49 protein-coding genes (1 of these 49 cut by a window edge) are annotated in these 57,151 nt (G+C 64.9%); 26 read left to right on the top strand and 23 right to left on the bottom strand.

Going from position 1 to position 57,151, the window contains the following annotated elements; genetic code table 11:
- Window positions 1-1,023: the 5' portion of an NAD(P)H-hydrate dehydratase gene (locus AC56K1_RS15960; RefSeq protein WP_497158782.1), read on the bottom strand. The gene continues 480 nt to the left of window position 1, outside the view; only the first 1,023 of its 1,503 coding nucleotides appear in the window; it begins with the start codon at window positions 1,021-1,023; its stop codon lies off the left edge, out of view.
- Between the two features lie 85 nt (window positions 1,024-1,108).
- Between AC56K1_RS15960 and AC56K1_RS15955 the strand changes: the two genes are divergently transcribed.
- Window positions 1,109-4,756 (top strand): hydantoinase B/oxoprolinase family protein, encoded by a 3,648-nt coding sequence (locus tag AC56K1_RS15955; protein ID WP_497158781.1) that lies wholly within the window; start codon window positions 1,109-1,111, stop codon window positions 4,754-4,756.
- On the opposite strand, the gene AC56K1_RS15950 is transcribed toward AC56K1_RS15955, so the two are convergent.
- Window positions 4,719-5,966, bottom strand: a complete 1,248-nt coding sequence (locus AC56K1_RS15950; RefSeq protein WP_497158780.1) for a GNAT family N-acetyltransferase — start codon at window positions 5,964-5,966, stop codon at window positions 4,719-4,721. The two genes, AC56K1_RS15955 and AC56K1_RS15950, sit on opposite strands and share 38 nt — an antisense overlap.
- A gap of 263 nt (window positions 5,967-6,229) precedes the next feature.
- Between AC56K1_RS15950 and AC56K1_RS15945 the strand changes: the two genes are divergently transcribed.
- Both AC56K1_RS15945 and AC56K1_RS15940 read left to right on the top strand, forming a co-directional pair.
- A complete protein-coding gene (locus AC56K1_RS15945; RefSeq protein ID WP_497158779.1) occupies window positions 6,230-7,153 on the top strand; it encodes an ABC transporter ATP-binding protein in 924 nt (307 codons plus the stop codon).
- Between the two features lie 9 nt (window positions 7,154-7,162).
- Window positions 7,163-10,744, top strand: a complete 3,582-nt coding sequence (locus tag AC56K1_RS15940; RefSeq protein WP_497158778.1) for a M1 family aminopeptidase — start codon at window positions 7,163-7,165, stop codon at window positions 10,742-10,744.
- A gap of 75 nt (window positions 10,745-10,819) precedes the next feature.
- Here AC56K1_RS15940 and AC56K1_RS15935 read toward each other — a convergent pair whose 3' ends face one another.
- Entirely contained in the window at window positions 10,820-12,448 is a 1,629-nt protein-coding gene (locus AC56K1_RS15935) for a tetratricopeptide repeat protein (protein WP_497158777.1), read from the bottom strand.
- A 213-nt stretch (window positions 12,449-12,661) separates the two neighbouring features.
- Here AC56K1_RS15935 and purL point away from each other — a divergent pair, with 213 nt between their 5' ends.
- On the top strand, window positions 12,662-16,693 hold the full coding sequence (gene purL / locus AC56K1_RS15930) for a phosphoribosylformylglycinamidine synthase (RefSeq protein ID WP_497158776.1): 4,032 nt from the start codon (window positions 12,662-12,664) through the stop codon (window positions 16,691-16,693).
- Window positions 16,694-16,837: 144 nt separating this feature from the next.
- Here purL and AC56K1_RS15925 read toward each other — a convergent pair whose 3' ends face one another.
- The 7 genes from AC56K1_RS15925 to AC56K1_RS15895 form a co-directional block, all read right to left on the bottom strand.
- Entirely contained in the window at window positions 16,838-17,170 is a 333-nt protein-coding gene (locus tag AC56K1_RS15925; RefSeq protein WP_497158775.1) for a hypothetical protein, read from the bottom strand.
- 156 nt (window positions 17,171-17,326) lie between these two features.
- Window positions 17,327-18,103, bottom strand: a complete 777-nt coding sequence (locus AC56K1_RS15920) for a peptidylprolyl isomerase (protein WP_497158774.1) — start codon at window positions 18,101-18,103, stop codon at window positions 17,327-17,329.
- 82 nt (window positions 18,104-18,185) lie between these two features.
- Window positions 18,186-18,965, bottom strand: a complete 780-nt coding sequence (locus AC56K1_RS15915; RefSeq protein ID WP_497158773.1) for a peptidylprolyl isomerase — start codon at window positions 18,963-18,965, stop codon at window positions 18,186-18,188.
- A gap of 149 nt (window positions 18,966-19,114) precedes the next feature.
- Window positions 19,115-19,396 (bottom strand): BolA family protein, encoded by a 282-nt coding sequence (locus AC56K1_RS15910; RefSeq protein ID WP_497158772.1) that lies wholly within the window; start codon window positions 19,394-19,396, stop codon window positions 19,115-19,117.
- Window positions 19,393-20,022 (bottom strand): septation protein A, encoded by a 630-nt coding sequence (locus tag AC56K1_RS15905; RefSeq protein WP_497158890.1) that lies wholly within the window; start codon window positions 20,020-20,022, stop codon window positions 19,393-19,395. The genes AC56K1_RS15910 and AC56K1_RS15905 overlap by 4 nt, the downstream gene beginning before the upstream one ends.
- A gap of 12 nt (window positions 20,023-20,034) precedes the next feature.
- Window positions 20,035-20,430, bottom strand: a complete 396-nt coding sequence (gene msrB / locus AC56K1_RS15900) for a peptide-methionine (R)-S-oxide reductase MsrB (RefSeq protein WP_497158771.1) — start codon at window positions 20,428-20,430, stop codon at window positions 20,035-20,037.
- 40 nt (window positions 20,431-20,470) lie between these two features.
- Entirely contained in the window at window positions 20,471-21,937 is a 1,467-nt protein-coding gene (locus AC56K1_RS15895) for a protein adenylyltransferase SelO (protein ID WP_497158889.1), read from the bottom strand.
- Between the two features lie 236 nt (window positions 21,938-22,173).
- Here AC56K1_RS15895 and AC56K1_RS15890 point away from each other — a divergent pair, with 236 nt between their 5' ends.
- On the top strand, window positions 22,174-23,826 hold the full coding sequence (locus AC56K1_RS15890) for a 3-(methylthio)propionyl-CoA ligase (RefSeq protein WP_497158770.1): 1,653 nt from the start codon (window positions 22,174-22,176) through the stop codon (window positions 23,824-23,826).
- A 19-nt stretch (window positions 23,827-23,845) separates the two neighbouring features.
- Window positions 23,846-25,165, top strand: a complete 1,320-nt coding sequence (locus AC56K1_RS15885) for an amidohydrolase (RefSeq protein ID WP_497158769.1) — start codon at window positions 23,846-23,848, stop codon at window positions 25,163-25,165.
- 70 nt (window positions 25,166-25,235) lie between these two features.
- Here the strand turns inward: AC56K1_RS15885 and AC56K1_RS15880 are convergent, their stop codons facing one another.
- The gene (locus AC56K1_RS15880; protein ID WP_497158768.1) at window positions 25,236-25,979 is read right to left on the bottom strand and encodes a hypothetical protein; all 744 of its coding nucleotides are present in this window, start codon (window positions 25,977-25,979) and stop codon (window positions 25,236-25,238) included.
- 120 nt (window positions 25,980-26,099) lie between these two features.
- Here AC56K1_RS15880 and AC56K1_RS15875 point away from each other — a divergent pair, with 120 nt between their 5' ends.
- Window positions 26,100-28,187, top strand: a complete 2,088-nt coding sequence (locus AC56K1_RS15875) for a 3-hydroxyacyl-CoA dehydrogenase NAD-binding domain-containing protein (RefSeq protein ID WP_497158767.1) — start codon at window positions 26,100-26,102, stop codon at window positions 28,185-28,187.
- A gap of 209 nt (window positions 28,188-28,396) precedes the next feature.
- Here the strand turns inward: AC56K1_RS15875 and AC56K1_RS15870 are convergent, their stop codons facing one another.
- A complete protein-coding gene (locus tag AC56K1_RS15870) occupies window positions 28,397-30,097 on the bottom strand; it encodes an MFS transporter (protein WP_497158766.1) in 1,701 nt (566 codons plus the stop codon).
- 288 nt (window positions 30,098-30,385) lie between these two features.
- Here AC56K1_RS15870 and AC56K1_RS15865 point away from each other — a divergent pair, with 288 nt between their 5' ends.
- From AC56K1_RS15865 to AC56K1_RS15855, 3 genes are all read left to right on the top strand, one after another.
- Window positions 30,386-30,688 (top strand): Dabb family protein, encoded by a 303-nt coding sequence (locus AC56K1_RS15865; RefSeq protein WP_497158765.1) that lies wholly within the window; start codon window positions 30,386-30,388, stop codon window positions 30,686-30,688.
- A gap of 148 nt (window positions 30,689-30,836) precedes the next feature.
- Entirely contained in the window at window positions 30,837-31,619 is a 783-nt protein-coding gene (locus AC56K1_RS15860) for an SDR family oxidoreductase (protein WP_497158764.1), read from the top strand.
- Window positions 31,620-31,660: 41 nt separating this feature from the next.
- Entirely contained in the window at window positions 31,661-32,569 is a 909-nt protein-coding gene (locus AC56K1_RS15855) for an SDR family oxidoreductase (RefSeq protein WP_497158763.1), read from the top strand.
- Window positions 32,570-32,775: 206 nt separating this feature from the next.
- Here AC56K1_RS15855 and AC56K1_RS15850 read toward each other — a convergent pair whose 3' ends face one another.
- The 3 genes from AC56K1_RS15850 to ygfZ are packed head-to-tail and all read right to left on the bottom strand — an operon-like array spanning window position 32,776 to window position 34,876.
- Window positions 32,776-33,537: an NRDE family protein gene (locus AC56K1_RS15850; RefSeq protein WP_497158762.1), complete on the bottom strand. Its 762-nt coding sequence runs from the start codon at window positions 33,535-33,537 to the stop codon at window positions 32,776-32,778.
- Window positions 33,528-33,815, bottom strand: coding sequence for a DUF4936 family protein (locus AC56K1_RS15845; RefSeq protein WP_497158761.1), 288 nt, complete (start codon window positions 33,813-33,815; stop codon window positions 33,528-33,530). The genes AC56K1_RS15850 and AC56K1_RS15845 overlap by 10 nt, the downstream gene beginning before the upstream one ends.
- A 2-nt stretch (window positions 33,816-33,817) precedes the next feature.
- Window positions 33,818-34,876, bottom strand: a complete 1,059-nt coding sequence (gene ygfZ / locus AC56K1_RS15840; protein WP_497158760.1) for a CAF17-like 4Fe-4S cluster assembly/insertion protein YgfZ — start codon at window positions 34,874-34,876, stop codon at window positions 33,818-33,820.
- Window positions 34,877-34,989: 113 nt separating this feature from the next.
- On the opposite strand from ygfZ, the gene mltG reads away from it, so the two are divergent.
- The 13 genes from mltG to AC56K1_RS15775 all read left to right on the top strand — a co-directional run bounded on the left by mltG (window position 34,990) and on the right by AC56K1_RS15775 (window position 44,658).
- Entirely contained in the window at window positions 34,990-35,988 is a 999-nt protein-coding gene (gene mltG / locus AC56K1_RS15835; protein WP_497158759.1) for an endolytic transglycosylase MltG, read from the top strand.
- Window positions 35,985-36,611, top strand: coding sequence for a dTMP kinase (tmk, locus tag AC56K1_RS15830; RefSeq protein WP_497158758.1), 627 nt, complete (start codon window positions 35,985-35,987; stop codon window positions 36,609-36,611). Before mltG ends, tmk begins: the two co-directional genes overlap by 4 nt.
- The gene (locus AC56K1_RS15825; protein ID WP_497158757.1) at window positions 36,608-37,633 is read left to right on the top strand and encodes a DNA polymerase III subunit delta'; all 1,026 of its coding nucleotides are present in this window, start codon (window positions 36,608-36,610) and stop codon (window positions 37,631-37,633) included. The genes tmk and AC56K1_RS15825 overlap by 4 nt, the downstream gene beginning before the upstream one ends.
- A 10-nt stretch (window positions 37,634-37,643) precedes the next feature.
- Window positions 37,644-38,021 (top strand): PilZ domain-containing protein, encoded by a 378-nt coding sequence (locus AC56K1_RS15820; RefSeq protein WP_497158756.1) that lies wholly within the window; start codon window positions 37,644-37,646, stop codon window positions 38,019-38,021.
- Between the two features lie 62 nt (window positions 38,022-38,083).
- Entirely contained in the window at window positions 38,084-38,602 is a 519-nt protein-coding gene (locus AC56K1_RS15815) for a GNAT family N-acetyltransferase (RefSeq protein WP_497158755.1), read from the top strand.
- 238 nt (window positions 38,603-38,840) lie between these two features.
- Window positions 38,841-39,623 carry a TatD family hydrolase gene (locus AC56K1_RS15810; protein WP_497158754.1) on the top strand — a complete coding sequence of 261 codons (783 nt, stop codon included), beginning with the start codon at window positions 38,841-38,843 and terminating at the stop codon, window positions 39,621-39,623.
- Between the two features lie 3 nt (window positions 39,624-39,626).
- Complete coding sequence (locus tag AC56K1_RS15805) at window positions 39,627-40,289, top strand: ankyrin repeat domain-containing protein (RefSeq protein ID WP_497158753.1); 663 nt, start codon at window positions 39,627-39,629, stop codon at window positions 40,287-40,289.
- A 118-nt stretch (window positions 40,290-40,407) separates the two neighbouring features.
- A complete protein-coding gene (locus AC56K1_RS15800) occupies window positions 40,408-41,322 on the top strand; it encodes a class I SAM-dependent methyltransferase (RefSeq protein WP_497158752.1) in 915 nt (304 codons plus the stop codon).
- 166 nt (window positions 41,323-41,488) lie between these two features.
- The gene (locus AC56K1_RS15795; RefSeq protein ID WP_497158751.1) at window positions 41,489-41,689 is read left to right on the top strand and encodes a hypothetical protein; all 201 of its coding nucleotides are present in this window, start codon (window positions 41,489-41,491) and stop codon (window positions 41,687-41,689) included.
- Window positions 41,690-41,796: 107 nt separating this feature from the next.
- Window positions 41,797-42,024 carry a DUF6139 family protein gene (locus tag AC56K1_RS15790; protein ID WP_497158750.1) on the top strand — a complete coding sequence of 76 codons (228 nt, stop codon included), beginning with the start codon at window positions 41,797-41,799 and terminating at the stop codon, window positions 42,022-42,024.
- A gap of 206 nt (window positions 42,025-42,230) precedes the next feature.
- A complete protein-coding gene (gene lpxO, locus AC56K1_RS15785) occupies window positions 42,231-43,130 on the top strand; it encodes a lipid A hydroxylase LpxO (RefSeq protein ID WP_497158749.1) in 900 nt (299 codons plus the stop codon).
- Between the two features lie 144 nt (window positions 43,131-43,274).
- A complete protein-coding gene (gene wrbA / locus AC56K1_RS15780) occupies window positions 43,275-43,874 on the top strand; it encodes an NAD(P)H:quinone oxidoreductase (protein ID WP_497158748.1) in 600 nt (199 codons plus the stop codon).
- Between the two features lie 85 nt (window positions 43,875-43,959).
- The gene (locus AC56K1_RS15775; protein ID WP_497158747.1) at window positions 43,960-44,658 is read left to right on the top strand and encodes a glutathione S-transferase N-terminal domain-containing protein; all 699 of its coding nucleotides are present in this window, start codon (window positions 43,960-43,962) and stop codon (window positions 44,656-44,658) included.
- On the opposite strand, the gene AC56K1_RS15770 is transcribed toward AC56K1_RS15775, so the two are convergent.
- Window positions 44,547-45,815, bottom strand: coding sequence for a PEP-CTERM sorting domain-containing protein (locus AC56K1_RS15770; protein WP_497158746.1), 1,269 nt, complete (start codon window positions 45,813-45,815; stop codon window positions 44,547-44,549). The genes AC56K1_RS15775 and AC56K1_RS15770 overlap by 112 nt on opposite strands.
- A gap of 284 nt (window positions 45,816-46,099) precedes the next feature.
- On the opposite strand from AC56K1_RS15770, the gene AC56K1_RS15765 reads away from it, so the two are divergent.
- Entirely contained in the window at window positions 46,100-47,080 is a 981-nt protein-coding gene (locus tag AC56K1_RS15765) for a Bug family tripartite tricarboxylate transporter substrate binding protein (RefSeq protein ID WP_497158745.1), read from the top strand.
- Window positions 47,081-47,139: 59 nt separating this feature from the next.
- Here AC56K1_RS15765 and AC56K1_RS15760 read toward each other — a convergent pair whose 3' ends face one another.
- The 5 genes from AC56K1_RS15760 to AC56K1_RS15740 form a co-directional block, all read right to left on the bottom strand.
- On the bottom strand, window positions 47,140-49,110 hold the full coding sequence (locus tag AC56K1_RS15760; protein WP_497158744.1) for a peptidase U32 family protein: 1,971 nt from the start codon (window positions 49,108-49,110) through the stop codon (window positions 47,140-47,142).
- An 85-nt stretch (window positions 49,111-49,195) separates the two neighbouring features.
- Complete coding sequence (locus tag AC56K1_RS15755) at window positions 49,196-49,756, bottom strand: putative glycolipid-binding domain-containing protein (RefSeq protein ID WP_497158743.1); 561 nt, start codon at window positions 49,754-49,756, stop codon at window positions 49,196-49,198.
- Between the two features lie 90 nt (window positions 49,757-49,846).
- A complete protein-coding gene (locus tag AC56K1_RS15750; RefSeq protein ID WP_497158742.1) occupies window positions 49,847-50,044 on the bottom strand; it encodes a hypothetical protein in 198 nt (65 codons plus the stop codon).
- 264 nt (window positions 50,045-50,308) lie between these two features.
- On the bottom strand, window positions 50,309-51,268 hold the full coding sequence (locus AC56K1_RS15745; protein WP_497158741.1) for a chemotaxis protein: 960 nt from the start codon (window positions 51,266-51,268) through the stop codon (window positions 50,309-50,311).
- A gap of 161 nt (window positions 51,269-51,429) precedes the next feature.
- Window positions 51,430-53,337 carry an AI-2E family transporter gene (locus AC56K1_RS15740; protein ID WP_497158740.1) on the bottom strand — a complete coding sequence of 636 codons (1,908 nt, stop codon included), beginning with the start codon at window positions 53,335-53,337 and terminating at the stop codon, window positions 51,430-51,432.
- 210 nt (window positions 53,338-53,547) lie between these two features.
- Between AC56K1_RS15740 and AC56K1_RS15735 the strand changes: the two genes are divergently transcribed.
- On the top strand, window positions 53,548-54,102 hold the full coding sequence (locus AC56K1_RS15735; protein ID WP_497158739.1) for a sigma-70 family RNA polymerase sigma factor: 555 nt from the start codon (window positions 53,548-53,550) through the stop codon (window positions 54,100-54,102).
- On the top strand, window positions 54,099-54,794 hold the full coding sequence (locus tag AC56K1_RS15730) for an anti-sigma factor (protein WP_497158738.1): 696 nt from the start codon (window positions 54,099-54,101) through the stop codon (window positions 54,792-54,794). The genes AC56K1_RS15735 and AC56K1_RS15730 overlap by 4 nt, the downstream gene beginning before the upstream one ends.
- Window positions 54,795-54,841: 47 nt before the next feature.
- Here the strand turns inward: AC56K1_RS15730 and AC56K1_RS15725 are convergent, their stop codons facing one another.
- On the bottom strand, window positions 54,842-56,488 hold the full coding sequence (locus tag AC56K1_RS15725) for a DUF4394 domain-containing protein (protein ID WP_497158737.1): 1,647 nt from the start codon (window positions 56,486-56,488) through the stop codon (window positions 54,842-54,844).
- Window positions 56,489-56,682: 194 nt separating this feature from the next.
- A partial coding sequence (locus tag AC56K1_RS15720) for a flagellin (protein WP_497158736.1) occupies window positions 56,683-57,151 on the bottom strand: 469 nt, incomplete at its 5' end.

The following is a 57,151-nucleotide window of genomic DNA, read 5'->3' as shown; positions in this document are numbered from 1 at the left end:
CGTGATGGCGTCGGCATCGATGACCAGTGGGCTGTCGCTGTCGAGGGCCTTGGCGAGCAGCCGCATCGCGCTTGCCGAGCCGCCCATCCCGGGCCCGATGACGAGCGTGCGTTTGTCGATGTCAAACTCGTCCGCGGCGCGGAACATGATTTCGGGTTGCACGCTGTCGTAGCCGGGCCCCGGATCGATCATCGCCAGGAACACCCGGCCCGCGCCCGTGAACAAGGCGCCGCGCGCGGCCAGCACCGGGGCGCCTGCCATGCCGTGGGCGCCGCCGATGATGGCAAGGTCGCCGAAGCTGCCCTTGTGCGTGTTGTGGCGGCGCGCCGCCAACCGATGCGCGAAGACGTCGTCGGTGCCCAGTCGCGTGTCCGAGTGCGGCAGGTGCTCAGGCTTGATGTCGAGCATGTCCACGTGCACCAGGCCCGCGTAATCGCGCCCGTCGGCCGTATGCAGCCCGGGCTTGTCGCCCAGGAAGGTGATCGTGTGCGTGGCGCGCACGGCAATGCCGTCCGGACCATTGATGGCGCCGGTATCGGCATCGAGCCCGCTGGGCACGTCCAGCGCCAGGATGGGGCAGCGGATGCCGGACAAGGAGGCGATAACCTCGCGGTATTCGTCGTCGATGGGGCGCGTCAAGCCGATGCCGAACAGGCCGTCCACCACCAGGGCCCAATCGCCATCGGGCGGCAGCATGTCGATGAAGCCGACCGTGCCGTCGCGTGCGCGCTCGTGCGCGCTGGCAGTCTCGTTCGAGGCGTCGCGTTGCCCCGGCAAGTGCAGCACCAGCGCGTCGATACCGGCGTCGGCGAGAATAGCCGCCATCTCGAGCGCATCGCCGCCATTGTTGCCGGGCCCGGCCAATACCAGCACGGGCTTGTCGCGCCGCTCGCCCAGCAGTTGCATGGCGAACTTCGCGGCGGCCGCGCCCGCGCGCTGCATCAGGGTCCCGGGTGGCAGAACCGCATAGGCCGAGGCCTCGATGGCGCGCAGCTGCGCCACGGTATAAAGATGATTGTCCATGCGAGGGATTGTGCTGCATTTTCGCCAACACGGTCGCGCGCCCAAGCTACAATATTCAGTCAACGGCATCGGCAGGAGTACTTACATGGACTGGCAGTTCTGGATCGACCGCGGCGGCACCTTCACCGACATCGTGGCGCGCAAGCCCGACGGGCAGCTCGTCACGCACAAGCTGCTGTCCGAGAATCCCGAACAGTACCGCGACGCCGCGGTTGCCGGAATCCGCCACCTGCTGGGCGTCAACATGGGCGAGCCGGTACCGACTGGACAAATCGACGCCGTCAAGATGGGCACCACGGTCGCCACCAATGCGCTGCTCGAGCGCAAGGGCGAACCGACCGTGCTCGCCATTACGCGCGGTTTCCGCGACGCGCTGCGCATCGCCTACCAGAACCGCCCACGCCTGTTCGACCGCCACATCGTGCTGCCCGAGCTGCTGTACGGCGAGGTGATCGAGATCGTCGAGCGCATGGGTGCGCACGGTGAAGTGGTGACGCCGCTCGACGCGCTTTCCGCGCGCACGGCGCTGCAGGCAGCCTACGACCACGGGCTGCGCTCGCTCGCCATCGTCTTCATGCACGGCTACCGCTACACGCAGCACGAAGCGGCCGTGGCCAGGATCGCGCGCGAGATCGGCTTCAGCCAGGTGTCGGTGTCGCATGAGGTGAGCCCGCTGATGAAGCTGGTCGCGCGCGGCGACACCACCGTGGTGGACGCGTATCTGTCGCCGATCCTGCGCCGTTACGTCGACCAGGTGGCCTTTGACCTGCCCGGCGTGAACCTGCAGTTCATGCAATCGAACGGCGGCCTCACCGACGCGCGCGCCTTCCAGGGCAAGGACAGCATCCTGTCCGGACCTGCCGGGGGCATCGTCGGCATGGTGCGCGCCAGCCAGCTCGCCGGCTTCGAGCGCGTGATCGGTTTCGACATGGGCGGCACCTCGACCGACGTGTCCCACTTCTCGGGCGAATTCGAGCGGGTGTTCGAGACGCAAGTGGCCGGCGTGCGCATGCGCGCGCCGATGATGAGCATCCACACGGTGGCCGCGGGTGGCGGCTCGATCCTGCATTTCGACGGCACCCGCTACCGCGTGGGGCCGGACAGCGCCGGCGCCAACCCCGGCCCGGCCAGCTATCGCCGCGGCGGGCCGCTCGCCGTCACCGACTGTAATGTCATGCTGGGTAAAATCCAGCCCCGCCATTTCCCACAGCTGTTCGGCGCGCGCGGTAACGAGCCGCTGGACGTCGAGGCCGTGCGCGCGGGCTTCGCGGCGATGGCCGAGGAGATCGCCGCCGGCGCCAAGAGCAGGCCGGCGCCGGAAGCGGTGGCCGAGGGCTTCATCCAGATCGCGGTCGGCAACATGGCCAATGCCATCAAGCAGATCTCGGTGCAGCGCGGCCACGACGTGACCGAATACGCGCTGACCAGCTTCGGCGGCGCCGGCGGCCAGCACGCCTGCCTGGTGGCCGACGCGCTAGGCATGAAGACAGTATTCATTCATTCGCTGGCGGGCGTGCTGTCGGCCTACGGCATGGGTCTGGCCGACCAGACCGCGATGCGCGAGCAGGCGGTCGAGCTGCGGCTGCCCGATGCCGGCGCCAACAGCCTCGGTGCGCGCCTGGACGCGTTGGGCGAAGCGGCCAGGGGCCAGCTACTGGCACAAGGCGTGCCGGCCGAACGTATCGAACTGGTCCGGCGCGTGCACCTGCGCTATGAAGGCACGGATTCGGCCATCGTCGTGCCGTTTGCCGATGCGCAGGCCATGCAGACCGCTTTCGAAGGCTTGTACAAGCGCCGCTATTCCTTCCTGATGCCTTCGCGCGGGTTGGTGGTCGAGGCCGTGTCGGTCGAAGCCATCGGGCGTTCGGACGCGCCGCTCGAAGCGGCAGCAGTGGCGGGCTCCGGTGGCGGGCGGCCCGCGCCCAACGAGACCGTCCCGATGTACAGCTGCGGCGCCTGGCACGATACCGGCGTCTTCCTGCGCGAGGCTGTCAAGCCCGGCGACATCGTGCGCGGCCCGGCAATCATCGCCGAAGCCAATGCCACCACGGTCGTCGAGCCGGGCTGGCAGGCGCAGGGCACGCCGCACAACCACCTGGTCTTAACGCGCGTGGACGCGCTGCCCGAACGGCGCGCTATCGGCACCACGGCCGATCCGGTCATGCTCGAGATCTTCAACAACCTGTTCATGTCGATCGCCGAGCAGATGGGTCTGCGCCTTCAGAACACGGCCTACTCGGTGAACATCAAGGAGCGCCTGGACTTCAGCTGCGCCATTTTCGACGCCGGCGGCAACCTGGTGGCCAATGCGCCGCACATGCCGGTGCACCTCGGCTCGATGGGCGAGAGCATCAAGACGGTGATGCGCGAGAATCTAGGGCGCATGCGCGCGGGCGACGTCTACATGCTCAACGATCCGTACAACGGCGGCACCCACCTGCCGGACGTCACCGTAATCTCGCCCGTGTTCGACGAATCGGGCGCGGAGATCCTGTTCTACGTCGGTTCGCGCGGCCACCATGCGGACATCGGCGGCACCACGCCGGGCTCGATGCCGCCGGACTCGACCCACATCGAGCAGGAGGGCGTCCTGATCGACAATTTCAAGCTGGTCGATGGCGCTGACGGCATCCTGCGCGAGCAGGAGACGCGCGAATTGCTCACCGGCGCGCGCTACCCGGCGCGCAATCCGGACCAGAACATGGCCGACCTGCGCGCCCAGGTGGCCGCCAACCAGAAGGGCGTCGAAGAGCTGCACAAGATGGTGGCGCATTTCGGGTTAGAGGTCGTGCGCGCCTACATGGGCCACGTGCAGGACAACGCGGAAGAGGCGGTGCGGCGCGTGATCTCGGCCCTGAGCGATGGCCGCTACAGCTATGACCTCGACAATGGCGCGCGCATCGAGGTGGCGATCCGCGTGGACCGCGACAGCCGCAGCGCGGAGATCGACTTCACCGGCACCTCAGGCCAGCTGCCGAACAATTTCAATGCCCCGTCGGCGGTATGCATGGCGGCCGTGCTCTACGTGTTCCGCACGCTGGTCGATGACGAGATACCGCTCAACGCCGGCTGCCTCAAGCCGCTCAAGGTGATCATCCCGCCCGGTTCGATGCTCAATCCGCATTACCCGGCCTCGGTCGTCTCTGGCAATGTCGAGACCTCGACTTGCATCACCAACGCGCTGTACGGCGCGCTCGGAGCCATGGCCGCCAGCCAGGGCACCATGAACAACTTCACCTTCGGGAACGCGCGCTACCAGTATTACGAGACCATCTCGGGCGGTTCCGGCGCAGGCGAGGGCTTCGACGGCACCGACGTCGTGCAGACCAACATGACCAATTCGCGCCTGACCGACCCTGAAATCCTCGAGTTCCGCTTCCCGGTGCGCCTGGAGAGCTACGAGATTCGCCACGGATCCGGTGGAGCAGGGCGCTGGCATGGCGGCAATGGCGGCGTGCGCAAGGTCCGCTTCCTGGAGCCGATGACGGCGGCGATCCTGTCGAACAACCGAATTCACGCGCCCTTCGGGATGGCGGGCGGCGAGTCGGCCGAACGCGGGCGCAACACGGTGCTGCGCGCTGACGGCAGCGTGGAAACGCTGGGGCATATCGGCAAGGTGGGGATGGCGCCTGGCGACGTGTTCGTCATCGAAACGCCGGGTGGTGGTGGGTATGGGACACCGCAGACTGGTCTGCCTATTCGGGATCGTTCACATCCTGGCGCGCCGCCCTGAAGGCCTTTCCAAATTGGGTGACCTGTCCCGCTATGGACCGCGCATGCCGTGCCAGACGAACGAGTCTGGCGAGCATCCGTCCGCCAGTGTTGTTCTCCAGCGATTTTTTCCGGAGTCGCTGCCTTGCCGATAACGCTGTTTTGTTGAATACGATGCGGAGAAACGTCGGCCAATTGCGAACTGCATCCAGTGGTGACCGGTAAATAACGATGCTATTCAAAAAGCGCTGCCGCGCCAGGAAACGCGCCTTTTCCTGACTGCGCCCGCCCATCATCCATATTTCTCTCGCACCCTGAGAAATGGAGTACGAAATGCTTTGCAGATTGATCTGGTGCCCGAGCGAATACTGGTTAAACCGTGGATCATGCGCAAGCACCTGGGCAAAATGCCTGTCTCCAACCGTGAAGCACAGGTTGCCTGCGCAGATTTCGTCGTCGATCGTGATGGTACTGATGTAACCGTGCGTGCGTGCGAGTTGCGTCAGGGCGGCGATGGCGTCGGTCTTGAGGTAGGGTGACTTATGCTTGAATTTCATCCTCATTTCGGTCAGCCGCACGACAGCACGTACGAGTTCGGTTGTTACTTGATCCTGACGGAACACTTCGAAACGGTAGGAAGGATAGTCAGCAATTGTTTTTCTTGAGCACCTCAGTATTCCAGACCGGGTTTTCGGACCGAGCTTGAGAAGATAGTCGTCGCTACTACCGCTGAACGCGATGACATTTTCTTCAATTTGCGGGAACTGTTGATAAGGATAGTGGAATCCGGACGATTGGATCGTGCAGTTCAATGCGTAGAAGTCGATCCTGCCTACACGCGGATACATGGCAAAGATCTTACTTGCAAAGCAAGCAATCTCGTCTTCACTTAATTGTATTTGCTGGTTGATGACCTGGACCGCGCCGCCACAACAGCGAAACAGGATAAGGATGCGTATGTCGTCTCCGGCTGTTGCGACAAATGTGCTGATACCTTCCATGGACTCATACAAGCGAATTCTCGCAAGCGTGCAGTAGATACTCCCGTACAGTTTTTCCAGATTAGGTTCTGCGAATGGTGGGATCTGGTTCTCATAAACCTGCAGGGCATAGGTCTCGGAAAGGGCCGGGGACTTCGTTCGAGTCTGGCCACGCGCTAGCCGCGCGGCAAGAAACGGTTCATGTTCTGTTTCTCTAGGTAAGCCCATATTTTCCGCCAAGGATCTGGCCATTTAGCTAGCGATTTGCTGGATGTTAAGAGTCTATTTGCCACCGCTAAGAACAGTTTGCGATGGATCAATCTACTCGATAAATTTTTCATGGCTCCTGCATATACCGCGGTTTTCGTCGTTCAGCCCCGCTTTTCCACCGCCTGTCACATTATGCAGACATTGTGTTTTATTAACGATACATTAGCCAAGAGGAAATAATCTCCCGCCGTTCGCCCTGCGCGACAAGGAAGAAAACCATCTATACACCCTGGAGAAACAAGCCGATGCTATCGATCAAGCAGCTCAACAAGACCTATGCCAATGGCGTCAAGGCCATCAACAATGTCAGTCTCGAGATCCCGAACGGCATGTTCGGCCTGCTCGGACCGAACGGCGCCGGCAAGTCCTCGCTGATGCGCACCATCGCCACGCTGCAGGATCCCGATAGCGGCAGCATCCATTTCCACGGTCTCGACGTCCTGAAAGAAAAGGAAGCGCTGCGCCGCCAGCTCGGCTACCTGCCGCAGGATTTCGGCGTGTATGCGAAAGTCAGCGCCGAAAAGCTGCTGCACCATTTCGCCGTACTCAAGGGCATCGGCAGCAAGGGCGAGCGCAAGGAAGCGGTCGAATCCTTGCTGCACCAGACCAACCTGTGGGAAGCGCGCAAGCGCGGCCTGGGCACCTATTCGGGCGGCATGCGCCAGCGCTTCGGCATCGCCCAGGCCCTGCTGGGCGCGCCACGCCTGGTGATCGTCGACGAGCCGACCGCCGGCCTCGATCCGGATGAGCGCAACCGCTTCCTCAACCTGCTGGCCAAGATCGGCGAGCAGGTGGTCGTGATCCTGTCGACCCACATCGTCGAGGACGTAACGGACCTGTGCCCGCGCATGGCGATGATCGCCAAGGGCACGGTGCTGCTGCAGGGCGAGCCGCAGGCCGCGATCGACACGCTGAAGAACCGGGTCTGGCGCCGCACGGTCAGCCAGGACGCACTGGCCGAATACCAGGAACGCTTCAATGTGCTGTCCACCCGCCTGGTGGCGGGCCAGCCGCAGATCAACGTGTATGCCGAATCGCAGCCCGACGATGGTTTCCGCAGTGTCGAGCCGGACCTGGAAGACGTCTACTTCCTCCAGATTCGCAACGCCGGCCGCAGCGCGCCGGCCAAGTCGGCGGCGCCGGCGGCCAGCGTTCCCGTGACGGCGTAAGGAGCGGCCATGTTGAGAGAATTCTTCAGCTTCGAGCTGGGTACCCAGCTGCGCCAGCCCTTGCTGTGGGTCTGCGCGCTGCTGTTCGGCGCGCTCGCCTTTGGCGCTTCCACCACCGATGCGATCACCGTCGGCGGCAGTATCGGCAACGTGAACCGCAATGCGCCGGTGGTGGTCGCCCAGCTGCTCAGCGTCTTCAGCCTGATGTCGATGTTCGTCGTCACCATCTTCATCGCCGGCACCGTGCTGCGCGACAGCGAAGTCGGCATTTCCGACATGCTGTTCGCCACCCCGATGAAAAAGCGCGACTACCTGGTCGGCCGCTTCGCCGCCGGCCTGGTGGCCTGCCTGGTCATCTTCGCACTGGTCGTGGTGGGCATGATGCTCGGCCCCCTGATGCCCTGGGTCGACACCCAGCGCGTCGGTCCATTCCCCGGCGGCGCCTACCTGTGGACGCTGGGCGTGATCGTGGTGCCCAACCTGTTCTTCGTGGGCGCGCTTCTGATGCTGCTGGCGTCCACCACGCGCTCGATCATGCTGGTCTATGTCGGTGTGCTGGCCTTCTTCGTGCTGTGGATCGTGGCAGGCAAATTCACGTCGAACATCAACAACGAGTGGGTGGCCGTGCTGGTCGACCCCTTCGGCATCCGCGCACTCGGCCGCGCCACCCGCTATTTCTCTACCGCCGAAGCCAACGCCGGCCTGCCCGGCATCGCCGGTTACATGCTGGCCAACCGGGTCCTATGGGGCGTGGTCGCGCTCGTGCTGTTCGGCCTGACGCTGGTGCTGTTCAAGCCGCAGCGCGCGGGTACCGGAAAGCGCCTGTTCGGCAAGGCCAAGATGCAGGCGCCAGGCGCGCCGGCGGCAGCGCAACCGGCCCTGCCGCGCATCGAGCCGCGCTTCACGCGCGCCACGCACTGGGTCCAGTGCTGGCACATCTTCACGTTCGACGCCCTGGCCGTCTTCAGGAGCGTGCCTTTCCTGGTCATGCTGCTGTTCGGTGTGCTGAACATGGTCGGCGCCGCCTCGCAGATGGGCGAGATGTTCGGCACCACCGTGTATCCGATGAGCCACCTGATGGTCGAGCTCCTCAACGGCAGCTTCAACTTCCTGCTCATCATCATCGTGACCTTCTATGCCGGTGAATTGATCTTCAAGGAGCGCCAGGTCAAGATCGCCGACGTCAACGACGCCATGCCGGTGCCAGACTGGGCGCCGCTGGCGGCCAAGAGCCTGGCCCTGGCGGGCGTCGTGCTGGCCTTCCTGCTCACCGGGATCGTTGCGGCGATCGCGATCCAGCTGGTCAAGGGCGGCGCGCCCATCGAGCCGCTGGTTTACCTCAAGGGCGTGCTGATCGCCGGCCTGCCTTACGTCTTCATGGGGCTGTTCGCGGTGGTCCTGCAGGTGGTCACGAACAACAAGTTCATCGGCTACCTCTTGATGATCCTGCTGATGGTGTGGCAGGTGGTGGCGGGCGTCATGCACCTCGATCACAACCTGTACAACATCGCCGGCCTGCCGCGCACGCCGTATTCGGACATGAACGGTTTCGGCCACTTCATCGCGGGCTGGGCCTGGTTTGCCTTGTACTGGACCCTGTTCACGGTGGCGGCGCTGATCGTGGCCCAGGCTTTCTGGGTGCGTGGTTCGTCGAGCGAATGGCACAGCCGCGTGCGGGAAGCCGGCCGCCGCCTGAAGGGGCCTGCCGGCGCGGCGCTGGCGGTGTGCCTGCTCGCCTTCGCCGGCGTGGGCGGATGGATCTTCCACAACACGAACACGCTGGCGCGCTACGAAGCCGGAGACGTGAGCATGGACAAGCAGGCGCTGTACGAAAAAACCTACCGCAAGTACAAGGACCTGCCGCATGCGAAGATCATCGACGTGCGCGCCGCCGTGGATATCTATCCTGAAGAACGCCGCTTGATGATCAAGGGCAGCTACGTCCTCGAAAACAAGACCGCCCAGGCGCTCGATACCCTGCGCCTGCAGCTCAATTCCGACGTCGTGACCACCCTGTCGGGCCTTCCGGCGCACCGGGTCGAGCTCGACGACAGGGAGGCCGGCTTCAGGATCGTGAAGCTGGCCCAGCCGCTGCAGCCGGGCGCGCGCCTGCCGCTCGATTTCACCGTGGACGTGCGCCGTCCGGGCTTCTCGAATGGCGGCACGCCCGATACCATCAACCTGATCGGGACCTTCTTCAACAACCGCCAGTTCTTCCCCATGATCGGCTACCAGACGGGCTTCGAGCTGACCGACCGCAACGAGCGCCGCAAGCGCGGCCTGGGCGAGCCGGAACGCATGGCCAAGCTGGAAGACAAGGCCGCCCGTGCCAACTCGATGTTCGGCGCGGATGCTGACTGGATCAATTTCGAGACGGTCGTCTCGACCAGTGGCGACCAGATCGCCCTGGCGCCGGGCTACCTGCAGAAGTCGTGGAAGGCCAACGGCCGCAACTACTACCAGTACAAGATGGACCAGAAGATGATGCCTTTCTTCGCCTACCTGTCGGCCGACTGGCAGGTGAAAAAGGACGCCTGGCACGGCATCCCGATCGAGGTCTACCACGACCCCAAGCACGCCTACAACGTCGACCGGATGATCGCGGGCACCCAGAAGGCGCTGGACTATTTCAGCACCCGGTTCACGCCTTACCAGCACAAGCAGGTGCGCATCCTGGAATTCCCGAACTACAGCGCCTTCGCCCAATCGTTCGCGGGCACGATCCCCTTCTCGGAATCGATCGGCTTCATCGCCGACCTGCGCGACAAGGAAGACATCGACTATGTCTTCTACGTCACCGCCCACGAAGTGGCGCACCAGTGGTGGGGCCACCAGGTGACGGCTGCCAACGTGCAGGGCGCGAGCATGCTGATCGAGTCGCTGTCGCAGTACTCGGCGCTGATGGTGATGGAGAAGGAATACGGCCGCGACAAGATGCGCCGCTTCCTGCGCCACGAGCTCGATCGCTACCTGCGTTCGCGCGGTGGCGAGAGCATCGAGGAGCTGCCGCTGGCGCGGGTGGAAAACCAGGACTACGTCCACTACCGCAAGGGCAGCCTGGTGTTCTACCGCCTGCGCGACGAGATCGGCGAAGAGGCGCTCAACCGGGCCCTGAAGCGGTTCTTGGTGGACAAGGGTTACCAGGAGTCGCCGTTCACCACGTCCACCGGACTGCTGGAATATATTCGCGCCGAGGCGCCGCAATCCAAGCACGCCCTGATCGCGGACCTGTTCGAGAAAATCGTCTTCTACGATAACCGCGTGCTCGATGCGACAGCGAAAAAGCGCCCTGATGGCAAATGGGACGTGACCATGAAGCTGCACCTGGCGAAGATGGAAGCGGACGGCCGTGGCAAGGAAACGCCTCGTGCCTACGACGAGCCGGTGGAAATCGGGATTTTTGCACGCGCCAAGGGCGCCAAGGAAGCCGACGAGCGCGTGCTGCTGCTGGAGAAGCGCGTGCTCTCGAGCGACAACCCTGTGGTCACTGTGACGCTCAATGAGCAGCCGTTCGAAGTCGGCGTCGACCCCTACAACAAGATGATCGACCGGGTCTCGCGCGATAACCGCAAGGAAGTCAGTATCGACTGATTGGCCTGCTGCCGCCGCTGCACCGGTTCGGCGCTGCAGCGGCATTGGGCAAAGCAGGCGCCGATGAACCGCGGGTTAGCCCGAAATACCGTACTTGCGCCTGGCCTGCTGGAATTCCTCCACCAGCGCCGCCAGCCGCGGGTGGTTCGCATCGAGTGCGCGCAAGCGGTCGATCTGTTCGGCAGCGACTTCGCTCAAGGCGTGGTCCCATCCCAGCTCGTTCACCTGGCGCAGGATGCCGCCGGCGACCGCCACCATCACCTGCTGGTTGCCGGGCGCCATATGCAGGGCTTCCATCAAGGTCTGCACGGCGCCGCGCACGTCGCCCATGTTGCGCTTCTCGTCGGCCACGCCCAGCAGGATCTGAGCCTGGGCGCGCAGCTGCTGGCCCATGCCGTCGGCGAGGTCGGGGCGGCCGGCGCGCACGAACACGCCGATTGCCTGGTCCACCGTCACCGGGCTCGAGGCGTCATGCATCACGGTCATCATCACGCTCGACGCCTGTTCGTCCATCTGGTGCTCGAGGCAGGCCTGGGCCAGGCCGATCTTCAGGTTCGACGACAGCCCGCTGCTGGCGCGCGTGGCGCTCACCGCCATCTGCAGCTCGGCCACGGCGGCGCTGACATTGCCCATTTTTTCGTGCAGCAGGGCGCTCGAATAGGCCTTGCAGGCATCCAGGTTGGTGCTGCCGCGTAGCGAGCGCTCGAGGTCGCGGATCACGCCGCCGGCGCCTTGCACGTCGCCGCGCGTGACCATGGCCTTGACCAGGTTGACGTGGTCTTCCGGATCGCGGAATTCCGAATAGCGCGCCTTGGTCACCACCTGCTTGAAGGATTTCTCGGCCGCTTCTGCGTCCCCGTTTTCGAGCGCGACTTCGCCGAGCTTGCGCAGACGGCGCACCATGTGCGGCGAGATCGACACCGCTTCTTCCAGAATCTTCTGTGCTTCGCCGGTGGCTCCCAGCTGCTCGTGGCAGCGCGCCAGCAGGTCGTAGGCGCCCATCAGGCGGGGATTGCCTTGCACGAGGTGCTCGAGCGTCTCGCGCGCCTCGTCGAACTGGCCTTGCGCGACCATGGTGCGGGCCAGTCCCAGGCCGGCCCAGCCCAGCGGGCGCTCGGCCAGCACGTCGCGGTAGAGCGCGCCGGCTTCGAGGTGTTCGCCCACCGAGACGTGCAGCTCGGCCTTCAGGCGCAGGAAGTCGAGCGCGTAGCGCGGATTCGCCAGGGCCGCGGTGCCGCAGGCGCGGATCGCCTCTACCGGCTTGCCTTGCGCGGCCAGCCGCCAGACCGGGAGCAGGGCGGTGCGGCGTTCGAGCGCGCGCTTGATGCGGCCGCTGAGCATGTCCACGGTGAAGGGCTTGAGGACGTAGTCGGTCGGCGTCAGTTCGGCCGCGCTGACCACCTTGCCGTAGACGCCCTCGGAGGTGAGCATGATGAAGATGGTCGAGGCGGTGATCAGGCGGTGGTGGCGCAGGTCTTCCAGCAGCTGCTGGCCGTCCTGGCCGTCGCCCCCGGGGCCATCGAGGTCGTATTCGCACAGGATCACGTCGAAGCTGCGTTTTCCCAGCTGCTTGATCGCCGTGCTGGCAGTGACCGCGGATTCGACCTTGGTGATGCCGGCCTGGTTCAGCATGTTCTGCAGGCTGGCGCGCATGCCAGGATTTGGGTCGACCACCAGCACCGACAAGTTTGCATTCTCTTGCATCTTCGCTCTCGCTCCCCGTTGGGCGCGCGCGAGTGGCGGCGCACCTTCTGTAATTATGTACCCGTTACAATACCGATAAGTTCCAGAAGGATCAAGAAATGTCCGTACTACAAGGTCGGCGCTGCCGGGAATGCAACGCTGCATTGCAACACTGTATAATAACGGGCTATCTTCCACCCAAGCAGCGACGCTGCATCAACCGACTTCTCAGCCATGTTGATTCTGCCGGGTTCTAATGCCCTGTCCGCCTTCCGTAGCCAACGCCTCCTGTCGCAACTCCAAGCCGTCGCCCCATCGATTGCTGCAGTCCAGGCCCGCTTCTTCCACTTCATCGACGCCAGCGCACCGCTGACCATCGCCGATACCGAGCGCCTCACCGCCATGCTCACCTATGGCGAACCGGCGGCACAGACTTTGTACGAAGGCGTGACCGAGGAATTCTTCGTGATCCCGCGCCTGGGCACGATCTCGCCGTGGGCCTCGAAGGCCACCGACATCGCGCACAACTGCGGCATGGCGCATGTGCACCGCATGGAGCGCGGCGTCGGCTACACGGTGGTGCTCAAGGGCGGTTTGCTCGGCACCGGCATCGGCGCCCCGAAGAAGCTGGCGGACGACCAGCTCGCGCAAGTCGCAGCGCTCCTGCACGACCGCATGACCGAGACCGTGTTGCGCTCCGCCGACCAGGCTTCGCGCCTGTTCGACGAGCTGGAAGGCAAGCCGCTGGAAACCATCGACGTGCTGGGGCAGGGTGTTGACGCGCTGCTGCGCGCGAACACCGAGCTGGGTCTGGCGATGTCGATGGATGAAATCGACTACCTGAACGAAGCGTTTACCCGCGCCGCGCGCAACCCGACCGACGTCGAGCTGATGATGTTCGCCCAGGCCAACAGCGAGCATTGCCGCCACAAGATCTTCAACGCCGACTGGATCATCGACGGGGTCAAGCAGGACCGCTCGCTGTTCGGCATGATCAAGAACACCCACCAGCTCAACCCGCGCGGCACCGTGGTCGCCTATAGCGACAACTCCTCGATCATCGAAGGCGCCAGCGTGACGCGCTTCTTCCCGCGCGGCCCCGGGCAGGAATATGCCCCGGCCACGGACCTGACCCACATCCTGATGAAGGTCGAGACCCACAACCACCCGACCGCGATTTCCCCGTTCCCGGGCGCCTCCACCGGCGCCGGCGGCGAGATCCGCGACGAAGGCGCGACCGGCCGCGGCGCCAAGCCCAAGGCCGGCCTGACCGGCTTCACGGTCTCGAACCTCTACCTGCCGGACGCCCGGCGCCCGTGGGAAAACGCCTCCGATGTCACTGGTGGCGATGCGGGCCGCCTTGACGCCGTCTACGGCAAGCCGGAACGCATCGCCTCGGCGCTGCAGATCATGACCGACGGCCCTTTGGGCGGCGCCGCTTTCAGCAACGAATTCGGCCGTCCAGTCCTGGGCGGCTATTTCCGCACCTATGAGCAGAACGTCGGCGCAGCCGGTTCCGTGTACGGCTACCACAAACCGATCATGATCGCGGGCGGCATCGGCAGCATCTCCAGCGCGCACACCCACAAGGACGAGATCCCGGTCGGCAGCCTGCTGGTGCAGCTGGGCGGCCCGGGCATGCGCATCGGCATGGGCGGTTCGGCCGCCTCGTCGATGGCGACCGGCACCAATACCGCCGACCTGGACTTCGATTCGGTCCAGCGCGGTAACCCGGAGATGGAGCGCCGCGCCCAGGAAGTCATCAACGGCTGCTGGCAGATGGGCGAGGACAACCCGATCATCTCGATCCACGACGTGGGCGCCGGTGGCCTGTCGAACGCCTTTCCTGAAATCGTCAACGACGCCAAGCGCGGCGCATTGTTCGACCTGCGCAAGGTACCGCTCGAAGAGAGCGGAATGGCGCCGAAAGAAATTTGGTCAAACGAGTCTCAGGAGAGATATGTATTGGCGATTGCGCCAGTGGACCTTGATAAATTTGCATCGCTGTGCGAGCGCGAGCGCTGTCCATATGCGGTCGTGGGCACCGCCACCGAAGAACGCCAGTTGCGCGTGATCGACCAGGAGTCGCAAGGCGCGTCGCCGGTCGACATGCCGATGGACGTCTTGCTCGGCAAGCCACCGAAAATGCTGCGCGAGGTCGAACACGTCACTTACAGCTTCCCGGCGGTCGACCTGACCGGCATCGAGCTCGAGGAAGCCGCACGCCGCGTGCTGCTGCTGCCAACCGTCGCCGACAAATCCTTCCTGATCACGATCGGTGACCGCACAGTCGGCGCCATGACGGTACGCGACCAGATGGTCGGCCCGTGGCAGGTGCCGGTGGCCGACTGCGCGGTCACCGCGATGTCCTTCGAAGGCTTCGTGGGCGAAGCGATGGCGATGGGCGAGCGCACCCCGCTGGCCGTGATCAACGCCGCCGCCTCGGGCCGCATGGCCGTGGGCGAGGCGATCACCAACATCGCCGCTGCCGCGATCAACGACATCTCCGACATCAAGCTGTCGGCCAACTGGATGGCGGCCTGCGGCCAGCCGGGCCAGGACGCCGCGCTGTTCGACACCGTGAAGGCCGTCGGCATGGAATTGTGCCCGGCCCTGGGCGTGTCGATCCCGGTCGGGAAGGACTCGCTGTCGATGCGCACCACCTGGAACGACGATGGCGCGAACAAGGCCGTGATTTCGCCGGTGTCGCTGATCGTGTCCTCGTTCGCACCCGTGGCGGATGTGCGCCGCTCGCTCACCCCGCAACTGCGTACGGATTTGGGCGAGACCGCCCTGATCCTTGTCGACCTGGGTCGCGGCAAGAACCGCCTGGGCGCCTCTGCGCTCGCGCAAGTGACGCAGCAGCTGGGCGACAGCGTGCCGGACCTCGATGCGCCGCAAGACCTGAAAGCGTTCTTCGTCGCCATCCAGCAGCTCAACCGCGAGGGCAAGCTGCTGGCCTACCACGACCGCTCGGACGGCGGGCTGTATACCACCCTGGTCGAGATGGCCTTTGCCGGCCGCGCCGGCGTGTCGGTCAACCTCGACATCCTGGCGATGGAAGACGGGCATGGCGCCGACTGGGGCGATGCCAAGAACTGGGCCGGCCAGGTGGCCGAGCGCCGCAACGAGCTGACCCTGCGCGCGCTGTTCAATGAAGAACTGGGCGCCGTGGTCCAGGTTCGCGCGGAGGACAAGCAGGCCGTGATGGCCGTGCTGCGCGAGCAGGGCCTGGGCGCCTGCAGCCACATCATCGGCAAACTCAACGACCGCGGCGCGATCGAGTTCACGCGCGACGCCAAGGTGATCTACAACCGCAAGCGCGCGGACCTGCACCGCCTGTGGAGCGAGACCAGCTGGCGCATCGCGCGCCTGCGCGACAACCCGGACTGCGCCGACCAGGAATTCGACCGCCTGCTCGACGAAAGCGATCCGGGCATGTCGCCGAAGATCACCTTCGATCTGACAGAGAACGTGGCCGCGCCCTTCATCGCAACGGGCGTACGCCCGCGCGTGGCGATCCTGCGCGAGCAAGGCGTGAACTCGCATATCGAAACCGCCTGGGCGATGCACCAGGCAGGCTTTGCCGCGATCGACGTGCACATGAGCGACCTGATCGCCGGCCGCGCCAAGCTCGACGACTTCCAGGGCGTGATCGCCGTCGGCGGCTTCTCGTATGGCGACGTGCTGGGCGCGGGCGAGGGCTGGGCCAAGACCATCCTGTTCAACCCGCAGCTGGCGGACGCCTTTGCCGGCTTCTTCGCCCGCCAGGACACCTTCGGCCTGGGCGTGTGCAACGGCTGCCAGATGCTGAGCAACCTGAAATCGATCATCCCGGGCGCGCATGCCTGGCCGAAGTTCACCCGCAACAAGTCCGAGCAGTTCGAAGCGCGCTTCGGCATGGTCGAAGTGCTGGACTCGCCGTCGATCTTCTTCCAGGGCATGGCAGGCACCCAGGCGCCGATCGCGATCGCGCACGGCGAAGGATTTGCCGACTTCTCGCTGACCGGCGACGTCAATGCCGCGATCAAGTCGCTGCGCTATGTCGACAACCGCGGGCAGGCAACCGAGACCTATCCGTTCAATCCGAACGGCTCGCCGGGCGGCCTGACTGCCGTCACGACCGAGGACGGCCGCTTCACCGCGATGATGCCGCACGCCGAGCGCGTATTCCGCACTGTCGTGCATTCGTGGGCGCCGGATGCCTGGCAGGATGAATCGCCGTGGATGCGCATGTTCCGCAATGCGCGGAAGTGGGTGGGCTAAGCCCGCAAGCAGGAGCGCCTCTTCGGAGGCGCTTTTTTTTCGGGTCATTACGGCTGGTGATTGGGTGCCTACGTACGTGGCGGCACTGGCGAACTTAGGTTCCGGCCTTTGCCGGAACTTAATTTCGTAGCGCAGCCGAGTACCTCAACTCCCCCAAATCGGCTCATCCTTCGAACCATTCCCCTTGGGCGTACCAGGCGCCGCACCAGCCCCCGCGCCCGCATTGTCCAGCCCGCCGGCCGCGCCGGTATTATCCTGCCCACTCCCGCCACCCCCGGTCGCCGGTTTCCCGGCACTGCCCCGGCTGGTCTGCGGCGCGCCGGCCGGGCCGACATTGCCCTCGGCCGGCGCATGCGGGAAATTGGTATGCCGGATATCCCCGCCGCCCGCCCCCGGGGGAGGAGACAGCGCATCGGCGCGGTTGCGTTCGTCGTCGCGCGTGTTGCCGGACGGATCCACGTTTTCATTGGCCATCATAAGCTCCCGAATAAGTGACAGTAGGAGCTATCCTAATCCTTCGCGGTGCCGCCGCAATAGGAACACCGAGCGCTGCGGAGTAGGACGCTGCGCACGCGGCGCGCCCAATAAAAAAGCGCTCCCTCGGGAGCGCTTCTTCGTCCAGCCAGACCAGGATTACTGGATCTTGGCCTTCTTCACCAGGCTTTCGCGGTACTGGGCCAGCTGACGCTGTTGCAGTTGTTCCGCCACCTGCTGCTTGACTTCTTCCAGTGCCGGCACCTTGGCGTTACGGGTGTCTTCCAGCTTGATCACGTGGAAGCCGTACTGGGTCTTGACCGGGGTCTCGGTGATGGCGCCTTTTTGCAGGGCGACCATGGCTTTCGAGAATTCAGGCACGTAGTTGGCCGGGCTTGCCCAGTCCAGGTCGCCGCCGTTGGCTGCCGAACCGTCTTTCGACTGCTTGGCCAGCTCTTCGAACTTGGCGCCGCCCTTGAGCTTGGTGATGATGGCCTTGGCTTCGTCTTCGGTGGTCACCAGGATGTGGCGCGCGCGGTATTCCTTGTCGCCGACCTGGGACTTGTACTTGTCGTACTCGGCCTTGATCTCGGCATCCTTGATCGGGTTCTTCTTGACGTAGTCGGCGAGCATTGCGTTGATGATGATGCTCTGGCGCGCGTTGTCGATCGCCGCCTTCACGTCGGCACGGCCGCCGACGCCTTGCTTGTCGGCTTCCTGGATCAGGACTTCGCGGCCGATCAAGTCTTTCTTGATCGCGTCGCGCAGCTGCGGCGAATCGGTGGCGCGACCTTGGGCGACGACTTGCTTGACCATCTGGTCAACCTTGGCCGCCGGGATGGGTTTGCCATTGACGGTTGCAACGTTTTGCGCGAACGCAGGCGCGGCAACCAATGCGATCATGGCTAACAACAGGCGGGCTGGCTTCAAAATCATTGTTGAGGTCCTATCTAAACACGAAAAAGTTCGCCGCAGGCGGCAAAAAAACCGGTGAATTTCTCACCGGCGGTAACACATATTACTGCACCTTTGCCTTTTTGACCATTTGCTCTTTGTACTCTTCGAGCTTCTTCTGGGCCATGGCGTCGGCGATCTGCGGCTTGACTTCTTCCAGGGTCGGCAGCTTGGCGGCGCGGGTGTCGTCGAGCTTGATGACGTGGAAGCCGTTGGCGGTCTTCACCGGGTTCTCGGTGACGCCGCCTTTTTGCAGGCCGGTGAAGCCGGCTGCGAATTCTGGCGGGAAGGAAGCAGGGGCTGCCCAGTCCAGGTCGCCGCCATTGTTGGCGGTGCCGGTGTCCTTGGATCCCTTGGCCAGCTCTTCGAACTTGGCGCCGCCCTTGATCTTGGCGATCACGGCCTTGGCTTCGGCTTCGGTCTCGAGCAGGATGTGGCGGACGTGGTATTCCTTGTCGCCGGTCTGCTTGGTGAAGCGGTCGTATTCGGCCTTGATGTCGGCGTCGGTAACCGGGTTCTTGGTGATGTAGTCGCGGGCCAGCTGGTTGACGACGATCGCCTGGCGCGCATTGTCCAGCGCTGCCTTGACTTCCGGCTTCTTGTCGTAGCCTTGCTTGATGGCTTCCTGCATCAGGACTTCGCGCGAGATCAGGTCGCGCTTGATCACTTCGCGCAGTTGCGGCGAATCCTGGCCCTGGCCGGCGGCGACCACCTGCTTGACCACCGCGTCGACGCGCGACGACGGGATCGGCTGGCCGTTGACCACGGCGAGGTTCTGCGCAAAGGCAGGCGCCGCGACAACGGCGATCAGGGCTAACAGCAGGCGTGCTGGCTTCAAAGTCATTTCTGGAATTCCTGTGGGGAGAGTTGCTTGGACGAGATTGCTCAGTTCTTTTACTTCGTGTTGTGTACGTCTTCTACTTCGCCTTACGCGAAAGATTGTCGGCGAGTTTTCTTAAAGCTGACTGAAGAGCTGCCCCGAAAGGGCCGGTTTCAGCCGGCTTCAGCCGGTGTGATGGCCGTGATGGCCAGCGCATGGATCTCCGCCTTGTTAATCATTTCGTGAACGGCATCATACACAAGACGATGGCGCATGACCAGCGTAAGGCCTGTGAACTTTTCGGAGGCGATTTTCACGCTGTAATGGCTGCCGCCCGAGGCCGCGCCGGCATGGCCGGCGTGCAGGTGCGAGTCGTCGGTGATCTCGAGAAGGGTCGGGGCCAGCTCAGCCTGCAGGCGCTCGCGCAGGCGTTCGGTACGGGTTAGATCAGTCATGCATCCTCCTGAATATGTTTAGACAGCATTAACGATTGAATGACGATGAAGGCGAACAGGATGCCGGTGATGCCGAACAGCTTGAAGCTGACCCAGGCGCCGGTGTCGCTACGGAAGACAACGAAGGCCATCAGCAAGTTCAGCAAGCCCAGCACCGTAAAGAAGGCCACCCAGGCGTAGAGCACGCGGTTCCAGACCGCTTCGGGCAGGGTCATGGCGCCCCCGAGCGCCGAGCGCATCAGGTTCTTGCGGTAAACCAGGTGGGTGAACAGCAGGGCGGCGCCGAAGGCCCAGTACAGGATGGTCGGTTTCCACTTGATAAAGGTGTCGTCGTGGAAGTAGATGGTGGCGCCGCCCGCAATCACCACCACGCCCAGCGACAGCCACAGCATGCCATCGACCTTGCGCCGGCGCACCAGGAGGTACACGATCTGCAGCACCGTCGCCAGGATCGTGACGAAGGTGGCCAGCAGGATCGGCGACTGCGAGGCCGGCACCGCGCCGCCCGAGATCAGAAAGCCGAGGTGGTCGGTGACCAGGCCGTGGGCCCAGTCCTGGTTGCTTTCGCCATACTTGTACATCCCGAAAAACAGGATCACGGGCAGCATGTCGAACAAAAACTTGATCATGAAAGGGCCTCAGGCAGGTTCGAAGCGCAGCGATGCGGAGTTGATGCAATAGCGCAGGCCGGTCGGCGGCGGGCCATCGGGGAAGACGTGGCCGAGGTGGGCGTCGCAGACCGCGCAGATGATCTCGGTGCGCACCATGCCGTGGGTACGGTCGGTTTTTTCGATGACGTTTTCCGGGTCGAGCGCGCGGAAATAGCTCGGCCAGCCGCAGCCGGAATCGAACTTGGCGTCCGACTCGAACAGCGGCGTGTCGCAGCACACGCAGGTGTATATGCCGTGCTCATGGTGGTCCCAGAACTTGCCGGTGAAGGCGCGCTCGGTGGCTGCCTGGCGGGTCACCTGGTATTCCATCGGCTCGAGCTGGTCGCGCCACTGCGCATCGGTCTTGCTTACTTTATCGGTCATGTCGGTCTCGCGGTTCGTTGCAAATGTCAGGATGCGCGGCTCACGATGAGCAGCTTACTTCAAGATGGGCTGCCCAGCTCGGGGGCAGGGCCGCGTAGGCCTCGTTCTCCGGCTGCTCGTCAAAGGGACGCTCCAGCACCGCCAACAGCTTGTGCACCCCGCTGTAGTCGCCATTTTGCGCCTGTTCGATGGCCGTCTGCGCCAGGTAGTTGCGCAGCACGTATTTCGGATTGGCGCGGTGCATGGCGGCGCGGCGCGGCCCGTCGCTGCTGTTTTCCTGCCGCAGGCGGGCGCGGTATTGCAGCGCCCAGGCATCAAAAGATTCGCGGTCGAGGAACAGATCGCGCAAGGGAGCGTCCTGCGCCAGGTCGCCGTCGAGTGTGAGCTCGCCCAGGCGGCGGAAGAACAGGGGGAAGTCGGCGTGGTTCGCCTGCAGCAGCTTGAACATGGCGTCAAACAGCGCTTCGTCGCCCTCGAGCGCGTCGAGCAGGCCGAGCTTGGCGTGCAGCAGCTCGTCGAGTTTGGCCCCGAAGGCCGGGCGGTAGGCGTCCAGTGCTTCTTCTGCTTCCTCCGGCGTGCCGATCAGCGGGAGCAGGGCGTTGCCGAGCGCGTAGCAGTTCCAGTGGCCGACCGGCACCTGGTTGGCATAGGAATAGCGTCCGCCCTGGTCGGTATGGTTGCAGATATGGTTGGCATCAAACGCTTCCATGAAGCCGAAGGGTCCGTAGTCGAGGGTCAAGCCCAGGATCGACATATTGTCGGTATTCATCACGCCGTGCATGAAGCCGACCGACTGCCACAGCGCGATCATCCGTGCGGTACGGCGCGTGACCTCCGCCAGCAATTCCTTGTACGGGTTGGCGGCGCCGCCCAGCTCCGGATACCAGTTCTTGATCACGTAATCGGCCAGGACGCGCAGTTCATCCTGTTTGCCGCGGTGGTACCAGTGCTCGAAGGAGCCGAAGCGGACAAAGGTCGGCGCCATGCGGGTCACCACGGCGGCGGTCTCGACCGTCTCGCGCATGATGGGCTGGTGCGAGCCGGTCACCATCAATGCGCGCGTGGTCGGGATGCCGAGCGCGGCCATCGCTTCCGAGCACAGGAATTCGCGCAGCGAGGAGCGCAGCACGGCGCGGCCGTCGCCCATGCGCGAGTAGGGCGTCAGGCCGGCGCCCTTGAGCTGGATTTCCATCTGGCCGTTGTCGGTGGCGAGGTCGCCCAGGGTGATCGCACGGCCGTCGCCCAACTGGCCAGCCCACACGCCGAACTGGTGTCCCGAATACACGGCGGACAGCGGCTGCGAGCGCACCGCAACCTTGTTGCCGGTAAAGACTTCGACGAAATCGGGACGCGCCAGGTCCCGCGGGTCGAGCCCGACCAGCTTGGCTGCGGGCGCGCTCGCCGCAATGAGGGCCGGCGCCGGCAGGGGCGTCGGCATCAGCCGGGTGTAGAACGCCGGTGGCAACTCGGCAAACGAGTTGTGGAAGGGGAGTTCGTCAGCAGTAATGGCAGTTCCAGTACAAGTAAGGTCGAGGTGCGCGTTTTTTCGCACTATTGGCAGGGATTCTACCGTACCGGGCAGATTCGATTGGCGCACGGTGCGCCCAGCCACCCTGCTTACATCCCGCAACCGCCCTGCATGGCTTTGGGCGGCGCACCAGATTTGCATTGACTCAATTCAACGCGCCGGATGACACTGGAGGCAAGCTTGCCAATTTTGCCAATTCGTCCATGGGAAACCGCATGACCGACTACCCGCTCAGCCCCTTGATGGGCCAGATGATGGACCAGCCGCTGCTGGTCTCGAGCATTATCGAATTTGCAGCCCGCCACTACGGCAGCAGCGAAATCGTCTCGCGCCGTGTGGAAGGCGACCTGCACCGCTATACCTACCGCGACTGCGAGGCGCGCGCCCGCCGCATGGCCCAGGCCTTGCAAGGACTGGGCGTGGCCATGGGCGACCGGGTTGCGACCCTGGCCTGGAACGGCTACCGCCACATGGAGCTGTATTACGCCGTGTCCGGCTCGGGCGCGGTGCTGCACACCATCAATCCGCGCCTGCACCCGGAACAGATCGCCTACATCATCAACCACGCTGAAGGCCTGTACTTGTTCTTCGACATGACTTTCCTGCCGGCGATCGAGCAGATGGCGCACCACTGCAAGACCATCAAGGGCTATGTCGCCATGTGCGACCGGGCCCACATGCCGCTCGAAACCAGTATCCCGACCCTGCTGTGCTACGAGGACCTGATCGCTACGTCCTCAAGCGACTACGCCTGGCCCCAGTTCGACGAGCGCTCGGCGGCAGCCCTGTGCTACACCTCGGGCACGACCGGCAACCCGAAAGGCGCGCTGTACTCGCACCGCTCGACCGTGCTGCATGCCTACGCATCGAGCATGCCCAACGCGCTGAACGTCTCGAGCGCCGACACCGTGCTGCCGGTGGTGCCGATGTTCCATGTGAACGCCTGGGGCCTGCCGTATTCGGTGCCGCTGTCCGGCGCCAAGATGGTGTTCCCGGGGCCGGCACTGGATGGCAAGTCGCTCTACGAGCTGTTCGAGAGCGAGGGCGTGACCTTCTCGGCGGGTGTGCCGACCGTGTGGCTGGGACTGGTCAACTACGTGCTGCAGAACGGCTTGCGCTTCTCGAGCTTCCGCCGCACCGTGATCGGCGGCTCGGCCTGCCCGCCGGCCATGATGGATACCCTGATCGACCAGTTGGGCGTGGAAGTGGTGCATGCCTGGGGCATGACGGAAATGTCGCCGCTCGGCACCGCCTGCACCCTGAGCAGCAAGCACAAGGCCATGCCGTTCGAGGCCCAGCGCGCCGTGCTGCGCAAGCAGGGCCATGCGATCTATGGCGTGGACATGAAGATCGTCGACGACGACGGCACCGAATTGCCCTGGGACGGCGCGACCTACGGCCACCTTTTGGTGAAGGGGCCGTGGGTGGTGTCCGGCTATTTTCGCGGCGAGGGCGGGGACGTGCTGCAGGAGGGCTGGTTTCCGACCGGCGACGTGGCCACCATCGACCCGGACGGCTACCTGCAGATTACGGACCGCAGCAAGGACGTGATCAAATCCGGCGGCGAATGGATCGGGACCATCGACCTGGAAAACATCGCGATGGCCCACCCGGCCGTGCTGCAGGCGGCCTGCATCGGCGTGCAGCACCCGAAATGGGTCGAACGCCCGCTGCTGGTGGTGGTCACGCGCCCGGGCATGGAGGTCACGCGCGAAGAACTGCTGGCTAGCTATGATGGAAAAGTGGCAAAGTGGTGGATACCGGACGACGTGGTGTTTGCCGAGGCGCTGCCGATGGGCGGCACCGGCAAGATCCAGAAGAACAAGCTGCGCGACATCTACCACGAACACCGTTTGCCAACCGCCTGACCAGGACCTCGACCCCACCATGAAAAAACTGCTTCCTTTACTGCTGGCGGCAGCGCTGCTGCCCGGCGCGCTGCATGCGAACGAACTGTCCAAAGCTGTCGCCCAGGACTACGACGCCCATCTTGCGCCGCTGCTCGACTACTTCCACCGCAATCCCGAGCTGTCCTTCCTGGAGGTGAAAACCGCGGCGCGCATGGCAAAAGAGCTGCGCGCAGCAGGCTTCACCGTGACCGAAGGCGTCGGCGGCACCGGGGTGGTGGCGATCCTGAAGAACGGTCCCGGCCCCTTGGTGATGATGCGCGCCGACATGGACGGCTTGCCGATGCAGGAAAAGTCGGGCCTGCCCAACGCCTCGACGGTCACCCAGAAGGACATGGAAGGCAACATGACACCCGTGGCGCATTCCTGCGGCCACGACATCCACATGACCAGCCTGGTCGGCACGGCGCGTCGCATGGCCCTTGATCGCGCCAAGTGGTCGGGCACCCTGATGCTGGTCGGGCAGCCGGCCGAGGAACGCATCGGCGGTGCGCTGGCGATGATGAAGGATGGCCTCTATAAACGATTCGGCCAGCCCGATTTCGCGCTGGGTTTCCACGTCAAGGCCGACATGGCGACCGGCAGGGTGCATGCCTCCGAGGTGTCGCCGTACTCGGGCGCCGATACCGTCGAGATCCTGATCAAGGGCGTGGGCGCGCATGGCGCCCAGCCGCACCGCGGCAAGGACCCGATCGTGCTGGGTGCGATGATCGTGATGGGCCTGCAAACCATCGTCAGCCGCGAGCTGGGGCCGCGCGAGCCGGGACTGATCACGGTTGGTTCCTTCCATGGCGGCAGCAAGGCCAATATCATCGGCGACAATGCCAGGCTGCAGCTGACCGTGCGCAGCGAGAGCGCGAAGACGCGCGACCTGCTGCTGAACGGCATCAAGCGCATGGCAGAGCACACGGCGCGCGCCGCCGGCATGGCGGACAACGAACTGCCGGAGGTTAAGCTGGTCGACACGCCGGCGCCGCCGGTGCTCAACAACGTCGATCTGGTGCGGCGCCTGCGCGCGGCGTGGACCGGCAAGCTGGGGCCGGACGCCTTCGGTGCGGAAGAATTCCGCGAAGGCATGGGCTCGGAAGACTTCCCGCAATTCGTCACCGCCCCCTATATCCCGAGCGTGTATTTCACGGTCGGCGGCACGGCGCCCGAGACCATTGCCGCCGCCAAGGCCGGCAAGCTGCGCCTGCCGAGCCATCACAGCCCGCTGTTCAAGGTCGAGCACGGGCCGGCGGTGCGGATGGGGGTCGAATCGACGGTGGTGGCCTTGCAGGACCTGATGCCGCGCCGCTGATTTCTGCCTTCAGCGCGCCGACACCCGCTTGCAACGCCCGAATGGCGCTTTCCAGGCGCGGTGTCGCGCGCTAGCGGCTGGCTGGCAGCAGGTGCCGGAAAGTGGGCTCGATGTTCAGCGCATGCAGGTGGCGCACGATGTCTTCCAGGCCGGCATCCTTGAGCAGCAGGCCGTCGGGCAGCGTGCGCACCGGTTCCGCTGCGGGCGCCGGCGCCTGCACCGGCGCTTCCCCCTGTTTCATCGCTACCAGCGCATCGAAGAATTGGGCCTTGCCGATGCTGTCCAGACCCTCCAGGAAGGCAACCTGCGCCATGACCGGCGGCGCCATTTCCAGCCCCGCTTCCTCGGCGAACGAAGCGCCCATGCCGGGGTGGATGAAGGCCGCCCATTTGCCAGAGGCGGGATTCAGGCAGGGCGGTAGCGCGGCCTCGACCGCCACCTGCAAGTCCAGCTCGGGGAAATGGGCGTCGCGCAGCATCGCCACGAAGCGGCGCGCGTCGCCCAGCGGCACCGGATCAAGCAAGGAAAGCCAGAGCTGGTAACCGCTTGAGCCATTGATGCTCACAGCCGGCGACGGGAAGCCATAGGCCTCCTGCAGCCGGTTGGCCACCCCGCACAGGTTGTGCCAATGCTGCTCGGGATCTCCGCCGCGGACTTTGGGGAAGTCGATGACGATGGCGCGCGTCAGGTCATCAAGCGAGGCGAGTGGGATGCTGAGCGCATGCAGGCCCTGGAAATGTTGGGCCAGCGCCTCAGGCGACGCCAGCTCGGGCATCAGGTAAAGACGGTATAGTTGCGCGATCAGTTTTTCCATGGCGTCGTTCCAGTATCGTGAGGGCGCCATTCTGGCATGGGGGAAAATAATACGAGCGTTCTTTTACTTCAGGTATAGTTGAAAGATCGCCAGTACTACTTATAAGGAGATGGAAGAGACATGAGTGCCGACTACACCGTCCAGGGCAGCGTTGCCGTTATCAGCTTGAATAATCCGCCGGTCAACGGCCTCGGCCTGGCGACGCGCGCTGCCGCCGTCGAGGCCATGCGCCGGGCAGAAAGCGACCCCGCCATCAAGGCGATCGTGCTCACCGGCGCCGGCAAGGCCTTTTCGGGCGGCGCCGACATCCGCGAATTCAACTCGCCCAAGGCATTGACCGAGCCGACCCTGCACACCCTGATCCGCGTGGTCGAAGACTGCAGCAAGCCGGTGGTCGCGGCCATCCACAGCGTCGCCATGGGCGGCGGGCTGGAACTGGCCCTGGGCTGCAACTACCGCGTCGCGCTGCCGGGCGCCCAGATCGCGCTGCCGGAAGTGAAGCTGGGCTTGCTGCCCGGCGCCGGCGGCACCCAGCGCATGCCGCGCCTGGTCGGCCTGGAAATGGCGTTGCACATGGTGGTGTCGGGCACGCCGATCCTGTCGGAAAAACTGGCAGGCACGGCACTGTTCGACCAGGTCTTTCCGGCCGGGACCGACCTGCTCGCCGCGGCGATCGGCTTCGCCAACAAGGTCGCGGACCTGCGTCCGCTGCCGAAGGTGCGCGAGCGCAGCGTCGACTATCCGAACCACGAAGGCTTCATCGCCGCCTCGCGCGAATCGGTCAAGGCCCTGGCCGGCCCCTTCCCGGCGCCGATCGAATGCGTCGACACAGTCGCCGCCTCGATCACCATGCCGTTTGAAGACGGCCTGAAATTCGAGCGCGAGCGTTTCCTGCACCTGATGCAGACGCCCGAATCGAAAGCCCAGCGCCACGCCTTCATGGCCGAGCGCGCCGCCAGCAAGGTGCCGGACGTGCCATCCGACACGCCGGTGCGGACTATTGCGCGCGCCGCCGTGATCGGCGCCGGCACCATGGGCGGCGGCATCGCCATGAATTTCGCGAACGCCGGCATCCCGGTGACGATCCTCGAGACGAAGCAGGACGCCCTGGACAAGGGCCTGGCCACGATCCGCAAGAACTACGGGAACACGGTCAAGAAGGGCAAGCTGACCCAGGAAAACGCCGAGCAGCGCCTGGGGCTGATCACGGGCACGCTGGACCATGCCGGCATCGCCCAGGCCGACATCGTGATCGAAGCCGTGTTCGAGGACATGGGCGTGAAGGAATCGGTCTTCAAGCAGCTGGACGCGACCATGAAGCCGGGCGCGATCCTGGCCTCGAACACCTCGACGCTCGACCTGGACCGCATCGCGGCCTTCACGACACGCCCGCAGGACGTGATCGGCCTGCATTTCTTCAGCCCGGCCAACGTCATGAAGCTGCTGGAAATCGTGCGCGGCCAGCAGACCGGCAAGGACGTGCTGGCCACCGCGCTTGCGCTCTCGAAAAAGATCAGGAAGACCGGGGTGGTCTCGGGCGTGTGCGACGGCTTCATCGGCAACCGCATGCTGGAACAATACCTGCGCCAGGCTTACTTCCTGCTCGACGAAGGCGCGCTGCCGCAGCAGGTGGATGCCGCCATCGAAAAGTTTGGCTTCGCGATGGGACCGTTCCGCATGAGCGACCTGGCGGGCAATGACGTCGGCTGGTATATCCGCAAGCGCCGCGCGGTCGAATCGCCGCAGATCGCCTATTCGACAACCGCCGACCTGCTGTGCGAGCAGGGCCGCTTCGGGCAAAAGACCGGCGCCGGCTGGTACGACTACCAGGCGGGCGATCGCAAGGCTTATCCGTCGGCGCTGGTGAACGACATGATCGTGCAGCATTCGCAGGACCTTGGCCTGGCGCGCCGCGCGATTGACGATGCCGAGATCGTCGAGCGCCTGGTGTACGCCCTGGTAAATGAAGGCGCCAGGATCCTGGAAGAGGGCATCGCCTTGCGGGCATCGGACATCGACATGGTCTACCTGACCGGCTACGGCTTCCCGCTGCACCGCGGCGGCCCGATGTTCTATGCCGACGCGGTCGGCTTGCCGAAGGTGCTCGAGGCCGTGCGCAAGTACGCCGCAGGGCGCCATGGCGAGGCGTGGAAGCCGGCGCCGCTGCTCGGGCAGCGTGCGGCCGAGGGCAAGGGCTTCAACGGCTGATGCGCATTTGTAAGGTGGGCGGGTCTTCCCGCCCACGCGGTCGCATCATGGCGATGATGCCCTTGCGGCTGTGCGAATCCAGCCTATCACTGCTCGGGTAAGAAACTTGCCCACCCTACGGCTATCGGCAATCGATAAAAAAAGGGGAATGCGGCAATCCTGCCCGCATTCCCCTTTTTGCCGCCGGACTAATCGGCGGTTAGCAGACCTTAGTCAGCGGCGTAAATGTCGTTGTCCTTCGTCTCCCGGACGAACAGGCCGCCGATCACGACCGTGGCCAGCGCAATGATGATCGGGTACCACAGGCCGTAGTAGATGTCGCCCTTGAACGCCACCAGGGCGAAGGTGACGGTCGGCAGCATGCCGCCGAACCAGCCGTTACCGATGTGGTAGGGCAGGGACATCGAGGTGTAGCGGATGCGGGTCGGGAACATCTCGACCAGCATGGCCGCGATCGGGCCGTAAACCATGGTCACGTAGAGCACCAGGATGAACAGCAGCAGGACGACCATTGGCTTGTTGATCGCCGCGGTGTCGGCCTTCTCCGGGTAGCCCGCCGCCTTCAGTGCGCCGGTCACGTCCTTTTTATACGCGGTTTCCCTGGCTTTCGAGTCGGCGTCGAAATTCAGGTTATCCGGCGTCATGACCGCGTTGAACGATGGGAAGGCGGTTTCGCCGATCTTGATCGAGGCTACGGTGCCGGCAGGCGCTGCCTCGATGTTGTAGCTCACCGAGGCGGCAGTCAGCATGCGGGTGGCGATGTCGCACGAAGACGGGAATTTCTTGGTGCCGGTCGGGTCTACCTGGAAGTGGCAGGTTGCCGGGTCGGCCATGACCTTCACCGGAGCGGTCTGGATCGCGCGTTCCAGCGCCGGGTTGCCGTAGTGGGTGATGGCCTTGAAGATCGGGAAATAGGTCGCCGCGGCGATCAGGCAGCCGCCCAGGATGATCCACTTGCGGCCGATGCGGTCCGACAGCGAGCCGAAGAAGATGAAGAAAGGCGTGGCCAGGGCCAGCGAGATGGCGATCAGGATGTTGGCGAGCGGCTCGTCGATCTTCAGGGTCTTGGTCAGGAAGAACAGCGCATAGAACTGGCCGGTGTACCAGACCACCGCCTGGCCCATGGTCAGGCCTGCCAGCGCCAGGAAGGCGACCTTGGCGTTCTTCGGCTTCAGGAATGCCTCCGACAGCGGGGCTTTCGAGGTCCTGCCCTCGGCTTTCATCTTGGCGAAGGCAGGCGACTCGGCCATCGACATCCGGATCCAGACCGACACGCCCAGCAGGATCACCGAGAGCAGGAACGGAATGCGCCAGCCCCAGGCCTGGAACTCGTCTTCACCCATCGCGGTACGGGTGCCCAGGATCACCATCAGCGACAGGAACAGGCCGATCGTCGCGGTGGTCTGGATGTAGGAGGTGAACAGGCCGCGCTTGCCTTCAGGGGCATGCTCGGCCACGTAGGTGGCTGCGCCGCCGTATTCGCCGCCCAGGGCCAGGCCCTGCAGGATGCGCAGGCTCACCAGGATGATCGGCGCAGCGACGCCGATCGTCGCATGGCTCGGCAGCAGGCCGACCAGGAAGGTCGAGGCGCCCATGATCAGGATGGTGACCAGGAAGGTGTACTTGCGGCCGATCATGTCGCCGAGGCGGCCGAACACCAGCGCGCCGAAGGGGCGCACGATGAAGCCGGCGGCGAAGGCCATCAGGGCAAAGATGAAGGTGGTGGTTGGGTCGCCGATGAAGAACTGCTTGGCGATGATGGTGGCAAGCGAGCCGTACAGGTAGAAGTCGTACCACTCGAATACCGTGCCGAGCGAGGAAGCGAAAATCACTTTTTTCTCTTCCTTGGTCAGTCCCCTGGAGGAAGCTGCCGCTTTTCCTCCCGCGGTCATGCCGGGTGTAATTGCCATGGGTGTCTCCGTTTAGGTTTTAGTGTCGTCGGAAAGGCTGATGGTTTGTCAGCTTGAGCGGAGTGTGTGCCGGTATCCTTACACGGTGCTGTCTTCAAACTTACACGAAGCTTACCGATGAGCTACAGGGTAGGCGTCGCGCAGCGTGGCGATGCGGGTTTACGCCTGGGAAAAGCGTGGTGCAATGCGCAATATTTTCAGTCGTTCAGCTTGCGAACGACCGTACTTGATTATGCTATTCTCGTTTGGCCCAGACCCGGGCCCGGCAATCATGAAACAGGAGCAGGAATGATCAAGCATATCGTGATGTGGAAATTGAAGGACGAGGCAGAAGGCGCCGACCGCGCCGCCAATGCGCGCGAAATGAAGCGCCGTCTGGATGAATGCGCGAACATCGTGCCGGGAATGCTGACCTTCGAGGTCACGATCGCGCAGACGGGACTGGAAGCGACTTACGACATCGTGCTGTACTCGGAATTTACCGACCGCGCGGCGCTCGAGGCGTATGCGAACCACCCGACGCACAAGGCGCTGGTGCCGTTCATCGGGGCGATTCGCGAAGGGCGGCAGTGCATGGATTATGAGGTTTGAGCGGGCGGTAGTTGTAGGCTGGCAAAATTGGATCCCGGCCTTCGCCGGGAGTCATTCCTGCCAGTGGCGGGAATGACGGTTTTTACCCAATTTCCCATCCGAAGTACGCACCAGCAGAACCACAACAAAAACACACGGAGACAACGCCATGCGCACCACCCAGGAACTGTTCTCGTTAAAAAACAAAACCGCCATCGTCACCGGCGGCTCGCGCGGCCTCGGCCTGCAGATGGCAGAAGCGCTGGGCGAACAGGGCGCACGCGTGCTGGTGTCCTCGCGCAAGCAGGAAGAACTCGACGAAGCCGTGGCCCACTTGCAGGCGCGCGGGATCGACGCCTGCAGCATCGCGGCAGACCTGTCCGACGAAGCCCAGGCGCACGCCTTTGCGGTTCAAGCCATTGCCAAACTCGGCCACGTCGACATCCTGGTCAACAATGCCGGCGCCAGCTGGGGCGCCCCGGCGGAAGATTATCCGCTCGAAGCCTGGGACAAGGTGATGAACCTGAACGTGCGCAGTATTTTCCTGGTCACCCAGGCGGTCGCCAAACTGTCCATGATCCCGCGCGCTTACGGGCGTATCATCAGTATCTCGTCGATCGCCGGCCTGGCCGGCAACCCGCCGGGCACCATGCAGACCATCGCCTACAACACCTCAAAAGGCGCGGTCGTGAACTTCACGCGCGCGCTTGCCGGCGAATGGGGCCGCTACGGGATCACGGTGAATTCGATCGCGCCGGGCTTCTTCCCGTCGAAGATGACCAAGGGCGTGCTCGCGGCGTTCGGGGCCGAGAACCTGGCCAAGGACGCGCCGCTGAACCGCCTGGGCGACGACGAGGACCTGAAGGGCGCGGTGGTGCTGTTCGCTTCCGATGCGGGCAAGCATATCACCGGGCAGACGCTGGCGGTCGACGGCGGCGTCTCGGCGGTCTGACCACGAGCGGTGCATGGTCGCTTAACACGGGGAGAAGCAGCATGAAGGATTTTCGCGGCAAGGTCGCCGTCATCACCGGCGGCGCGAGCGGCCTCGGGCGCGAGTTCGCCAACACGGCCGCCGGCCTGGGCATGAAACTGGTGCTGGCAGACGTCCAGGCCAAGGCCCTCGAGCACGCTACCGAAGAGTTGCTGGCGCAGGGCGCCGAGGTGCTGTCGATGGTGTGCGACGTCAGCAAGGGCTCGCACGTGCAGGAGCTGGCCGATTCGGCCATCGCCCGCTTCGGCGCGGTGCACCTGGTCTTCAATAACGCCGGGGTCGGCGCCGGCGGCCTGATTTGGGAAAATTCGGTCGAAGACTGGGAATGGGTGCTGGGCGTGAACCTGTGGGGCGTGATCCATGGGGTGCGCGCGTTCACCCGCGTGATGCTCGAGTGCGCGCAGCGCGACGGCGACTACCAGGGGCATATCGTCAACACGGCCTCGATGGCAGGGCTGCTCACGCCGCCGGCGATGGGCGTCTACAACGTGTCCAAGCATGCCGTGGTGGCGCTCTCCGAGACCCTCTACCACGACCTGCAGCTGGTCGACGCGCCGATCAAGGCCTCGGTGCTATGCCCTTACTTCGTACCGACCGGGATCGCGCATTCCGAGCGTAACCGCCCGCATGAACTGGCCTGCCACCTGCACCGCACCGCCAGCCAGGCGGCTGCGCAGATGGTCACCGAAAAAGCGCTGGAATCGGGCAGGGTGACGGCGCAGGATGTCGCGCGGATCACCTTCGAGGCGATTCGCGACGGCCAGTTTTATATTTATTCGCACCCGCAGGCATTGGGGGCGGCGGCCGAGCGGTTCGACGCGATCGTGCAGGGGAAGACGCCGGCCGATCCGTACGCGGCGACGCCCCAGGTGCGGGAAATGTTAACGGCGGGGATCAAGGGACGACGTTGAACCGAGCCGGTCAAACCGGTTGGCACCTCCCCGTCGCCCCCGCGAAGGCGGGGCCCAATCTTGCGGGCGTCACATCAAAGCAAGCAAATTGCATCCCCGCCTGTGCGGGGAAGACATTCACGCGCTGGCAACGAAGGCGATGCACGTTGAAAGCGGGATGCGCGTTGACGGCGGGGACCGAGGGACGGCGTTGAGCGTCGCCCTGCTTACACCGCTTCCTGCCCCTCCGGCTGCACGACGCGCTCGTGCAGCTCCGGCTCCCCCTCCCGGTACAGCTTGACCACGGTCGAGGTGCGGGTGCCGTAACCCGGCGACTCGATGCACACCGGCGAGAGCATGCGCTCGACCTCGATCGGCATGCCGGTTTCCGGCAGGCGCAGGTCGGGCGCGCGGGTGGTATCGGCAAGCATCTCGAAATAGGCGTCTTCCGGCGCGCCCTGGCACAGCAGGCTGGCGAACTGCGCCTTGGTGCGCAGCACCTTGGGCCAGGGCGCGTCCAGCAGGCCGTTGGAGATGCCGTAGATGCGGCCCTGTTCGAGCGGCTTGCCGTTGCGCGGATCGTCTCCGCCCCGGTTCGAATACCAGTAGAGCGCGTCGCGGTCGCCCAGCACCAGGTTGTAGCCGTTATAGACGTCGCCGCGGGCGATGATCTGCTCCAGGTAGTCCTCGGCATCGAGCGAGCCGGCCAGGTATCCGGCCACCAGGTCGCCGCGCGTGGGCGCATTCTCGCGCCGTTCCCGCGGACCGCGAATATTGGTCAGGGCGGCGAATTTCGGGCCGTTCGGCCCGGTCGTCGTGATCCCCATCCAGCTGCCGCCGCCCTGCAAATCGCGCCCCGCGATCACGTGCGGGTGCTTTGGCCAGGGGGCGGCCGGGGTGGCCGGACGGTCGTAGAATTCATCGCGGTTGGCCGCGGCGATGACGGGCACGCCCGGCATCACGTGCCAGGCAAAAACGATCAGGCACATGGGGGCAAGTCCATAAAAATCTCGGACCGGCGCGGGCCCTGGATGTACATGTCGAGGCCGGCGTCGCGTGCGGCTGCTTCCACCACGCTGTCGAAGCCGTCGGGTGCGCCGGGATAGACTTCCATCCAGGTCTGCAAGCCGTCGCGGGTTTCCGGCCGATGCTTGAGCTGGCTTGCCGCACCGCCCGCCGCAAGCCGGACCTGCATGGCGCGCACGCGCGGCGCCAGGAGCGCGGCATCCATCACGCGCACCTTGTAATAGACGTACAGGTCGATCATCGCTAGATGTCGAGCGCGTCGAGGTGGTAGGGCATCTGCTCGAAACGCAGGGCCGGGCCGCCGGCCGCACCGATGCGCACGTCCTCGCCCAGCGCGCCAAGCTTCATCTCGACCAGCACATCCGCGCCGCCCAGGCCATTCGCGGCCGCGTTAACCACCATGCCGCAAGGCTGGCCCGGGTCGTCCATCGAATAGACTTCGTCGCCGGCGCGCGCCGCCGCGTTCTCGACCGTGGCCAGCGCCGTGCGGCGTTTCAGTTTGCCGAGATACTGGCTGCGCGCGACGATTTCCTGGCCAGGGTAGCAGCCTTTCTTGAAATTGACGCCGCCCAGCAGCTCGAGGTTGACCATCTGCGGGACGAACTGCTCCTGCGTGGCCGCGGTAATCTGGGGCACCCCGGCGTGGATCGCCGCGAGTTGCCAGGCCTGGTTGCCGCCCAGGGCGAGTCCGCCGGCGAGCACGGGCAGGGCGGACGTGGCCGCGTCTTCGTTTGCCAGCCAGACGTAACGCGGGGCGCCGAAGGCGTTGGCCAGGCGGATCACGGTGCCGAACGCGCCGTCGACCTTGCCGCCCGGTGCATCCGGCAGCATCGCGACGAAGCGGCCCAGGAGCGCTTCGGCCCTGGCGCCGCCCAGCCCGAGCACGGCTGCAAACCGGGGCTCGCCGGTGGCGTCGCGCAGCTTGGCCTTGGCGCGCAACACGAACATCGACAGGCGCTTTTGCAGCGGCGCCTGGATCGCGCGCGGCAGCTGCAGGTACACGGCCTCGCTATTGCGCCAGTACAGGAAGGTGGCCTGCAGGCGGCCCTTCGGGGTGCAATAGCCGGCCAGGCGGGCTTCGGATTGGCCGAGATGCTCGACGTCGTTGGTCAGCTGGTTGTGGAGGAAACTGGCGGCATCGAGGCCTTCCACGGCGATGATGCCGAGGTCGGTGACCGGGGCCACGAATCCTTCGGTCAGTTCGGCTACGGCCAGCGGGCGGCCGAAATCGTCAATACTCGTGGCATCGTCGACATGGAAACGGGCGCCGAGCGAGGCAAGTGTGTCTGTCCAGTTAGGCATAAATCCAGTTAGTATTAGCAATTAGGCTTTATCATTACGGGCTCATTATAAAGATGTCGGCAAAATCGCGCCGGAGGGGACGAACCCCCCGGCAGAAACCCAAACAAAAACACATGGCATTCATTAAAAAACTCCTGGTCACCGGCGCCATCGCTTCGGTGGCCGCGGCCGCCGGATTCTCGTGGTGGGCCAAGAGCCCCCTGACCACGAGTCCGCCGGTCATCGAATTCTCGATCAACCCGGGTAGCAGCGTGGGGGCAGCCGCCCAGCAGATGGCGAGCGCCGGCGTGCCGGTCAACCGCCACCTGTTCAACATCCTGGCGCGGATCACGGGCCAGGCCGGCAAGATCAAGGCCGGCAGCTACGAGCTCAAGCCGGACACCTCGCCACGGCGCCTGCTGTCCCAGCTGGTGCGCGGCGAATTCGCGCAGGAAGCCGTCACCATCATCGAAGGCTGGACCTTCCGCCAGATGCGCGCCGCCCTGGCTGCGCATGCGCGCCTGAAGCACGACACCGTCAAGCTGACCGACGAGGAGCTGATGGAAAAGATCTCCAAGGACTACACTTCGCCCGAAGGCCTGTTCTTCCCGGACACCTATTTGTTCGCCAAGGGCTCGTCGGAACTGGATATCTACAAAAAGTCGCACCAGGCCATGCTGAGCCACCTGAAGGCGGCATGGGAAGGACGCGACAAGAGCCTGCCGTACAAGAACCCCTACGAGGCGCTGGTGATGGCCTCGATCATCGAGAAGGAAACCGGGCAGAAGAGCGAGCGCACCATGATCGCCGGCGTGTTCGTCAACCGCCTGCGCACCGGCATGCTGCTGCAGACCGATCCGACCGTGATCTACGGCATGGGCGAGCGCTTCGCCGGCCAGATCCGCAAGAAGGACCTGGAAACCGATACCCCCTACAATACCTATACGCGCTCGGGCCTGCCGCCGACGCCGATTTCGCTGCCGGGCGTGCAGTCGCTGTCCGCGGCGCTGTCGCCGGCCAAGACCGAGGCCCTGTACTTTGTCTCGCGCGGCGACGGCACCAGCCAGTTCTCGGACAACCTGAACGACCATAACCGGGCCGTGAACCAGTATCAGCGGCGGATCAACCAATGACGCAAGGCGGTACTGAAAAAGGCAAATTCATCACTTTTGAGGGCATCGACGGCGCCGGCAAGTCGACCCATATCGGCTTCGTCGCCGAGTACCTGGACGCGCGCGGCAAGACCGTGGTCTCCTCGCGCGAGCCGGGCGGCACGCCGCTCGGTGAAAAGCTGCGCGAACTGCTGCTGCACCAGAAGATGCACCTGGAAACCGAGGCGCTGCTGATGTTCGCCAGCCGCCGCGAGCACGTGGCGCAGGTCATCGAACCCAACCTGGCCCAGGGCAACTGGGTGCTGTCGGACCGCTTCACCGACGCCAGCTTCGCCTACCAGAGCGGCGGGCGCGGCCTGGACCGCGCCAAGATGGAAGCGCTGGAAGCCTGGGTCCATCCCCACCTGCAGCCGGACCTGACCCTGCTGTTCGACGTGCCTCTAGAGGTGGCGCGGGAGCGGCTGGACGCCACCCGCACCCTCGACAAGTTCGAGCGCGAGCAGGCCGACTTCTTCCAGAAATGCCGTAACGAATACCTGCGCCGCGCGGCCCAGTTCCCTGGACGCATCGTGGTGGTCGATTCGACCGGGACGATCGGGGACATCCAACTGCGTCTGGCGGAAGTGTTGGAGAAATTGTTGTGAAGATTTATCCATGGCAGGGTGATGCCTGGACCCGCCTGCAGGCAATGCGCGCGCGCCTGCCGCACGCGATCCTGTTCCACGGCCCGGCGGGCGTGGGCAAGGCCGATTTCCTGGAAACCTTCGCGCAGTCGCTGCTGTGCGAGAACGTGCGCCCGGACGGCCACGCCTGCGAAGCCTGCGCGTCCTGCGGCTGGTTCGTCCAGAACAACCACCCGGATTACCGCCGCGTGCGGCCGGAAGCGCTGGAAGACGAACCGCCAGGCGAGAGCGAGGACGGGGCCGAGCCGGCCAGTAAATCGAAATCGGCCAAGGCTCCCTCGAAAGAAATCAAGATCGAGCAGATCCGCGCGCTGTCCGATTTCATGAACATTTCCACCCACCGCCAGGGCCTGCGCGTGGTGGTGTTGTACCCGGCAGAAAGCCTGAACATGCCGGCCTCGAACGCGCTGCTGAAAACCCTGGAAGAGCCGCCGCCGGGCACGGTCTTCCTGCTGGCCTCGAACAGCCTGGACCGCCTGCTGCCGACCATCCTGTCGCGCTGCCGCAAGTTTGCGCTGCCGATGCCCTCGCATGGGGAAGCGCTGGCCTGGCTGTCGGCGCAAGGGTTGCTTGAGGCGGACAGCTGGCTGCGCGAGCAGGGCGGGGCGCCGCTGGCGGCATTGAACGAAGCCGAAGGCGGCAGCCGCGACGACCTGGATGCGTTGCTGCAGTTCCTGGCCAACCCGGCGGTCGATGGGGCCCTGCGCGCCGCCGAGAAGCTGTCGAAGTCGCCGCTGGCGCAGTTGGTGGCCTGGCAGCAGCGCTGGCTCTACGACCTGATGTCGGTGAAACTCGCGGGCAAGGTCCGCTATTATCCGCGCTATGAGAAGCAACTTGCGGGCCTGGCCGGGCGGGTGCACACTGCCAACTTGAACCGTGCAATCAAGTCGGCCATTGAGCGCCGCGCGGTGGCCGACCATCCCTTGTCGGCAAAACTATTTGTCGAAGATATGTTGCTTGAGTACACTTCATGCTGCGCATGAAAGGATATCGATGACCGCCACGCCCCCAGAGCCGAACGCCCCGCAGGCACCGCGGCCGTCCGTGCTGTCGCTGGCGATCAAGGAAAAAGCGGCCTTGTATGCCGCCTACATGCCTTTCCTGAAACATGGCGGCATGTTCGTGCCGACCAACAAGCCCTACAAGATCGGCGACGAGATCTACCTGATCCTGTCGCTGATGGACGACCCCAACAGATACCCGATCGCCGGCAAGGTGGCCTGGATCACCCCGGCGGGCGCGAACAACAACAAGGCGCAGGGCATCGGCGTGCATTTCCCGGATGACGAAGCCGGCCAGCGCGCCAGGAGCCGCATCGAAGAGATCCTTGGCGCCGCGCTGCGCTCGGCACGCGCCACCCATACCCTGTAATTAACCTGCGCTAATCTTATTCAAGAGTGGATTAGCCGCGCTTATCTTTCATTGCCTTCCCTATGCCGTCCTACGTCCACCGCCTGGCCACCCGCGACGACCTGCCGCTCATCGTCGACATCTATAATTCCACCGTCGCCTCGCGCGAAGTCACGGCCGACACCGAACCGGTCACCGTGCAGTCGCGCGAGGCGTGGTTTGCCGACCATACGCCGGAACGCCGGCCGCTGTGGGTGATCCAGGCGGCCGACGACGGGCGCCCGCAGCCGGAAGTGCTGGGCTGGCTGTCCTATTCCAACTTCTACGGCCGCCCGGCGTATTCGGGCACGGCCGAGCTGTCGATCTATATCGCGGAAAGCGCACGCGGCAAGGGGATCGGACGTTATTGCCTGGAGCAGGCGATCGCCTTTGCGCCGAACGTGAACGTGCACACGCTGCTGGGCTTTATCTTTGGCCACAACGCGCCCAGTCTGGCTTTGTTCGGCAAGTATGGTTTTGAAAAGTGGGCGCATTTCCCGCGCGTGGCGAACCTGGATGGGATCGAGCGGGATTTGATCATCCTGGGCAAGCGGGTCGCATAGCGCTCTTTACCGTTACCACATGATCCGTCATCCCGGCGCAGGCCGGGGTTCCAGTTGGTGGCATCCCGCCCGCGGCTGCGCTGGCACCACCGCACGCAAACTTGGGGCAAAGAATGCCAATGGCATTTTCCGCGCCTTCGCCGGCGTGACGCTCTTGAGGGCGGTGGGCTGGTTCAGGATGGTGGTTGTGACGGGTGCGTTCGCTGTACCCACACGCCCCTCCGGTTACAATACCGCCATGTTCATCGATTCCCACTGCCACATCAATTTCCCGGAACTGAGCGTCCGCATGCCCGAGATCCTGGCCAAGATGGCCGAGAACAAGGTCACGCATGCGCTGTGCGTCTCGGTCGACCTGCCGGACTTTCCCCAGGTGCTCGCGCTGGCCGAGCAGTATCCGCATATCTACGCCTCGGTCGGCGTCCACCCTGACTACGAAGACACGCCGGAACCGACCGTGGAGCAGCTGGTCGAGCTGGCGAACCATCCGAAGATCATCGCCATTGGCGAGACCGGCCTGGATTACTACCGCCTCGAGGGCGACCTGGAATGGCAGCGCGAGCGCTTCCGCACCCATATCCGCGCCTCGCGCGAGACGCGCAAGCCCCTGATCATCCACACTCGCGCGGCCAGTGCAGACACCATCCGCATCATGAAGGAAGAGGGTGCGGGCCTTGACGCAGGGGGCGTCGCCGGCGTCATGCACTGCTTCACCGAATCGCTGGAAGTGGCGCAAGCGGCCATGGAGCAGGGCTTCTATATCTCGTTTTCGGGCATCGTGACCTTCAAGAGCGCCAAGCAATTGCAAGAGGTAGCCAAGGCCGTGCCGCTCGAGCGCATGCTGATCGAAACCGATTCGCCCTACCTGGCGCCGGTGCCGTTCCGGGGCCGCATGAACGAGCCGGGCTATGTCGCCCACGTCGGCGAATACATCGCCACACTCAAAGGCGTGTCGCTGCGCGAGGTCGCGGCCCAGACCAGCGAGAATTTCTTCAAGCTGTTCAGCACCGCACAGGCCTGAGCGATGATGACCCGCCGCGCGCTTATCCAAAGCTGTCTCCTGGCGGCTTTCCTGTGCAGCGGCCTGGCCGCGGCCGCCACGCCGGCCCAGGTCGCCGCCTTCTTTCGCGCCGTCCAGCTCGACGACGTGAAGAAGGTGGAGGAACTCGTCGGGCGCGAGGTCGATCCCAACGAGATCAACCCTGTCGGTGGCGAGCCGGCCCTGGTGATCGCGGTGCGCGACGACGCGATGCGGGTATTCAAGGCATTGCTGGCCCACCCGGCCATCGACCTCGAAACGACGGCGATGAACGGCAATACCGCCCTGATGATGGCCGCCTACAAGCCCAACCGCGAGGCGGCCGCCGCGCTGCTGGCCAGGGGCGCCCAGGTCAACCGCAGCGGCTGGACGGCCCTGCATTACGCCGCCGCCGGCGGCGAGGTCGAGATCGCGCGCCTGCTCATCGAGCGCAAGGCCAGGCTCGACACGCCATCGCCGCCACAGAGCGGCGCCTACACGCCCCTGATGATGGCGGCGCGCGAAGGCAAGGCGGCGATGGCGGCCTTCCTGCTGGAGCAGGGCGCCAACGCACGCCTGAAGAATACCGAAGGCCTTACCGCGGTCCATATCGCCGAGCGCGCCGGCCATGCCGGCATCGCGACAGCGATCAAGACCTTCAAACGATAACGGTTTAGCATTGCCGCGCGGAACTAGGCGGTAAACACCCCGCAGCTCGGCCAATCGGCCCGGTGCTTCCTTGTCCATAATGGCTTTACCGTACAAGCCGTAAGGGCAAAGGAACACCATGCTGAACGAACGCGAAATCGAAAGCTGCTACCTGGGGCAGTTCATTCCAGTCCATTACCATCACAATATGCTGATGGACCAGAACCGGATGCACAGCTTCAAGTCCGCCATCCACTATGCCGTCAAGCCTGGCGCGAAGGTGCTGGAACTGGGCGGCGGCACCGGCGTGCTGTCCTTCTTCGCGGCGCAGGCGGCCAGCAAGGTGTATTGCGTCGAGTTCAATCCCGACATGGTGCGCGAAGCGCGCAAATTCCTCGCGATTAACCCGAACGGCCACAAGGTCGAGGTGATCCACGCCGACGCCTTCGACTACCTGCCGCCGGAGCCGGTCGACGTCGTGATCTGCGAAATGATCCACGTGGCCATGCTGCGCGAAAAGCAGGTCGAGGTCATCGAATCCTTCAAGCGCCGCTACCTGGCCAAGTTCGGTGGCCCGTTGCCGGTCTTCCTGCCCGAAGCCGTGATCATGGCGGCCCAGCCGCTCGAACAGGAATACGATTTCGAGGGCTTCCACGCGCCTATCGTCCAGTTCCAGGAAACCAATGTCATCTATCCGGGCACGGTCGAGCTGGCGCAGCCGGCGGTGTACAGCCTGATCGACTTCAGCCAGCCGGTCGACAGCGTGTTCGCCTGGGAAGGCGCCATCGTGGTCGAAAAAAGCGGCACGCTCAACGCGATGCGCTTCATCACCAAGAACGTGCTGGCCATCGTGCCGGAAGAATCGAACACGATCGACTGGCTCAACCACTACATGACGCTGCCGATGGAGCAGCCTATAAAAGTGGTGGCGGGCGACATGCTGCACATCGCCTTCCAGTACCGCGCGGGCGGCTCGATCCCTTCGCTGCAGGCCTCGCTGCGCGCGCAGGTGATCAACCAGCGCGTCACCCAGGACGTCCCGGCCTACGCTTGACTGTTGTGGCCGCCCCCGGCCCCGGGGACGGCAGGTGGGAATCCGCCCAACAGGCGAATTCCCCCATCCAGCCCGCCTTTTACCCCGTCTGTCGCACAGCGTTTGTCGCTTCCCGCCCAAGGACCTAAAGTTCTCCTGCGCCGTCAATTTCAAAGGAGCGAGGACAATGTTAGGTTTCCTGCTATGGTTGGTACTGCTGTTCCTGTGCTGGCCCATCGCACTGCTGGCCCTGGTGCTGTATCCGCTGGTGTGGCTGCTGTTGCTGCCGTTCCGGCTGCTCGGTGTCGGTGTCGAGGCGGTGTTCGAGGTGCTGCGCGCCATCGTTTTGCTGCCGGCCCGCATCCTCGGCGCCTCGCCCGGCCGCTGACACCGGCCGAGTGTGGGTCAATTAACAGACGACAGCGTTTCAATCTTCTACTGTGGAACTGCCCCTCTTTCATCGGGAAAGTGGGCTTTTGACTTGAGGAAACGACTATGCGCCTGGATATTTACCGTAGAGCAGAAAATGACGGCAAGCTGTCCTATCTGGCAGTACCGGAAGCACGCAACATCCCTGAGGAAGCGACCAATACGGACTGGGAAATCGAAGTCCGGGCCATCGAGGTCGACGACGGCGCCGAGCAGCTGCCCGACTACGATCTCGCGAACGTGAGCGGCCAGATCGACGAAAAGGGGTATGCCATCACCTCGGTCCAGCACTAAGTCTCCCGCCCGGTCGGTGACCGGGCGCCGCGCCGGCGCCTTGCCTGTCGTTGCCAGTGACTGCGCAGCGACCCTTCCTGTCCAACGCGTTGCCGGCGCAACATTGCCCCTACCACCTAGCCCGGCCATCCACGGCTGAATGGCCGTTATGGTATCCTGCGTCCCTTTAAGCTGCCAGCCACCTTGATGCTGGGACGGAGAATGCGATGAAATGGGTAGTGGTTGGTTTTTATTTCCTGTCGATCCTGCACATCCATCTCCGCGGCCGCGTGCGCCTGCCTTTGCGTCGCCAATTGTTCGATCATTCGTCGTTCATGGCGCCGATCAACATCTTCATGCACAAGTTCTCAAAGGTGCCGAGCACGCCCTACATTCCGGTGAGCGCCTTCCCGGAACTGGCGAAGCTGCAGGAAAACTGGCCCATCATCCGCGCCGAAGCCGAGAACCTGCTGGCCCTCAAGAAGATCAAGGCCGCCGAGCAGAACGACGATGCCGGCTTCAATTCGTTTTTCAAGAACGGCTGGAAGCGCTTCTACCTGAAATGGTATGACGCCAGTCACCCGTCGGCCGAGCGCCTGTGCCCGCAGACCTATGCGCTGCTTCAGGCTATCCCGACCGTCAAGGCGGCGATGTTCGCCGAACTGCCGCCGGGCGGCAAGCTCAACCCGCACCGCGACCCCTTTGCCGGCTCGATGCGCTACCACCTGGGCCTTGCCACGCCAAACGACGACCGCTGCTTCATCGAAGTCGATGGCGAGCGCTACAGCTGGCGCGACGGCCAGGGCGTGATCTTCGACGAGACCTATATCCACTGGGCGATCAACGGCAGCGACAGCGACCGCATCATCCTGTTCTGCGACATCGAGCGCCCGATGCGCTTTGGCTGGATGGGCGCCTTCAACCGCTGGTTCGGCCGCACCGTGATGACGGCTGCCGCCTCGCCCAACGAAAGCGGGGACCAGGTCGGCCTGGTCAGCAAGCTGTTCCGTATTTCCTTCTACATGGGCCAGTACCGCCGCCGCCTGAAGGCCTGGAACAAGACCGCCTACAACCTGGTTCGCATCGCCTTGGTGGTGGGCCTTAGCGCGCTGATCTGGTGGATCTGAGGACGCCCTGCATTGCACGAGGAGGGGCCGCGCGGGCGGCCTTTTTTTCGCCCAGGCCAGCCGCACGTCACGAAATCGCGATTCCACCCACAATGCCAGTTCGCGGTATTTGAACGACGCATACTCAACCGAGGGGGAAAAGCGATGTCGACAGTCCTGGTGCTCTATTACTCGACCTATGGTCATATCGAAACGATGGCCAAGGCCGTCGCCGAAGGGGCGCGCGCGGCCGGCGCCACCGTCGACCTGAAACGGGTGCCGGAAACGGTCCCGGAAGAAGTCGCCAGGAGTGCGCATTTCAAGCTGCAGCAGGATGCCCCGGTCGCCACGCCCAATGAACTGGCCGACTACGACGCCATCATCATCGGCGCGCCCACCCGCTATGGCCGCATGCCGGGGCAGATGGCGGCCTTCCTCGACCAGACCGGCGGCCTGTGGGCGAAGGGTGCGCTCAACGGCAAGGTGGGCGGCGCGTTCACCTCCTCCGCGACCCAGCACGGCGGCCAGGAAACCACGCTGTTTTCGATCATTACGAACTTGCTGCACTTCGGGATGACGGTGGTGGGCCTGCCTTACAGCTACCAGGCCCAGATGACGCTCGACGAGATCGTCGGCGGCAGCCCGTACGGCGCCTCGACCATCGCCGGGGGCAAGGGCGAGCGCCAGCCCAGCGAGCTGGAACTCGGCGGCGCGCGCCACCAGGGCGAACTGATCGCGCGCACGGCCAACAAGCTGTTCGGCTAACAGCTGGCCGGGAACCGGGCCGCCTCCAGCGCGCTGCGGGGAAGTTTGCTATCGTTGGCAGTCCCTCAACATCACGCCGACTGCCATGACCGATCTTTCCACATTCCCCGTCAGCACAAAGTGGCCCGCCCGGCATCCCGACCGCCTCCAGCTCTATTCGCTGCCGACGCCCAATGGCGTCAAGGTCTCGATCATGCTGGAGGAAACCGGTTTGCCCTACGAGGCGCACAAGGTCAGCTTCGAGACGAACGACCAGATGTCGCCGGCCTACCTGGCGCTCAATCCGAACAACAAGATTCCGTCCATCATCGACCCCGATGGCCCGGGCGGGAAGCCGCTCGCCCTGTTCGAATCCGGTGCGATCCTGATCTACCTGGCCGAGAAGACCGGCAAGTTCCTGTCCGGCGACCCGGCGCGGCGCTTTGAGACCATACAGTGGCTGATGTTCCAGATGGGCGGCATCGGACCGATGTTCGGCCAGCTCGGCTTCTTCCACAAGTTCGCCGGCAAGGAGTATGAAGACAAGCGCCCGCGCGACCGCTACGTGGCCGAAGCCAGGCGCCTGCTCGGCGTGCTCGAGGGGCAACTGGGCAGGCACAAGTGGGTAGCCGGGGACGATTACACGATCGCCGATATCGCGATCTTCCCGTGGGTGAACAACCTGGTCGGCTTTTATGACGCCGGCGAGATCGTCGGCATCCGCGATTTTCCGCGGGTGCAGGCCGCCGTCGAGGCCTTCCGCCAGCGTCCTGCCGTGGCGGCAGGGCTGACGATTCCTTCCTGAGTCGCTTGGGCCTGGCGCGACCGGCGCAAGAAGGCCATGCCCGCCAGCGCCGCGCCAAGCAGAAAGAAGGTAGGCGGCTCCGGCACTTCGCCGTTGACCGGTTTTTCTTCGCCGGTGCTGGCAGCCGGGGCAGGGGGGCCCAGACTCGGCTCCGGGATGAAGGGCCCTGGCTTCGCACCTGCCTCGCCCGGGCCTGGATCGGCAATATCTCCCCCCCCGCCGGTGCCGCCGCCGGGGGTAACGCCGGCGGACGGCGGCCGTCCATCGGTGCCGCCTGTACTGCCAGTGCCGCCGCCCGCGGTGACCGGCGCCGGATCGAACGAAACGGGAAGCGTGGTCTGCGTTAGCGCAAGGCCGGCCGACGCGTCCGGGACGGGAGTCCCTGGCGTCCCGGTGGACAGTTCCAGCGTCGGTGGCGCCGATCCGGAGCTGACGGGCGCCGGTGTCCCGGAGCGCAGGAACGAGGTCAGCTTGCCGGAGGAGCCGAACCGGGCGAGCGTCATGCCGTCCATGCCGCCCATGCTTTCTTTGGAAGAAGGCAGCTTGCCGGCGCCGTCCGCCACCGCCGCTGCGCCACCGTTGAATCGAGTTGGTCCCTGCATGCTGGCGCCGTCGACGAGAGCGAATGCCGGATCGCCAGGCGCGCGCGCCGGGCCATCGCCGCCTTCTTCGAACATCGTATCGAGCACTGCGGCGCTGGGCTCGTGCGCTTCGACCGGGAATTGGGCGACGTCCGAAATCCGGTTGGCGCAGCGCGCCCGCATTTCATTGCTGCCGTCGGAGAGCAGGGTCTCGCCTTCGGCCAGCCTGAGCTTCTTCGCCGTCCAGTACACCTTGTCGCCCTTGCGGTAGGACACGTGCACCGCGCGCGGCTTGGTGACGGTGACGGCGCGCGCCTTGTCGACATCGAAGGTCGCGTAATGAGCAGCGACCACCTTGTCGGTGCGGATCACGCGGGCCAGCTCGCTCTGCGACGCAACGCCGCCCGGCACAATCGAATAGGGGTAGATGCGGCGCGGCCCGGCCTGGCCTTGAGCGGCTTCGGCTGGCGCGGACGCCAGGGCCGGCAGGGTCGGGGCGGCCGTGACGCCGGCGGCGACCGGGTCCGGGGCCCCCATCAGCACGAACCCCAGCGTGCAGCCTGTGAGGCCAAGCATGAGCGCGGCCGCCACACGCTGCTGCAAGCGCGCACGCTTGACGCGTCGGCGGGTAAATGGGTAGCGGCGGTCCAAGGAAGCCCTCGAGTAGGAAACGTCCTACAGAATAAACTAATTCTGTTAGTAAATGATTATTTCCTTGAAGATAACGTCATTTTTTGTTGTAAATATTCCATTGGCTGGGACGTCGCCCCGCCGGCGCGGTGCATCGCGGCCGTGTCGGTGCGGTGCAAATGCGCTACACTGGCTGCTCATGCGAATTCATCAACAGAAGGATGGGGACTATGCGTTTAATTTTCGGCAGCGGTAAGAAACTCGCGTTCGCTGTGACGGCGTCGGTAATATCTCTCAGCGCCCTGGCGCAGAACTGGCCGGATTCGACCGTGACGGTCGTAGTACCGTGGCCGCCGGGCGGACCGTCCGACATCGCGGCGCGCCCGATGGCCAAGGGCCTGACCCAGGCGCTGGGCCAGACCTTCGTGATCGACAACCGCGCCGGCGGCGGCGGCAACATCGGCACGGCCGCGGTCACCCGCGCCCAGGGCGACGGCAAGACCCTCCTGATCACCTCGAGCGCGCCGATCGTGATCAACCCGAGCCTGTACAAGAACATGAATTTCGATCCGCTCAAGGACCTCGCGCCGGTGACCAACCTGCTGCGCGTGCCGCTGGTGCTGGTCGCCCACCCATCGGTGCCGGCCAAGAACCTGAAGGAGCTGATGGCCTTTATCCAGTCGAAGAAGGGCCAGTTCTCCTACGGCTCGTCGGGCAACGGCACGCCGCAGCACCTCACAAGCGAACTGTTCGCGAGCGTGACCAAGCTGCAGATGACCCACGTCCCCTACAAGGGCTCGGCGCCGGCCATTTCCGACCTGCTCGGCGGCCACATCCCGATCATGTTCGACAGCACCATCGCGATCATGCCGCACATTAAGAGCGGCAAGGTCAAGCCGATTGCGATCTCGGGCACCAAGCGCTCGGCGCTGCTGCCGGACGTGCCGACCTTCGCCGAAGCCGGCCTGCCGGCGATTGAATCCTATGCCTGGTACGGCATGTTCGCCCCAGCCAAGACGCCGAAGGCCGTGGTCGCCAAGATCAATGCCGAAGCGATCAAGGTCATGAAGGGCCCCGAGTTCCAGAAGGTGCTGGCCGATACCGGCTCCGACTTCGTCGGCGAATCGCCTGAAGCCTTCGGCAAGTTCGTGCAGGCCGAGTCGGTGCGCTGGTCGAAGGTCGTGAAGGACAGCGGCGCGACCGTGGATTAAACCGCGTCGGCAAGGCAGGAGAAAAGACGCCGCCGGGGAAACCCGGCGGCGTCTTTCATTCAGGCGCGCGGGCGCTGACGGTGGAAGGTCAGCGGGCTGTACGCCACCGCCGAAGGCGGCGGCGATTGCAGGATGTTCTGCTTCATGGCGCCGACCACGTGCATCTCGCAGGGCTTGCAGTCGAAGCGCAGCGTATAGCGCTCGCTGCCGCTCACCAGGGTCATCGGCTCGGCGCGGACCTGGCCCTGGACGCCGGTCACGCCCTTGGCCTGCTTCGGGCACAGGTTGAAGGAGAAGCGCAGGCAATGCTTGGTGATCATCAGCGACACCTCGCCCGGCTCCTCGTGCGATTCATAGGCCGCGTCGATCAGCTGCACGCCGTGCTTGTGGTAAAACGCGCGCGCCTTCTCGTTGTAGACGTTGGCGAGATAACTCAGTTGCTGGTCCGGATAGATGGCCGGCGGCTCGGCTTTGGGCTTGCGCTGCGGCCGCTCCCAGCTGGCCAGGCGCGCCGCTTCGTGGGCGGCGATGGCGTCGCGGCGCAGGGCATTGATCGCGCTCGAGGCCACGAACCAGGGCTGCGACAACTGCAGTGTGAGCCTACCCGCCTCGAACATCGTGTTGCCCAATTTGGCAAGGCTGGCACGCAGCCCGGCATCGGCCTGGGCCGCCTGCTCGGCCGGCTGCAGCGCGACTTCCGCATCCAGCACCGACTCGATGCCGTCCTCGTCGCGCACCGCCAGGCGCAAACCGCGAGGCTGTTCGCTCAAGGTCAGGTCGACCCGCACCTTGCGCTCGGACGACTTCTTGTTCAGCGCCGATTCCCACTGGTGGTCGCGGTTGCGGTGGAGGATGGTGCCGACCTTCAGGCCCGGCAGGCTGCCCAGCACCTCGTTCGGGAACACGCGCCAGCGCTGGCCGTCCTCGTCTTCGCCGAGCTTTTCGGCCTTGTTGGCCTGCACGCCAACGGTCACGCGCTTGTGCATGTAGTTCAGGCCGTCGCCATTGGCCATCGGCGCATTCGTCGCCAGGTCGATGAAGTCGGGGCCGATGCGGGTGACCGTGCCCAGCTCGACGCCGATGTATTTGGGCGAATCGAAGGCGCCGATTTCTTCCTGGCGGCCCAGCGCGAAATAATCGGTGTGGCCGCGGTGGAAGTTCTTGTCCACGTCCGGGCTGAACAGCACGCGGGTGCTGCCGCTGGCGGCGCGCGAGAACTCCGGGCGGCGCTCGAGCAGCTCGTCGAGCAGCAGGCGGTAGTGGGCCGTGATGTTCTTTACATAGCCCATGTCCTTGTAGCGGCCCTCGATCTTGAACGAACGGATGCCGGCATCGACCAGGGCTTCCAGGTTGCGGCTCTGGTCGTTGTCCTTCATCGACAGCAGGTGCTTTTCATAGGCCACCACGCGGCCCTCGCCATCGCTCAGCGTGTAGGGCAGGCGGCAGGCCTGGGAGCAGTCGCCGCGGTTGGCGCTGCGGCCGGTGTCGGCGTGCGAGATATAGCACTGGCCCGAAAAGGCCACGCACAGCGCGCCATGCACGAAGTATTCGAGCGGGGTGTCGACCTGGGCGCGAATCCTGCCAATCTGCTCGACGGTGAGTTCGCGCGCCAGTACCAGCTGCGAGAACCCGACATCGCCCAGGAATTTCGCCTTCTCCACAGTGCGAATGTCGCACTGGGTGCTGGCATGCAGCTGGATCGGCGGCAAATCGAGTTCCAGCAGGCCCATGTCCTGGATGATCAGGGCATCCACGCCGGCGTCGTAGAGCTCCCGGATCTGCCTGCGCGCCAGCTCCAGTTCGCTGTCGTGCATGATCGTGTTCATGGTCACGAAGATGCGCGAGCGGTAGCGGTGGGCGAACTCGACCAGGCCGGCGATGTCTTCCAGCGGATTGCTCGCGTTATGGCGCGCACCGAAGGCCGGGCCCCCGATATACACCGCATCGGCGCCGTGCAGGATGGCCTCGCGACCGATCTCGGCGGTTTTGGCGGGGGACAGGAGTTCAAGCTGGTGCGCTAGTAAAGACATGGCGGGATCCTCGGTGCGAAGACCAAAATTATAGCCATTCCCGCACGCCAAGTCATTGCCGGTCTGCGCGCGGCAGCCAGCGAATTCATGAGCCCAGGCGCCGGAACAGGGCCGGATAGTGCACGACCAGCCCGTCCGCATCGACTTCGAGCTCGGCCTGGAAGCTGCCGACCGGGCCTTCGTACAGGTAGCGGTAGTCGGCCAGGCGGGTATAAGCCTGGTCGGCGCGCATCAGGGCGAGGGTCGGCACCGGGATGTAGACGACGAGCACGCCGGTGCGCTGTGCCAGGTGCTCGCCCAGGCGCCGGATGGGAAGGGTATTGGTGAACGGCGTGGCCGAGATGTCGACGTCGATGCAGCCGGCAAGCTCGGGCATGGCCGCGCCGTCGCCGTCGCGCCAGCTGCCGCTGCCGTCGGTGGTGAGCACGCGCGATTCGCCGCCCGCGGCATGCACCTCGACCGCGCGCACGCGCCAGCGCGCGTCGCAGCAGATGCGATAGCTGCAGCCAAAGGGCTCCCCGGTCCCGGCGTCCCCGGTGACGCCAATGACGATGCCTTCCGCGACGATGATGTCGTCGCGGCACTGCAAGCTCAAGTGTTCAAGCCCGACGCCATCAATGGTTTGCCAACGGTACACGTGCTGCATGGCCCACTCCCCATCGCGCCCAAATTAGCACAGCGCGCGCCGTGGTGACGCGCGTTAGTCAATGCCGGGAACAACCCGGCAGCAAGCAGGCTAGTCGTTGCGGGGAGTGCGGCGGCGTTCGACGCGGCGCCGCCGCGCGGGCTCTTCGATGGCGCGGATGAGGATATCGCGTGGGATGTGGCAGTTGTCCAGGTAGTCGAGCGCGAAGCGCAGCCCGCGGGTCTCCGCCAGGAAGAAGGCGTACTCGGCAGCTACAGCGGTCTGGTCATCTCTTCGTCGTTGCGGCATGGGCAAGTTCTCTGCATGAAGGCGCACCGGTATGCACGCGCGCATCCTGCGTAATCGGGACGGCAGAGGCAGAGCCCCTGCCTGGCCGGCACCCCCGATTACATACCGGCTTGTTGCCTATAGTACAACCGAGAGCCCGGCGCACGGGACGATTATGTTAGCGTTTGTTACAACACAACGAATCGGCACCACATGCCGTTGACATGCGAACGGCGCGTCTCCCGACGCGCCGTTCGCATCCAGCATGGGGAATGCCTGAATGAATTACTGGCGCAGCAGGCGGCGCAGGGTCGTGGCCAGCTCCTCGGCCGAGAACTTGGCGACATAGGCGTCGGCCTGGACGTTCTTGACGTGCTCTTCGTTGGTCGTGCCCGACAGCGAGGAGTGGATCACCACCGGGATGCCGCCGAAACGGCCGCTCTTCTTGATGTTGCGGGTCAGGGTGAAGCCATCCATTTCCGGCATTTCCAGGTCGGTCAGCACCAGCGCGACCTTGTCGTGCACGGTCTTGCCCTCGGCTTCGGCAGTGGTGGCGATGGCGTTGAGCTGGTCCCAGGCTTCCTTGCCGCTCTTGGCCATGATGAAGGGCAGGCCCATGGCCTTCAGGCCTTCTTCGATCAGGGCGCGCGCCACCACCGAATCGTCGGCCGCCAGCACGACCGAGCCGGGCTTGATGTGGATCTTCGCGCCGACGGTCTGCTGGTTGATCTCCGGACCCGAATCCGGATTCATGTCGCGCAGGATGGTTTCGACGTCGAGCACCTGGGCCAGCCGGCCCTCGTCGCCATTCTCGCCCGGAAGGCGGGCAATGCTGGTGACCATGCCGCTGCCGGCGCAGCGCTCGGCCGACATCACCTGGCTCCAGTCCAGCCGCACGATTTCTTCGACGCTCTCGACCGCGAAGGCCTGGGTGGTGCGCGCGAATTCCGTCACCAGCATGATGTTCAGCCCGGTCTTGGGCGTGACGCCGGCAATCGCCGGCAGGTCGAGAACCTGGATGATCTGGCCGCGCAGGTTGACCACGCCCAGCACATGCGGCATCGCGCCGGCGACGGCCGTGATGGCCGGCATGGCCACGATCTCGCGGATCTTGAACACGTTAATTCCGAACAGCTCGCTGCGCTCGCCCTGTTCGTCGCCGCCGAGGCGGAACAGCAGGAGCTCGAATTTGTTGGTGCCAGTGAGGTTACTGCGCTCGTCGACTTCTTGTTGTACCGATTTCATATTCCGCCATGAGAAATGTTAATGCCGCTAGGAAAGCATTTTACGTGCGAAGTTCTCGAAATCGTCAATACTGGCGCAAACTTCGCCGAGTTTTCCGCCCACCTGCGCCGGAAAAACAACGAAACCGGGGGCAAAACCGGGGCGCGCCCGGGCTGCCGCCTTTATGCAGCGCGCATGCGCGGCGGCGCGCCAGGGGGCTGGGCGGCGCGGTCCGGCGCCACGAAGGCCAGGCCTTCTTCGAAGGAGCGCAGGATCATGTCCACGTGTTCTTCCACCAGCGCGCGCTTGGGCAATTGCTCGTCGTAGGGCAGCAGCACGGTGACCAGCAGGGCTTCGGGCAGGTCCGCGCGCAGTTCGGCCACGGCCAGCAGCCACTCGTCGATATTGTCCTGGCGCGGATAGGTGATGAAGATGGTGGAGACCAGGGCCGGATTGCCGGCTTCGGGGCGCTCGTGCGGGACACCGGCGACAATGCTGCGCGCGTCGACCTCGGCTTCGCGCAGGGCGCGCACCAGCAGTTCGGTCAGGAATTCGTCGCGCTCGGAGGGCAGCCCGGCGCACAGCACGATCGAGCCGCTCGGGACGTCGAGCGCGCCCTGCCAGCGCCCGAAGCGGGCCTCGCGCATCTGGCGCAAGTGCGCGCCGATGTTCGCGTCCAGCAGCGGCACTGCCTTGCGGCGGGTGCGTGCACCGGAATCAGAGGCCGAGGCTACCGTCTCGGCGATATTCGCGATTACGGCGCGCATGCGGTCCTGCTGCAGCTTGTCGATGGTGCCGGTGCCCAGGTCCGACACCGCCATGCGCAGGCCCGGCAGCAGCACGTGGTCGCAATAGCGCGCGAAACTGTAGCGCCGCACATAGGTTCGCGCATCCTTGGTCAGCTCGTCGGCTTCGCCCGCCAGCACGCGCTGGTGGAAGCGCTCGGCGTCCGACATGTTGGGCGCGTCGCCCAGCAGGATGGTGATCGGCGCCAGCGCCCGCACGTGGCGCCCGGCCACCACCAGGCACAGGGTCAGGGGCGTGGACAGCAGCAGCCCGACCGGGCCCCACAGCGCGCCCCAGAACAGGGCCGAGACGATCACCGCCAGCGGCGACAGGCCGGAACTGTGGCCATAGACTTTCGGCTCGATGAAGTTGGCCAGCACGAGCTCGAACGCGAGGAAGATCGCCATGCAGGTAACGGCCAGCGACCAGCCCGGATCGATCGCGGCGACGAAGACGGCGATGATGGCGCCGGCCAGCAGCACGCCCAGGTAGGGCACGAAGCGCAGCACGCCGCTGAGCACTCCCCACAGCACGGCATGGGGAACACCGACCAGCCACAGCGACAAGCCGATGGCCGCGCCAAAGGTGGCATTCACGACGAACTGCGAAAAGAAGAAGCGCGACACCCCCTGGGCGGCGTCGCCGAGCGTGCGGATGGTGCGGCTGACTTCGGCCTGGCCCGCCAGGCGCACCAGGCGGTCGCGCAGCGAACCCTGTTCCAGCAGGATGAACACCAGGAGGATCAGCACCACGCCGGCTTCGCCGATCGGCCCCCATACCAGGCCGACGATCCGCCCCAGCGTGTCCTTCATGGTGCGCGGGGTGCGCACTTCGACCGGCACCGGGGCGCTGGTGGCGGTATTCGCCGCCGTTACCGCGAGGTTGCCGCCGCCGCGGCGCGGCCGCACCGGCTCGACCGTCCCGCTGGGGGCCACGGCGCTCAGTTCCGCCTCGATGCGCGAGATCGGGCGTTCCACCACCTCGCGCACCTTGGCGACCTTGGTGCGGATCGCGCTGCGGTATTGCGGCAGGTCGCGCGTGATCGTCACCAGCTGGGTCGCCAGCACCGCGCCGACGCCGGTGAGGAAGGTCGAGACCAGCGCAACCGACAGCAGCACGGCCGGCATGCGCGCCAGGCCGATCCGGGTCACGCTGCGCACGAGTGGGGCCAGCACCAGGCTCAGGACCAGGGCAAGGGCCAGCGGCTCGAGTACTTCGCGCCCGAAGTGCAAGAGGGCGATGATGCAGGTGGCGCTGACGACGGCGTTCGCGCTCAGGCTCAGGGAAGGTGGCTGGAAATTCATGCGGCGGGTCGGCGGCTCATCGAAATGAAAACCGGTTATGTATAAAGGAAAATGGCTCATTCGCCAAGTGCTGCCGCAGCGACCCGGTCGTGAAAGCCCATTCGTACCGCACTCGCGCGTAAAAATACCGGCATGAAGGCTTATTGCCTTACAATTCATACAACAGGAGAACCCGACCATGGATGTACCGATGCGCACAGGCCGCCCCGCATGATCGCCGCCGACGGCTTCGACTACGATACCGCGCTGGCTGCCTGCGCCCGGGGCGACCAGGGCGCGCTGCGGCGCATCTACGACCGCGACAGCCGCAGCCTGCTGGGGGTCGCGCTGCGCATCGTGCGCCACCGCCAGATCGCCGAAGACGTCCTGCACGACGCCTTCCTGAACATCTGGACCCGGGCCCACAGTTTCGACCCGACGCGCGGCGCCGGGCGCGGCTGGATCTACAGCGTGGTGCGCAACCAGGCGCTGAGCCTGGTGCGCAGCGGCGAGCGTGAAATCGGAGTCGACGAGGAGGTGCTGGGCGCGCTCGGCGCCGCCGCCGCCGATGCCGGCGTGGCCGACCCCTTCGAGCTGCACCAGGACCTGGGCCGCCTGCACGATTGCCTGGTCGGGCTCGATGCCGTCAAGCGCAACAGCATCCTGTATGCCTATGTCGACGGCTGCTCGCACAGCGAGATCGCCGAGCGCCTGCAGTCGCCGCTCGGCACGGTCAAGGCCTGGATCCGGCGCGGCCTGAGCGCCTTGCGGGAGTGCATGGGATGAGCCGCGAGCGCGACGAACTCGATGGCCTGGCCGGCGAATACGTGCTCGGCTCCTTGCCGCTTGCGAAGCGGCGCGAGGTGGAAGCGGCCCTGCCCGTCGACGCCGACCTGCGCGCGTCGGTGGCGCAATGGGAAGCCAGGCTGCTGCCGCTGACCATGCTCGCCGAACCGCTCGAACCCTCCCCGCAACTATGGGGCCGCATTGCCGGCTCGATCGCGGCGAGAGCAGCGGCCCGGCGCCCACGCGCCGGCTGGTGGGACCGGCTGGGACTATGGCGCGGCCTGGCCGCCGCCGGTTTTTCCGCGGCAGCAGCCATGGCCGTGATCACGGTGCAGTCGCCGAACGTTCCCGCGCCGCGCTACATGGTAGTGCTGGCCGCGCCTGGCAACATGTCGCCGGGTTGGGTGCTGCAGTCGTTGGACACCGGCAAGCTGCGCCTGGTGCCGCTGCGCACCACCGGGGTGCCCGCGGCACGCTCGCTGCAGCTCTGGACCAAGGCCGACGACTGGGCCGGGCCGGTCTCGCTCGGACTGGTCGAGCCGGGCAAGGCGGTCGAGGTGGGACTGGGCAACTTGCCGCCGCTGCAGCCGAACCAGCTGTTCGAGATCACGCTCGAACCGCCATCCGGCTCCCCGATCGGCCGCCCGACCGGGCCGATCCTGTTCATCGGGCGCGCGGTCAAGATGATCTGAATGCCATCCCGGCCGCAGCCGGGATGGCAGCTGTCACATACGCTGCATCACTGGAGCGAGATCGCGATGTCGCGCAGGCCCAGGCTGCCGCCCGCCACCGACAGCGCCGGGTTGGCCGTGCCGGCCGACAGCGTGGCCGCGCCCGTGGCCAGGTCGACCCGGTACAGCGATGACGGGCCGGTAGGGCTGGTGCGCAGCGCGGCCAGCGCGATGCCGTTGGCGCCGCCTGCAATGTCGAAGCCCGCATCGCCCGCCACTGCAACGCCCAGCGCCCCCACATTGGTCAGCACGCCGTCGTTCGGCGGATTCTGCAGGGCCAGGGCGTCGCTGTCGGTATCGATGTCGAACAGCTGGGTGGCCGTCGCGCCCGGAATGCTGTTGGTATAGGCCGCCGCCGTGACCACCGGCAGTGCACCCGCGCGGTTGATGGCGCCGTCGGTCGTCGTCGCGCCGGTATCGACGTTGATGCGCAGGCTTTGCCCGGTATTGCCGATCACGCGCAGGCGGTCGGCCACCGGGTTGAAGTCCACGGCAAAGGCGGTTCCGGCAATGCTGGCGTAGGGATTGGTGGTATCCGCGGCATCGGCTGCCAGGGTGGCCTTGACCGTGACCACGCCGGTGGCGGCGTCGATCGTCACGATGCGCGCGGCGGATGTGATCCCATACAGCAGCCCGTCCCTGGGACGGAAGTCGATCCCGAGCACCGTTTCGTTCGCGTTCAGGCCGGCGAGCCCGATATCGAGGGTCAGCACGTTCGGCGTGGCCGGACGGAAGGCCACGATGCGGCCGGCGTCGGTCAAGCCCAGCACCACCGGCCCGGCGGTAACGCGCACCGCCAGGCCGCGCACATCTTCGTTCACCCCCAGGGCGCCGATAGCGGTAGCCGCATTCGCGGTGGCGGCCAGGTTGATGCTGTACAGGGTGCGTGCTCCGCCGACGTTCAGGACGGCGTAGCCGATGTTGGTGCGGCCGTCGATATCGAAACCGTTCACGCCGCCGGCGTCGACCCCGAGGGCGACCGGCGTGACCAGGGTGCCGTTGTTGGGCGGGTTCTGGACATACAGCGTGTCGGTCGCGCTGTCCAGCGCGTGCAGGGTAGTGGCGCTCGTGCCGGCGAACGAATTCGTATACGCGGACGCAGTGATGGCCGTATTGGCTGCGCCGCCGTTGATATTACCGTCGGTCGTGGTGGCGCCGGTATCGACATTGATGCGCAGGCTCTGGCCGGTATTGCTGACCACGCGCAGGCGGTCCGCCGCCGGGTTGAAGTCCACGCCAAACTCAGTCCCGGCCAGGGCGGTGAACGGCGCCGTCGTGTCGGTGGCGTCTACCGCAAGGGTCGATTTCAGCGTGGCGCTCCCGGTGGCGGGATCGATCGTGTACAGGCGCCCGCTGCTGCCGACGCCATACAGCTGGCCGTCGGCCGGGCGGTAGTCGATGCCGACCAGGTTCTCGCCGGACTGCAGGCCGGTCACCGCCGCGGTGGTGCGGATGGTTGCGGGCATGGCGCGGTCGAAGGAGACGATCCGGTTGCTGGCCGTCAAAACCACCATGTCGCCGACCGACACCGTGGGTGGCGTGGGAGCCGGCGCAGGGGGCGTGACGGTGGCGTCATCGTCGCTACTGCCACAGCCGCTGAGTGCCGCGGCGATGGCGGAAGCAAGGATGAGTTTGGCGAAGAGCGGCTTGTTCATGGTGAAATCCTTTCATTGGGTAAAAGTCGTGATGACACGAGCTCTACGCCCCAGAAGCGGATTTGGATGCAGTTCTGGCAAAATTATTTTTGAATTAATTTTCCAGCGGCTTGATGCAGGACCCGAAACGACAAAAGCCAGCCCCGGGAGGCTGGCTTTTCACATTCCGCCCGGCGAACCGGGCGACCAGGAGATTACTGCAGGAGCGACATGACCATCGACGACATGCTGTTCGACTGCTTGAGCATGGCGGTGCCGGCTTGCAGCAGCATCTGGCTGGAAGTCATGTTGGCGCTTTCGGTGGCGAAGTCGACGTCCATGATCAGGCCGGCGGCGGCCTTGCTGTTGGTGCTGATGTTCGACAGGTTGTTGTACACGTGTTCCAGGCGGTTGGCTGCAGCGCCCAGGCCCGAACGGACCTTGTTGACCGAAGCCAGCGCGGTTTCCAGCGAGCCGATGGTGGCGTTGGCGGCGCCGGTCAGTTCGGCGCCGGTGGTGGCGGCGCTGTAGTTGGCGGTGGCGGCGCTGATGTCGGTGACGACCTGCGACACGTCGGCGCCGAGGTTGACGGCCATGGTTTCGCTCGACGAAGCGCCGATCTGGAAGGTCATCGACGAAGCGATGGTGCCGCCCACCAGCAGCTTGGTGCCGCCGAAGGTGGTG

Source organism: Telluria sp. ZB4P37 (assembly GCF_059685855.1).
The sequence above is the reverse complement of the archived record's forward strand: the minus strand, read 5'-3'. Positions and strand labels throughout refer to the sequence as shown.

Bases quoted from the DNA above. Each gene is read 5' to 3' on its own strand.
- AC56K1_RS15880 (WP_497158768.1), bottom strand. From the start codon at position 25,979: ATGGAAAAACTGATCGCGCAACTATACCGTCTTTACCTGATGCCCGAG.
- AC56K1_RS15935 (WP_497158777.1), bottom strand. From the start codon at position 12,448: ATGCAAGAGAATGCAAACTTGTCGGTGCTGGTGGTCGACCCAAATCCT.
- AC56K1_RS15910 (WP_497158772.1), bottom strand. From the start codon at position 19,396: ATGACTGATCTAACCCGTACCGAACGCCTGCGCGAGCGCCTGCAGGCT.
- wrbA (WP_497158748.1), top strand. From the start codon at position 43,275: ATGTCGACAGTCCTGGTGCTCTATTACTCGACCTATGGTCATATCGAA.
- AC56K1_RS15890 (WP_497158770.1), top strand. From the start codon at position 22,174: ATGACCGACTACCCGCTCAGCCCCTTGATGGGCCAGATGATGGACCAG.
- AC56K1_RS15725 (WP_497158737.1), bottom strand. From the start codon at position 56,488: ATGAACAAGCCGCTCTTCGCCAAACTCATCCTTGCTTCCGCCATCGCC.
- AC56K1_RS15760 (WP_497158744.1), bottom strand. From the start codon at position 49,110: ATGTCTTTACTAGCGCACCAGCTTGAACTCCTGTCCCCCGCCAAAACC.
- AC56K1_RS15945 (WP_497158779.1), top strand. From the start codon at position 6,230: ATGCTATCGATCAAGCAGCTCAACAAGACCTATGCCAATGGCGTCAAG.
- tmk (WP_497158758.1), top strand. From the start codon at position 35,985: ATGACGCAAGGCGGTACTGAAAAAGGCAAATTCATCACTTTTGAGGGC.
- AC56K1_RS15800 (WP_497158752.1), top strand. From the start codon at position 40,408: ATGCTGAACGAACGCGAAATCGAAAGCTGCTACCTGGGGCAGTTCATT.
- AC56K1_RS15950 (WP_497158780.1), bottom strand. From the start codon at position 5,966: ATGGCCAGATCCTTGGCGGAAAATATGGGCTTACCTAGAGAAACAGAA.
- AC56K1_RS15860 (WP_497158764.1), top strand. From the start codon at position 30,837: ATGCGCACCACCCAGGAACTGTTCTCGTTAAAAAACAAAACCGCCATC.
- AC56K1_RS15755 (WP_497158743.1), bottom strand. From the start codon at position 49,756: ATGCAGCACGTGTACCGTTGGCAAACCATTGATGGCGTCGGGCTTGAA.
- AC56K1_RS15885 (WP_497158769.1), top strand. From the start codon at position 23,846: ATGAAAAAACTGCTTCCTTTACTGCTGGCGGCAGCGCTGCTGCCCGGC.
- AC56K1_RS15815 (WP_497158755.1), top strand. From the start codon at position 38,084: ATGCCGTCCTACGTCCACCGCCTGGCCACCCGCGACGACCTGCCGCTC.
- AC56K1_RS15775 (WP_497158747.1), top strand. From the start codon at position 43,960: ATGACCGATCTTTCCACATTCCCCGTCAGCACAAAGTGGCCCGCCCGG.
- AC56K1_RS15805 (WP_497158753.1), top strand. From the start codon at position 39,627: ATGATGACCCGCCGCGCGCTTATCCAAAGCTGTCTCCTGGCGGCTTTC.
- AC56K1_RS15790 (WP_497158750.1), top strand. From the start codon at position 41,797: ATGCGCCTGGATATTTACCGTAGAGCAGAAAATGACGGCAAGCTGTCC.
- AC56K1_RS15915 (WP_497158773.1), bottom strand. From the start codon at position 18,965: ATGACTTTGAAGCCAGCACGCCTGCTGTTAGCCCTGATCGCCGTTGTC.
- AC56K1_RS15745 (WP_497158741.1), bottom strand. From the start codon at position 51,268: ATGAAATCGGTACAACAAGAAGTCGACGAGCGCAGTAACCTCACTGGC.
- AC56K1_RS15770 (WP_497158746.1), bottom strand. From the start codon at position 45,815: ATGCTTGGCCTCACAGGCTGCACGCTGGGGTTCGTGCTGATGGGGGCC.
- mltG (WP_497158759.1), top strand. From the start codon at position 34,990: ATGGCATTCATTAAAAAACTCCTGGTCACCGGCGCCATCGCTTCGGTG.
- AC56K1_RS15730 (WP_497158738.1), top strand. From the start codon at position 54,099: ATGAGCCGCGAGCGCGACGAACTCGATGGCCTGGCCGGCGAATACGTG.
- AC56K1_RS15750 (WP_497158742.1), bottom strand. From the start codon at position 50,044: ATGCCGCAACGACGAAGAGATGACCAGACCGCTGTAGCTGCCGAGTAC.
- AC56K1_RS15795 (WP_497158751.1), top strand. From the start codon at position 41,489: ATGTTAGGTTTCCTGCTATGGTTGGTACTGCTGTTCCTGTGCTGGCCC.
- purL (WP_497158776.1), top strand. From the start codon at position 12,662: ATGTTGATTCTGCCGGGTTCTAATGCCCTGTCCGCCTTCCGTAGCCAA.
- lpxO (WP_497158749.1), top strand. From the start codon at position 42,231: ATGAAATGGGTAGTGGTTGGTTTTTATTTCCTGTCGATCCTGCACATC.
- AC56K1_RS15740 (WP_497158740.1), bottom strand. From the start codon at position 53,337: ATGAATTTCCAGCCACCTTCCCTGAGCCTGAGCGCGAACGCCGTCGTC.
- AC56K1_RS15765 (WP_497158745.1), top strand. From the start codon at position 46,100: ATGCGTTTAATTTTCGGCAGCGGTAAGAAACTCGCGTTCGCTGTGACG.
- AC56K1_RS15845 (WP_497158761.1), bottom strand. From the start codon at position 33,815: ATGATCGACCTGTACGTCTATTACAAGGTGCGCGTGATGGATGCCGCG.
- AC56K1_RS15875 (WP_497158767.1), top strand. From the start codon at position 26,100: ATGAGTGCCGACTACACCGTCCAGGGCAGCGTTGCCGTTATCAGCTTG.
- AC56K1_RS15870 (WP_497158766.1), bottom strand. From the start codon at position 30,097: ATGGCAATTACACCCGGCATGACCGCGGGAGGAAAAGCGGCAGCTTCC.
- AC56K1_RS15855 (WP_497158763.1), top strand. From the start codon at position 31,661: ATGAAGGATTTTCGCGGCAAGGTCGCCGTCATCACCGGCGGCGCGAGC.
- AC56K1_RS15865 (WP_497158765.1), top strand. From the start codon at position 30,386: ATGATCAAGCATATCGTGATGTGGAAATTGAAGGACGAGGCAGAAGGC.
- AC56K1_RS15735 (WP_497158739.1), top strand. From the start codon at position 53,548: ATGATCGCCGCCGACGGCTTCGACTACGATACCGCGCTGGCTGCCTGC.
- AC56K1_RS15955 (WP_497158781.1), top strand. From the start codon at position 1,109: ATGGACTGGCAGTTCTGGATCGACCGCGGCGGCACCTTCACCGACATC.
- AC56K1_RS15940 (WP_497158778.1), top strand. From the start codon at position 7,163: ATGTTGAGAGAATTCTTCAGCTTCGAGCTGGGTACCCAGCTGCGCCAG.
- ygfZ (WP_497158760.1), bottom strand. From the start codon at position 34,876: ATGCCTAACTGGACAGACACACTTGCCTCGCTCGGCGCCCGTTTCCAT.
- AC56K1_RS15850 (WP_497158762.1), bottom strand. From the start codon at position 33,537: ATGTGCCTGATCGTTTTTGCCTGGCACGTGATGCCGGGCGTGCCCGTC.
- AC56K1_RS15920 (WP_497158774.1), bottom strand. From the start codon at position 18,103: ATGATTTTGAAGCCAGCCCGCCTGTTGTTAGCCATGATCGCATTGGTT.
- AC56K1_RS15820 (WP_497158756.1), top strand. From the start codon at position 37,644: ATGACCGCCACGCCCCCAGAGCCGAACGCCCCGCAGGCACCGCGGCCG.
- AC56K1_RS15925 (WP_497158775.1), bottom strand. From the start codon at position 17,170: ATGATGGCCAATGAAAACGTGGATCCGTCCGGCAACACGCGCGACGAC.
- AC56K1_RS15810 (WP_497158754.1), top strand. From the start codon at position 38,841: ATGTTCATCGATTCCCACTGCCACATCAATTTCCCGGAACTGAGCGTC.
- msrB (WP_497158771.1), bottom strand. From the start codon at position 20,430: ATGACCGATAAAGTAAGCAAGACCGATGCGCAGTGGCGCGACCAGCTC.